The sequence below is a fragment of the Streptomyces sp. NPDC050997 genome, from assembly GCF_040660135.1.
Taxonomy (GTDB): Bacteria; Actinomycetota; Actinomycetes; order Streptomycetales; family Streptomycetaceae; genus Streptomyces.
Window position 1 is genome coordinate 1 of record NZ_JBFAGK010000001.1, and the last position, 56,596, is coordinate 56,596.

Annotated in this window: 49 protein-coding genes and 7 pseudogenes (1 of these 56 cut by a window edge); 19 read left to right on the forward strand and 37 right to left on the reverse strand. The window is 69.9% G+C overall.

The features are described 5' to 3' along the window. On the forward strand, window positions 1-384 hold a 384-nt coding region (locus tag AB0H86_RS00005), incomplete at its 5' end, for a DNA-directed RNA polymerase subunit alpha C-terminal domain-containing protein (protein ID WP_362430908.1). A gap of 363 nt (window positions 385-747) precedes the next feature. After that, the gene (locus AB0H86_RS00010) at window positions 748-1,599 is read left to right on the forward strand and encodes a YihY/virulence factor BrkB family protein (RefSeq protein WP_362430910.1); all 852 of its coding nucleotides are present in this window, start codon (window positions 748-750) and stop codon (window positions 1,597-1,599) included. Window positions 1,600-1,672: 73 nt separating this feature from the next. On the opposite strand, the gene AB0H86_RS00015 is transcribed toward AB0H86_RS00010, so the two are convergent. The 5 genes from AB0H86_RS00015 to AB0H86_RS00035 all read right to left on the reverse strand — a co-directional run bounded on the left by AB0H86_RS00015 (window position 1,673) and on the right by AB0H86_RS00035 (window position 6,670). After that, complete coding sequence (locus AB0H86_RS00015; RefSeq protein ID WP_362430912.1) at window positions 1,673-3,163, reverse strand: DEAD/DEAH box helicase; 1,491 nt, start codon at window positions 3,161-3,163, stop codon at window positions 1,673-1,675. A gap of 256 nt (window positions 3,164-3,419) precedes the next feature. Continuing rightward, window positions 3,420-3,623 (reverse strand): cold-shock protein, encoded by a 204-nt coding sequence (locus AB0H86_RS00020; protein ID WP_362430915.1) that lies wholly within the window; start codon window positions 3,621-3,623, stop codon window positions 3,420-3,422. Window positions 3,624-4,017: 394 nt separating this feature from the next. Further along, window positions 4,018-4,854 carry a methyltransferase domain-containing protein gene (locus AB0H86_RS00025; protein ID WP_362430918.1) on the reverse strand — a complete coding sequence of 279 codons (837 nt, stop codon included), beginning with the start codon at window positions 4,852-4,854 and terminating at the stop codon, window positions 4,018-4,020. Window positions 4,855-4,907: 53 nt separating this feature from the next. After that, entirely contained in the window at window positions 4,908-5,570 is a 663-nt protein-coding gene (locus AB0H86_RS00030) for a response regulator transcription factor (RefSeq protein WP_362430920.1), read from the reverse strand. After that, window positions 5,567-6,670, reverse strand: coding sequence for a sensor histidine kinase (locus tag AB0H86_RS00035; RefSeq protein ID WP_362430923.1), 1,104 nt, complete (start codon window positions 6,668-6,670; stop codon window positions 5,567-5,569). The genes AB0H86_RS00030 and AB0H86_RS00035 overlap by 4 nt, the downstream gene beginning before the upstream one ends. Before the next feature lie 167 nt (window positions 6,671-6,837). On the opposite strand from AB0H86_RS00035, the gene AB0H86_RS00040 reads away from it, so the two are divergent. Both AB0H86_RS00040 and AB0H86_RS00045 read left to right on the forward strand, forming a co-directional pair. Then, entirely contained in the window at window positions 6,838-7,842 is a 1,005-nt protein-coding gene (locus AB0H86_RS00040) for a carboxymuconolactone decarboxylase family protein (RefSeq protein WP_362430926.1), read from the forward strand. Window positions 7,843-8,008: 166 nt separating this feature from the next. Beyond that, on the forward strand, window positions 8,009-8,662 hold the full coding sequence (locus AB0H86_RS00045) for a hypothetical protein (protein ID WP_362430928.1): 654 nt from the start codon (window positions 8,009-8,011) through the stop codon (window positions 8,660-8,662). Between the two features lie 25 nt (window positions 8,663-8,687). On the opposite strand, the gene AB0H86_RS00050 is transcribed toward AB0H86_RS00045, so the two are convergent. Then, complete coding sequence (locus AB0H86_RS00050) at window positions 8,688-10,568, reverse strand: glycosyl hydrolase family 28-related protein (RefSeq protein ID WP_362430930.1); 1,881 nt, start codon at window positions 10,566-10,568, stop codon at window positions 8,688-8,690. Between the two features lie 101 nt (window positions 10,569-10,669). Beyond that, entirely contained in the window at window positions 10,670-11,665 is a 996-nt protein-coding gene (locus AB0H86_RS00055; protein WP_362430932.1) for a LacI family DNA-binding transcriptional regulator, read from the reverse strand. A gap of 218 nt (window positions 11,666-11,883) precedes the next feature. On the opposite strand from AB0H86_RS00055, the gene AB0H86_RS00060 reads away from it, so the two are divergent. Further along, window positions 11,884-13,854: a hypothetical protein gene (locus AB0H86_RS00060; protein WP_362430934.1), complete on the forward strand. Its 1,971-nt coding sequence runs from the start codon at window positions 11,884-11,886 to the stop codon at window positions 13,852-13,854. 181 nt (window positions 13,855-14,035) lie between these two features. Here the strand turns inward: AB0H86_RS00060 and AB0H86_RS00065 are convergent, their stop codons facing one another. Further along, window positions 14,036-14,884, reverse strand: coding sequence for a helix-turn-helix transcriptional regulator (locus AB0H86_RS00065; RefSeq protein ID WP_362430937.1), 849 nt, complete (start codon window positions 14,882-14,884; stop codon window positions 14,036-14,038). Window positions 14,885-15,034: 150 nt separating this feature from the next. Here AB0H86_RS00065 and AB0H86_RS00070 point away from each other — a divergent pair, with 150 nt between their 5' ends. Further along, complete coding sequence (locus AB0H86_RS00070) at window positions 15,035-15,640, forward strand: NAD(P)H-dependent oxidoreductase (protein WP_362430940.1); 606 nt, start codon at window positions 15,035-15,037, stop codon at window positions 15,638-15,640. Window positions 15,641-15,658: 18 nt separating this feature from the next. Here the strand turns inward: AB0H86_RS00070 and AB0H86_RS00075 are convergent, their stop codons facing one another. From AB0H86_RS00075 to AB0H86_RS00110, 8 genes are all read right to left on the reverse strand, one after another. After that, a complete protein-coding gene (locus tag AB0H86_RS00075) occupies window positions 15,659-17,206 on the reverse strand; it encodes an NCS1 family nucleobase:cation symporter-1 (protein WP_362430942.1) in 1,548 nt (515 codons plus the stop codon). Between the two features lie 164 nt (window positions 17,207-17,370). Beyond that, on the reverse strand, window positions 17,371-18,390 hold the full coding sequence (locus tag AB0H86_RS00080; protein ID WP_362430944.1) for a TIGR03842 family LLM class F420-dependent oxidoreductase: 1,020 nt from the start codon (window positions 18,388-18,390) through the stop codon (window positions 17,371-17,373). A gap of 11 nt (window positions 18,391-18,401) precedes the next feature. After that, the gene (hydA, locus tag AB0H86_RS00085) at window positions 18,402-19,805 is read right to left on the reverse strand and encodes a dihydropyrimidinase (protein ID WP_362430947.1); all 1,404 of its coding nucleotides are present in this window, start codon (window positions 19,803-19,805) and stop codon (window positions 18,402-18,404) included. Between the two features lie 99 nt (window positions 19,806-19,904). Then, window positions 19,905-20,747: a nitrilase-related carbon-nitrogen hydrolase gene (locus tag AB0H86_RS00090; protein ID WP_362430950.1), complete on the reverse strand. Its 843-nt coding sequence runs from the start codon at window positions 20,745-20,747 to the stop codon at window positions 19,905-19,907. A 368-nt stretch (window positions 20,748-21,115) separates the two neighbouring features. Next, entirely contained in the window at window positions 21,116-22,684 is a 1,569-nt protein-coding gene (locus AB0H86_RS00095; RefSeq protein WP_362430952.1) for a PucR family transcriptional regulator, read from the reverse strand. Between the two features lie 38 nt (window positions 22,685-22,722). After that, window positions 22,723-24,009 (reverse strand): aspartate aminotransferase family protein, encoded by a 1,287-nt coding sequence (locus tag AB0H86_RS00100; protein ID WP_362430955.1) that lies wholly within the window; start codon window positions 24,007-24,009, stop codon window positions 22,723-22,725. Further along, window positions 24,006-24,848 carry a nitrilase-related carbon-nitrogen hydrolase gene (locus AB0H86_RS00105; protein ID WP_362430958.1) on the reverse strand — a complete coding sequence of 281 codons (843 nt, stop codon included), beginning with the start codon at window positions 24,846-24,848 and terminating at the stop codon, window positions 24,006-24,008. The genes AB0H86_RS00100 and AB0H86_RS00105 overlap by 4 nt, the downstream gene beginning before the upstream one ends. Window positions 24,849-25,038: 190 nt before the next feature. Then, on the reverse strand, window positions 25,039-27,030 hold the full coding sequence (locus AB0H86_RS00110; protein WP_362430961.1) for a hypothetical protein: 1,992 nt from the start codon (window positions 27,028-27,030) through the stop codon (window positions 25,039-25,041). Window positions 27,031-27,561: 531 nt separating this feature from the next. On the opposite strand from AB0H86_RS00110, the gene AB0H86_RS00115 reads away from it, so the two are divergent. Beyond that, the gene (locus AB0H86_RS00115; protein ID WP_362430963.1) at window positions 27,562-30,105 is read left to right on the forward strand and encodes an ATP-dependent Clp protease ATP-binding subunit; all 2,544 of its coding nucleotides are present in this window, start codon (window positions 27,562-27,564) and stop codon (window positions 30,103-30,105) included. Between the two features lie 33 nt (window positions 30,106-30,138). Here the strand turns inward: AB0H86_RS00115 and ggt are convergent, their stop codons facing one another. Continuing rightward, complete coding sequence (gene ggt / locus AB0H86_RS00120) at window positions 30,139-31,938, reverse strand: gamma-glutamyltransferase (RefSeq protein ID WP_362430966.1); 1,800 nt, start codon at window positions 31,936-31,938, stop codon at window positions 30,139-30,141. 117 nt (window positions 31,939-32,055) lie between these two features. Here ggt and AB0H86_RS00125 point away from each other — a divergent pair, with 117 nt between their 5' ends. Beyond that, a complete protein-coding gene (locus AB0H86_RS00125; protein WP_362430969.1) occupies window positions 32,056-32,814 on the forward strand; it encodes a hypothetical protein in 759 nt (252 codons plus the stop codon). A 125-nt stretch (window positions 32,815-32,939) separates the two neighbouring features. Next, window positions 32,940-34,508, forward strand: coding sequence for a CocE/NonD family hydrolase (locus AB0H86_RS00130; RefSeq protein ID WP_362430971.1), 1,569 nt, complete (start codon window positions 32,940-32,942; stop codon window positions 34,506-34,508). Between the two features lie 48 nt (window positions 34,509-34,556). Here AB0H86_RS00130 and AB0H86_RS00135 read toward each other — a convergent pair. The 4 genes and pseudogenes from AB0H86_RS00135 to AB0H86_RS00150 all read right to left on the reverse strand — a co-directional run. Next, a pseudogene (locus AB0H86_RS00135) lies at window positions 34,557-34,778 on the reverse strand (amino acid ABC transporter permease); the annotation flags it as partial. Window positions 34,779-35,061: 283 nt separating this feature from the next. After that, window positions 35,062-35,805, reverse strand: a complete 744-nt coding sequence (locus AB0H86_RS00140) for an amino acid ABC transporter ATP-binding protein (RefSeq protein ID WP_362430973.1) — start codon at window positions 35,803-35,805, stop codon at window positions 35,062-35,064. Between the two features lie 125 nt (window positions 35,806-35,930). Next, window positions 35,931-36,338, reverse strand: a complete 408-nt coding sequence (locus AB0H86_RS00145) for a DUF6278 family protein (RefSeq protein ID WP_362430975.1) — start codon at window positions 36,336-36,338, stop codon at window positions 35,931-35,933. Continuing rightward, complete coding sequence (locus AB0H86_RS00150) at window positions 36,335-36,481, reverse strand: hypothetical protein (protein WP_362430977.1); 147 nt, start codon at window positions 36,479-36,481, stop codon at window positions 36,335-36,337. The genes AB0H86_RS00145 and AB0H86_RS00150 overlap by 4 nt, the downstream gene beginning before the upstream one ends. A gap of 174 nt (window positions 36,482-36,655) precedes the next feature. Between AB0H86_RS00150 and AB0H86_RS00155 the strand changes: the two genes are divergently transcribed. Continuing rightward, window positions 36,656-38,425, forward strand: coding sequence for an SGNH/GDSL hydrolase family protein (locus tag AB0H86_RS00155; protein WP_362432209.1), 1,770 nt, complete (start codon window positions 36,656-36,658; stop codon window positions 38,423-38,425). Here AB0H86_RS00155 and AB0H86_RS00160 read toward each other — a convergent pair. From AB0H86_RS00160 to AB0H86_RS00175, 4 genes are all read right to left on the reverse strand, one after another. Next, window positions 38,350-39,129, reverse strand: coding sequence for an exodeoxyribonuclease III (locus tag AB0H86_RS00160; protein WP_362430979.1), 780 nt, complete (start codon window positions 39,127-39,129; stop codon window positions 38,350-38,352). The two genes, AB0H86_RS00155 and AB0H86_RS00160, sit on opposite strands and share 76 nt — an antisense overlap. A gap of 76 nt (window positions 39,130-39,205) precedes the next feature. After that, window positions 39,206-39,841, reverse strand: coding sequence for an MBL fold metallo-hydrolase (locus tag AB0H86_RS00165; RefSeq protein WP_362430982.1), 636 nt, complete (start codon window positions 39,839-39,841; stop codon window positions 39,206-39,208). A 43-nt stretch (window positions 39,842-39,884) separates the two neighbouring features. After that, window positions 39,885-41,183: a 4-carboxymuconolactone decarboxylase gene (gene pcaC / locus AB0H86_RS00170; RefSeq protein WP_362430984.1), complete on the reverse strand. Its 1,299-nt coding sequence runs from the start codon at window positions 41,181-41,183 to the stop codon at window positions 39,885-39,887. Between the two features lie 366 nt (window positions 41,184-41,549). After that, complete coding sequence (locus AB0H86_RS00175) at window positions 41,550-42,737, reverse strand: hypothetical protein (RefSeq protein ID WP_362430986.1); 1,188 nt, start codon at window positions 42,735-42,737, stop codon at window positions 41,550-41,552. A gap of 162 nt (window positions 42,738-42,899) precedes the next feature. Here AB0H86_RS00175 and AB0H86_RS00180 point away from each other — a divergent pair, with 162 nt between their 5' ends. Further along, entirely contained in the window at window positions 42,900-43,340 is a 441-nt protein-coding gene (locus AB0H86_RS00180) for a phosphohydrolase (protein WP_362430989.1), read from the forward strand. 175 nt (window positions 43,341-43,515) lie between these two features. Further along, a complete protein-coding gene (locus tag AB0H86_RS00185) occupies window positions 43,516-44,559 on the forward strand; it encodes a TerC family protein (protein WP_362430991.1) in 1,044 nt (347 codons plus the stop codon). A gap of 721 nt (window positions 44,560-45,280) precedes the next feature. On the opposite strand, the gene AB0H86_RS00190 is transcribed toward AB0H86_RS00185, so the two are convergent. Then, window positions 45,281-45,529, reverse strand: coding sequence for a hypothetical protein (locus tag AB0H86_RS00190; RefSeq protein ID WP_362430993.1), 249 nt, complete (start codon window positions 45,527-45,529; stop codon window positions 45,281-45,283). 488 nt (window positions 45,530-46,017) lie between these two features. Between AB0H86_RS00190 and AB0H86_RS00195 the strand changes: the two are divergent. Further along, window positions 46,018-46,266: pseudogene (locus AB0H86_RS00195) on the forward strand (transposase); the annotation flags it as partial. Window positions 46,267-46,315: 49 nt separating this feature from the next. On the opposite strand, the pseudogene AB0H86_RS00200 reads toward AB0H86_RS00195, so the two are convergent. After that, window positions 46,316-46,447, reverse strand: a pseudogene (locus AB0H86_RS00200) (pyridoxal-5'-phosphate-dependent protein subunit beta); the annotation flags it as partial. 96 nt (window positions 46,448-46,543) lie between these two features. Then, window positions 46,544-46,785: pseudogene (locus AB0H86_RS00205) on the reverse strand (GNAT family N-acetyltransferase); the annotation flags it as partial. Between the two features lie 242 nt (window positions 46,786-47,027). On the opposite strand from AB0H86_RS00205, the gene AB0H86_RS00210 reads away from it, so the two are divergent. Further along, entirely contained in the window at window positions 47,028-48,272 is a 1,245-nt protein-coding gene (locus tag AB0H86_RS00210; protein WP_362430996.1) for an ABC transporter substrate-binding protein, read from the forward strand. Between the two features lie 25 nt (window positions 48,273-48,297). Here the strand turns inward: AB0H86_RS00210 and AB0H86_RS00215 are convergent, their stop codons facing one another. From AB0H86_RS00215 to AB0H86_RS00230, 4 genes are read right to left on the reverse strand one after another with little or no spacing between them, the layout of a single operon-like run. Continuing rightward, window positions 48,298-49,038 (reverse strand): ABC transporter ATP-binding protein, encoded by a 741-nt coding sequence (locus AB0H86_RS00215; RefSeq protein ID WP_362430999.1) that lies wholly within the window; start codon window positions 49,036-49,038, stop codon window positions 48,298-48,300. Window positions 49,039-49,040: 2 nt separating this feature from the next. Beyond that, window positions 49,041-49,913: an ABC transporter ATP-binding protein gene (locus AB0H86_RS00220; protein WP_362431001.1), complete on the reverse strand. Its 873-nt coding sequence runs from the start codon at window positions 49,911-49,913 to the stop codon at window positions 49,041-49,043. Continuing rightward, entirely contained in the window at window positions 49,903-50,895 is a 993-nt protein-coding gene (locus AB0H86_RS00225; RefSeq protein WP_362431004.1) for a branched-chain amino acid ABC transporter permease, read from the reverse strand. The genes AB0H86_RS00220 and AB0H86_RS00225 overlap by 11 nt, the downstream gene beginning before the upstream one ends. Window positions 50,896-50,905: 10 nt before the next feature. Continuing rightward, window positions 50,906-51,901 (reverse strand): branched-chain amino acid ABC transporter permease, encoded by a 996-nt coding sequence (locus AB0H86_RS00230; protein ID WP_362431007.1) that lies wholly within the window; start codon window positions 51,899-51,901, stop codon window positions 50,906-50,908. A gap of 60 nt (window positions 51,902-51,961) precedes the next feature. On the opposite strand from AB0H86_RS00230, the gene AB0H86_RS00235 reads away from it, so the two are divergent. Beyond that, window positions 51,962-52,156 (forward strand): hypothetical protein, encoded by a 195-nt coding sequence (locus AB0H86_RS00235; protein ID WP_362432269.1) that lies wholly within the window; start codon window positions 51,962-51,964, stop codon window positions 52,154-52,156. On the opposite strand, the pseudogene AB0H86_RS00240 reads toward AB0H86_RS00235, so the two are convergent. Beyond that, a pseudogene (locus AB0H86_RS00240) lies at window positions 52,097-52,385 on the reverse strand (hypothetical protein); the annotation flags it as partial. The gene AB0H86_RS00235 and the pseudogene AB0H86_RS00240 sit on opposite strands and share 60 nt — an antisense overlap. Before the next feature lie 56 nt (window positions 52,386-52,441). Between AB0H86_RS00240 and AB0H86_RS00245 the strand changes: the two are divergent. Continuing rightward, a complete protein-coding gene (locus tag AB0H86_RS00245; RefSeq protein ID WP_362431010.1) occupies window positions 52,442-52,609 on the forward strand; it encodes a hypothetical protein in 168 nt (55 codons plus the stop codon). A gap of 227 nt (window positions 52,610-52,836) precedes the next feature. Here AB0H86_RS00245 and AB0H86_RS00250 read toward each other — a convergent pair. Continuing rightward, window positions 52,837-53,673, reverse strand: a pseudogene (locus AB0H86_RS00250) (transposase); the annotation flags it as partial. 113 nt (window positions 53,674-53,786) lie between these two features. Then, window positions 53,787-54,269: an AraC family transcriptional regulator gene (locus AB0H86_RS00255; protein WP_362431013.1), complete on the reverse strand. Its 483-nt coding sequence runs from the start codon at window positions 54,267-54,269 to the stop codon at window positions 53,787-53,789. 78 nt (window positions 54,270-54,347) lie between these two features. Here AB0H86_RS00255 and AB0H86_RS00260 point away from each other — a divergent pair, with 78 nt between their 5' ends. The 3 genes and pseudogenes from AB0H86_RS00260 to AB0H86_RS00270 all read left to right on the forward strand — a co-directional run. Continuing rightward, a complete protein-coding gene (locus AB0H86_RS00260; protein WP_362431015.1) occupies window positions 54,348-54,674 on the forward strand; it encodes a transposase in 327 nt (108 codons plus the stop codon). 21 nt (window positions 54,675-54,695) lie between these two features. Next, window positions 54,696-55,094, forward strand: coding sequence for an IS3 family transposase (locus AB0H86_RS00265; protein ID WP_362431018.1), 399 nt, complete (start codon window positions 54,696-54,698; stop codon window positions 55,092-55,094). 104 nt (window positions 55,095-55,198) lie between these two features. Further along, window positions 55,199-55,302 (forward strand): annotated as a pseudogene (locus AB0H86_RS00270) (transposase); the annotation flags it as partial. A 186-nt stretch (window positions 55,303-55,488) separates the two neighbouring features. On the opposite strand, the gene AB0H86_RS00275 reads toward AB0H86_RS00270, so the two are convergent. Together AB0H86_RS00275 and AB0H86_RS00280 are read right to left on the reverse strand one after the other, a co-directional pair. Next, complete coding sequence (locus AB0H86_RS00275; RefSeq protein ID WP_362431022.1) at window positions 55,489-56,289, reverse strand: TIM barrel protein; 801 nt, start codon at window positions 56,287-56,289, stop codon at window positions 55,489-55,491. A gap of 46 nt (window positions 56,290-56,335) precedes the next feature. Then, window positions 56,336-56,596, reverse strand: partial view of a carbohydrate ABC transporter permease gene (locus AB0H86_RS00280; protein ID WP_362431025.1) — the final stretch only. The gene runs 582 nt beyond the window's last position; 261 of the gene's 843 nt are visible here — the last part of the coding sequence; the start codon falls outside the window, past its right edge; it ends in the stop codon at window positions 56,336-56,338.

Below are 56,596 nucleotides of genomic sequence, written 5' to 3' on the forward strand. Positions count from 1 at the left end.
GGCAAGACCCTGGTCGAGCTGTTCGGTCTGGCCCGTGAGCTGAACATCGACGCCGAGGGCATCGACATGGGCCCGTCCCCCACGGACGCCGCCCTCGCCGCCGACCTGGTACTGCCGATCGAGGACCTCGACCTCACCGTCCGGTCGTACAACTGCCTCAAGCGTGAGGGCGTCCACTCCGTGGGCGAGCTCGTCGCCCGCTCCGAGGCCGACCTGCTGGACATTCGTAACTTCGGTGCGAAGTCGATCGACGAGGTCAAGGCGAAGCTGGCCGGTCTGGGCCTGGGTCTCAAGGACAGCCCGCCCGGATTCGACCCGACCGCCGCCGCACTCGGTGCGGAGGACGACACGGACTCGGGTTTCGTGGAGACCGAGCAATACTGAACGCCGCGCTGAGCCGGTCATAGGGACACTCTCGGCGGGGACAGCAGAACCTCCACGCTGTTCCCTGCCCGCTGGGCGGCCTCGGCCGGTCCGCGCCCACGTACAAGGGCCCGGGGGACGACTGCCCGGGCTCGGCATGGACGAGGGGGCACGGTCGGGCCGCCTGCGATGTCGCGCTGCGCGACGGGTGTCCGGCCGGCCATGACGACGGCTCTGTTCACCGCGCGGTGCCAGGGGGCCTTGGCCCCCGTGACCGTTCCGCCTGTCCAAGCACGCGGTGGGGCGACCCGGCACGCCCGCCGGGTAGTGTCGCACCGCAGTGCTGGATGGTGGCCCGAGGACGAAGAGTGAGAGCACCGCGTCATGGATGAGGCAGACGGCCACACGGCTCGGTGGTGGGTGGCGTTGCGCCGGACGCCGGTGGCCGTCTGGGACGACGACGTCACGGACTGGGCCGCTGCGCTGACCTATTACGCGGTCCTGGCCCTGTTCCCGTTGCTGCTGGTGATTCTCTCGATCCTGGGGCTGACCATGCCCACGGCCAAGCCGGAGGTCATCGAACGCATGGCGCAGGCGGCCCCGGCCGCGTCCCGCGCTCTGCTGCGCAGCACCCTGCGGCAGATGGCCGCACAGTCGTCAGCGGCTTGGACGCTGATCTTCATCGGAGGGACGGGGGCCCTGTGGTCGGGATGCAGCTATCTGAGCGTCTTCCGCCGGGCGCTGTACGCCATGCACCGGATCAGCGCGGACCGACCGGTCTGGCGTACGGCTCCGCGCATCATCGCCACGGCCCTCGTCCTGATCGCCCTGCTTCTCACGTCGACCCTCGCGTTGTTGCTCACCGGCGGCCTGGCGCGGCGTCTGGGTCAGGCTCTGAATTTGGGTACGGGGCCGCAGTCCACCTGGGACGCGCTGCGGTGGCCGGTCGTGGCCGCGGTCGCCGTCGCCCTGGTGCTCGTCCTGTACCGGTCAGGACCGGGGACCTCCCGCCCTGTCGGGAGGATGGCGCCGGGCGGCACATTGGCGGTGGCGCTCCTGCTGACCGTCTCACTCGGATTCGCCGCCTACACCACCCATGTCAGTACCTATGACCGTCTGTACGGTTCACTGGCAGGCGCCGTGGTCTTCCTGGTCTGGCTGTGGCTGTCCAACCTGTCCCTCCTGATCGGTGCTCAGTTCAACGCAGAGCTGACGAAGCCCGCGCACGGGGAATGAGCCGGCCTTCTCATAGCTGCGGCTGACCAAAAAAGCGCCTGCAGGGACGGGTCAGCTTCCGGATCTCGAGAATTCAGGCCGCATCGACGACGGACTGGCGTACGGGCGTGCGCCGGGTCGCCGAAGAGGGGCTGCGTCGGCCTCGGGAGGAGGCCCTGCGCTTGGGGCGTTCGACCACCGGTGCGGTGATGACGACCGGGATGCCGGACGGAGCCTGGGCACCGGTGATCCGGCTCAGGGCCTCGTCGCCCGAGCGGATCTGGGTGGTCTGCGGCCGGATCCCGGCGTCCGACATGAGGCGGACCATGCCGCGGCGCTGATTCGGTGTGACGAGCGTGACGACGCTGCCGGACTCACCGGCGCGGGCGGTACGGCCGCCGCGGTGGAGGTAGTCCTTGTGGTCGGTCGGCGGATCGACATTGACGACGAGGTCGAGGTTGTCGACGTGGATGCCTCGCGCCGCGACATTGGTCGCCACCAGCACGCTGACGTGCCCCGTCTTGAACTGTGCCAGCGTGCGAGTGCGCTGCGGCTGCGACTTGCCACCGTGCAGCGCGGCAGCCCGGACACCACTGTTGAGCAGGTCCTGGGTCAACCGGTCGACGGCGTGCTTGGTGTCCAGGAACATGAGCACGCGGCCGTCGCGGGCGGCGATCTCGGTCGTGGCGGCATGCTTGTCGGCGCCCTGGACGTGCAGGACGTGGTGCTCCATCGTCGTGACCGCACCGGCCGACGGGTCGACCGAATGCACGACGGGATCGGTCAGATAGCGGCGCACCAGCAGGTCGACGTTGCGGTCCAAGGTGGCGGAGAACAGCATCCGTTGCCCCTCCGGACGCACCTGGTCGAGCAGCGCGGTGACCTGCGGCATGAACCCCATGTCAGCCATCTGGTCGGCCTCGTCCAGCACCGTGATGCCCACCTGGTTCAGCCGGCAGTCGCCACGGTCGATGAGGTCCTTGAGCCTGCCCGGAGTCGCGACGACGACCTCGGCCCCGCCTCGCAGCGCGCCGGCCTGCTTGCCGATCGACATCCCGCCCACCACCGTAGCCAGCCGCAACTTGACGGAGCGGGCGTACGGAGTGAGCGCGTCCGTCACCTGCTGCGCAAGCTCACGCGTCGGTACGAGGATCAGCCCCAGCGGCTGGCGGGACTCAGCGCGCCGTCCAGCGGTGCGGGCCAGCAGCGCCAGCCCGAAGGCGAGGGTCTTGCCGGAACCGGTGCGCCCGCGGCCCAGGACGTCACGGCCCGCCAAGGAGTTCGGCAACGTCGCTCCCTGGATCGGGAACGGTGCGGTCACACCCTGCCTGCCGAGTTCGGCCAGTAGGTGCTCAGGCATGTCGAGATCGGCGAAGCCCTCAACGGCGGGTAGCGCGGGGGTGATCGTCCTGGGCAGCGCGAACTCACCCTGCACTGCGGCGGGTCGGCGGCCATGACCACCGGAACGGGCAGGCCCGCGAGAACCGCGCGGTGCCTGCGAGCCGTAGCGGCTGCCGCCCTTCCCTGCGTCGGCACTGCCCTTACGGGCGCGGGCGGGGCGGTCGTTCGTGTAATCGTGGTTCATGCGGAACCTTCCTCGAAGTGTCACATATCAAGGAATTTCCACAGCAATGAGCGGCATGAAGAATCACGAGTATGGACCGACGGAAAAAGAAAGCAGATCTGGTCGGCGGAAATCTCCGGGAGCGCAGATGCTGAAAGTAGAGGGACTGCGGATTCCTCCGAGTCGTCCCGCGGGTGAAACCGCTGCGGGAGATGCACGCAGCTGGGGCCCGCACCCCGAAGGGATGCGGGCCCCAGCTACAGATTTTGCGTGAGCGTCAGGCGGGAACGATGTTCTCGGCCTGCGGGCCCTTCTGGCCCTGCGCGACGTCGAAGTTCACCTTCTGGCCTTCGAGCAGTTCACGGAAGCCCTGCGCCGCAATGTTCGAGTAGTGGGCGAAGACGTCGGGGCCGCCACCATCCTGCTCGATGAAGCCGAAGCCCTTTTCCGCGTTGAACCACTTCACGGTACCAGTAGCCATGTCATATCTCCTTTGGGGCAGTACATCGGCGTCCGCACTGTGCGAACGCCGTGTCGCCGTGATGATTGCCCCGCCCGGAAATGACCGGAAATACAAAAGTGCTCCCGACCGGCACAAGCCTGGTGGGGGGCACTTGAAGTTTTTGGGAACCACAACTGCAACTGAGATGGACAGTAGCACGCCGGAACGGCCCGTGTGCGCTGAAGAATGCCACTCTGCTCCTCGCGGCAAAAACTCCCACTGCGTGGTCCGTCAAACTCTGACCTCTCGGGCACAGATATTGATTCACTCGGAGTGCAACGTTTCAGGAAGAGTCGCCAACCGCGGCCGTCCGCCCGCCCCTCCCCGACACCGCCGCGCCCGCGAGCGCACCGAGCGCGAGTGAAGCCCGCGATCACCGCGCGGGACTCCCCCGCCTGCCCGCGGTGAGCAGGTGCCCGCTGGCTCCAAGGAGCGTCGGGTCGGACTCGATGCGGCGGGTCGCCGCCAGGACGGCCTCGCGGCGTTCCGGGTCGTCCAGCCAGTCCTCGACGCCGTCCATGAGCCAGGCGACGCCCTCGACGCCGTACTGGCCCTCGACGGTGAGCCCCGCGTCGGTGAACTCGGCCAGAGGCTCCTCGGGGCGGGCGAAGTAGGCGACGGTGAACAGGCCGTCCTCGGCGTGGTGACGGTGCCGGCCGTCCGCCGCGGCGGCATCGGTGCGCGCGCGTTGCTGAGGGTTGAAGTAGCGCTCCTGGCGCAGCAGGTCGTGCAGACCGGCGAACCGGTTGATGGTGGCCGCGACCACCGGCCCGCCCGGCCGGACCACCCGGTGCGCCTGAGCCAACGCCTGTACGCGGTCAGCGCGTTCGGTGAGGTGGTACAGCGGTCCGAGGAGCAGCACCACGTCGTACGAGGCGTCCTCGGCGGGCAGGGCGCGGGCGTCCCCGGGTCGGGCGGTGACGCCGGGCAGCCGGGCGGCCTGTTCCAGGTGGAGCGGCACCGGGTCGACGAGATCGACCTGGTATCCGTCCCGCGCGAGCCACTCCGCGTGGACGCCGCTGCCGCCGCCGACGTCCAGGACCCGCGCGGGAGCCTCGGGCATCAGGCGCCGCAGGACGTCCTGGGTGCGCCAGAACTCCAGCCGTCCGGAGCCCTCCCGCAGGCGGGCGTCCTCGTTTCCCTGGGCGTAGTAGGCGAGGATCTCCTCGCGTACGGAGGGTTGTTGCTCGTGTGTCGTGTCGGCTGTCATCACCTCAGGTTGCTGATGGCCGACCGGGGCACGCAACGGAATATGTCCGGCGGTCAGGTGGCGCGCGCCGTCACCAGCCCCGACTCGTAGGCGAACACGACCAGTTGGGCCCGGTCGCGGGCCCCCAGCTTGGTCATCGCGCGGCTGATGTGCGTCTTGGCGGTGAACGGGCTGATGACCATGTGCGCGGCGATCTCCTCGTTGCTGAGGCCGCGGGCGGCCAGGGCGGTGACCTCGCGTTCGCGGCGGGTGAGGTGTTCCAGGCCTGGGGCGGTGGCCCGGTCCGGGGGCCGCGAGACGAACTCGCCGATCAGGGCCCGGGTGACCGACGGGGAGAGCAGGGCCTCTCCCCGGGCCACCACCTCGATGGCCTGGAGCAGGTCGGCGGGTTCGGTGTCCTTCAGCAGGAAGCCGCTCGCGCCCGCCCGCAGGGCCTCGAAGACATACTCGTCGAGGCCGTAGTTGGTGAGGATCACGACCCGGACGGCGCGGAGGGCGGGGTCGGTGGCGATACGGCGGGTCGCCTCGATGCCCGTCATCACCGGCATCTGCACGTCGATCAGCGCGATGTCGGGCGTGTGGGCACGCACCAGGGCCACTCCCTGTTCACCGTCCGCGGCCTCGCCGACCACCTCGATGCCGTCCTCGGCGTCCAGCAGGGCACGGAACCCGGCACGCATCAGCGCCTGGTCGTCGACGAGTGCCACCCGGATCATCCGGCCGCCTCCAGAGGCAGTTCGGCCCGCACCGAGAAGCCGCCCTCCGCGCGCGGGCCGGTGTGCAACGTGCCGCCGAGCGCCGTGACGCGTTCTCGCATACCGGTGATGCCGATGCCGGGTGTCGGCGGGCGGGCCGGGTCGGCCGTTCCCTCGTCGTCCACCCGAATCGTCAACTTGCCCTCCGTGTAATCTAGTTGAACTCGCACCTTGGCCGGACCCGCGTGCCGGGCCGCGTTCGTGAGGGCCTCCTGGACGATGCGGTACGTGGCCCGGTCGAGGGTGGCGGGCAGGGGGCGTTCGTCCCCGTTCACCGTCAGCTCGACGGCGAGGCCCGCCGCCCGGGCGCGATCCACGAGCAGGGCGGGTGTGCCGGTCGGTTCGTCGGTGCGCAGCACCCCCAGCGTGGCCCGCAGCTCACGCATGGCCTCACCGCCGGCCTCCTGGATGGCGAGCAGCGCGGGCGGCACCTCCTCGCCCCGCTTGCGGGCCAGGTGCACGGCGACACCGGCCTGGAGCTTGACGATCGAGATGCTGTGGGTGAGGGAGTCGTGCAACTCCCGGGCTATCCGCAGGCGTTCCTCTCCGGCCCGGCGCAGGGCCGCCTCCTCCCTGGTGCGTTCGGCCTCCAGGGCGCGTTGTTCCGTCTGGCGCAGGTAGGCCTGCCAGTTGCGGTCGGCGAGGCCCGTCACGACCGCGCACAGGAACCAGCCCGTGAACAGCGCGGCCTTCTCCACGGCCTCCCCCGTCGTGGGCCCCGTCGCCGCGTAGACCGCCAGATAGACCCCGCTCGCGGCGGCGGCCCAACCCCGGTGCCCCGCCCGGGACGCCGTGTGCACGGCGGCGAGGACGGGCAGGGCGGAGAGCAGGCCGGGGTGGGCGTGCACGACGTATGCCAGGCCGGTCGCGGTGGCCGCGGCCAGCACCGCCAGGGGAGCCGGTCGGTAGAACGCGAGAGCTGCCGAACCCAGCGCGATCAGCGCGTAGTCGACGGCCGTCGTGTCCGGGTCGAACGCGGCCGTGGTCAGGACCAGCGCGCCGACCACGACCGCCAGGGCGGCGTCGGCGAGACCCCTGCGTGTGATCAAGTGCCCGCTCATGCACGCACAGTAGCGCTCGGCGCAGACCTCGGCGTCAGCCCTGTGGACAACTCCCCGACTACTCCCGACGCAGTAGTCCAGGGCCCCGTGCCGCCCCGTCGGCGCAGCGCCGGCTGTCTTCGGCGGTACGACGACCGGGCCCGCCCCCGTGACGCACGCTGCTGCCCATGCCCACACCGTTCCGCTACACCGAGCCCCTGCCGCCCAGGTCGGCCACCGGCCGCGTCGCCGAGGTCTACGAGCAGCTCGCCCGTGACTTCGGCATCGACAGGCCCGTCACCTTCGTGGTCCTGTCCCCCGCCCCCGAGATCCTCGCGTCCACCTGGGCGTTGATGCGCGAGTCGCTGATCGCGGGCCCCGGCAGCCGTACCGGCAAGGAGCTGGCGGCGCTCGGGGTGTCGCTCGCCAACAGATGCCCGTTCTGCGTGGACGCGCACACCATGCTGCTGCACGCCACCGGCGACCACGCGCTCGCCGAACGCCTCGCCCGCGGGGAGCGACCGGAGAACGAGGAGCACGCGCGCGTGCTGGAGTGGGGCAGGCGGACCCGCGTTCCGGGCGGACTCGGCCCGGAGCCGTACCCCTTCCCGCGCGAGCACGCCCCCGGCTATCTCGGCACCGCTCTCGCCTTCCACTTCATCAACCGGATCGTGTCCGCCCTGCTGACCGAGAACCTGCTGCCGGGCAACGCCCAGCGGTTCCGGGCGGTACGCAGCCTGACGGGCCGCACGCTCGCCCGGACCGTACGCCGTCCCGCCCGGCCCGGCGAGGCTCTCGCGCTGCTCGACGGCGTCGACCCCGGCGAAGCCCCCGCCTGGGCGGGCGGCACGACCGTCGGCCTCGCGTACGCGGCGCTGCTCAGGGCGTCCATGGCGGGCGCCGGCCTCCTCGACGCCGATGACCACGACCTCGTAGAACAAACCCTGGGGGACTGGGACGGGGCTCATCCGCCGCTCGCGCTGAGCGGGTTCCCGGACCGGCTCGAGCGTCCCGGCGCGCGCCTCGCGCTGCTGGCCGCCCTGGCGCCGTACCGGATCACGGACGAGGACGTGGCGGCCTGGCGGCGGCCGGAGCACACCGACGACGCTCTGGTGCGCCTCGTCGCGTACGGGGCGTTCGTGGCGGTGGACCGCCTCGAATCGGCGCTCTACCACCCCATCGCCCGGACATAAAGGGACACATGGCGCATCGACAGCAAGGTGCGGTGACCGCACAGGCACGGAGCGAGTTGGCACTTCCGCCCCACAGGGAGTCATGTGAGACTGGCGTCCCGTCCGCAGTGCGGACTCGCTCCGCACCGTCCCCCACGAAAAGTGCGCCGTGCGTTCCTCTCTTTCCTTGCCGGTCGCCCTGACCGCCCGCCTGTCCCCGGTCATCGTGCTCGCCGCGGCGGGTTGGGCCCTGTCGTCCGGCCCGTTCGCCGCGACACCGGCCTCGGAGCACAAGGACGCCCCGAAGACCGGGACCCAGTCCGCCTCCGCCCCGGCGACATCGGCGGCGTCGAAGGCGTACACGGCCGCGCCCGCGCCGTGCACCAGCGTGGCCAAGAAGACGATCACGTCGCTGGTGCCGGGCGCGAAGACGGCCGGCCGAGAGATCCCGTCGACGAACTCCAAGCTGCGCCGCACCTGCTCCTGGAACGCGCTCAAGGGCTACGACTACCGCTGGCTGGACGTCTCCTACGAGCTCATGGAATCGGACGAGGCGGCGGAGACGTCCTACAAGGAGACGGTCACCGAGAAGAGCGGCGGCGGGGAGGTGCCCGACGTCGGCGACTCGGGGTACTCCGTCGTGAACCTCGTCACCGAGGACAAGCAGCAGACCCGCGAGGGCGTGGTGGTGATCCGCGCGTCCAACGCGCTGGTGACCATCACGTACAACGGCAGCGACTTCGAGTCCAAGAAGGCGCCCAGCACGGACGAGATCAACAAGGGCGCCATCAAGGCCGCCAAGGAGGCGGTCGCCACCCTGGAGGACGGCCAGAACAACTGACCGCCCTCCGACGACGGGCGTTGCCTCAGTCCGTGACCACGGAGGGGTTCAGGCCCTTGTCGTAGTGGTTGCGCGCGATCCGGATGCCCGAACTGCCGTGGAAGACGAACAGCGGTGAGGTGTACGGCGGTTGGTCCGGCCCGTCCAGCCGCCGGACGGTGTTGCCGGTGAACGCGAACCCGCCGACGCTCTTGGCGTCGACGACGGTGATGTCACCGATGTCGAACGAGTTGTGCTCGACCGAGATGTGGTGATGCACCGGGTTCGCCGCGTCGACGACCTGGTTGGTCGGCTCCACGAGGATGACCGGGCCGGCGGGCCGCGTGAACGAGTTCCCACGGATCGTGAGGTCGGCGACCGCCCCGGACTCGTACCACTGGTAGGCGTCGGCGGAGACGTAGATGCTGGCCATGGACATCCCGTCGAACCGGTTGCCGGTGATGAGGACGGGCTTGCGGGTGGTGACCAGCACGCCGCGGGTCGGCACGTTGCGGAACACATTGCCGGAGATGACGACCGACGGGGTGGCGGTGATGTTCTCGACGACCGTGCCGTTGATCTCGACCCCGTCGGGAACCGGCCGGTCGAAGGTGACGGTCATCGTGGTCAGCGGCTTGTCGTGGTCCATGCCGCTCGGCCCGTCGACCGCGGTGACCTTCGCGTGCGCGTCGGCCGGCGGCGTCATCGTGCGCTTGGCGGTGAACTCGACCTCGTCACCCGGGGCGAACTGCGGGAATCCGGCGGTCTGCGGGTGTTTGTAGGCGAGGGTGAGGGTGGACGGACCGGGTTTCCCGACGACCTCGAGGTAGGTGCCGTGGATGTTGATCGGGTCGTCGTGCGGGCCGTCGAAGAGACTCCTGGTGATCGAGACCTTTCCCTTGACGCCGGACATCTGCACGAAGTCCGCGAACGAGGCCGTCGAGCGGCCGGACGCCGGATCGGGTGCGAAGTTCACCTTGTCGATCGTGATGTTCTCGCTGAACTGCCCCACCACGCCGAATGATTGCAGGTAGTACGCGTTCATCGAGCGCAGGGTGACGTTCTTGGACTGCCAGATGAAGGCGCCCGGTTCCGTTCTTTCGATGAGGCGCATCTGGTAGACGAGCCCGGCGTCCGCCGGCCGTGCCGCCGTGGTGTAGTCGATCCGGATCCGGCGGTGGCCGAGGTCGGTGACCGCGGCGACGTCGTTGAACAGCGGGTTGTCCCCACGCCAGGTCCGCTGCGCTGTCGGATCGTGGATCTGCGTGTACTGGAGCCCGTCCTCACCCGACCAGTACGGCTGCCCGGTGACCGGACTGGTCTCGCCGAGCCAGGTGATGTGCGTGCCGTTCACCCGGTACGGGCTGCCGGCGGGGATCGACAGGACGCGGTAGGCGTGCCCGTCGGAGACACCGGCCGCGGCGACAGAAGCGTCGATGACCTCGGGGGCCGCGTAGTCGAAGGAGAAGTTCGTGAAGGTCACATTGGTCGAGCGGATCGACGCGAACGCCGTCTGAAGGCCGTGGTGGACGAGCTCGGCACCGCCGCCGTCGATGGTGACGTCGTGCATGTCCTCGACGAGCAGCCCGATCTTCTTGTCCTTGTAACGCTGGTCGGCGCCAACGGTGTTGGACACATAGAGCTCACGCGTCTCGGCCCGTTCGGGATAGAGCTGGTAGGTGCCCTTCGAGAACACGATCCGGACCGGCCGGTCGAGGCTCTTGGCGTGCCGCAGTGCCGCGGCGACGGCGGGCGCCGAGTCCGCCCGGCCCGTCGGGTCGGCTCCGTAGTCGTCCACGTCGACCACCACCGGCGCCGCCTTCGGCGCGGCGGCGACCGGACTGGCGGCGACCGGACTGGCGGCGACCGGACCGGCGGCGGCTCCGAGCAACGCGAGTGCCACCCCGAGAATCACGAACCGAGACATAGACAGCCCCTCCGGAGCATCCGTGAGCGGAACATCCAACGTTCTGTAAGTAGCGGAACATCCAACGAACAAGCGGGAATTGCGCTGTGCCGCGGCAGGCACTAGCTCTTCGGCGCCGCCGTGCTGGCGCGAATCACCAGCTCGGGGTCGAAGAGGAGTTCGCCGACCGGGACATCGCGGTTGCCGACCAGGGCGAGGATGCTGCGGGCCACCTCCGCGGCCAGACGGTCGGCCGGCTGACGGACGGTGGTGAGCGGGGGGTCGACGAAGTCCATGATCATGGACCCGTCGTAGCCGACGACCGACACGTCACCCGGGACGTCGTACCCCTGACGGCGTGCGCCGCGGATCGCGCCCAGTGCCATGTAGTCGCTGGCGGCGACGATCGCCGTGGCGCCACGGCCGAGGAGTGAGATCGCGGCGGACTGGCCGCCCTCGACGGTGTAGGACTGCCTCAGGACCCACTGTTCCGGGTCCGTCACCCCGCGCCTGGCGAGCGAGGAGACGAAGCCGCTGACGCGCCGGTCGGCCGGCCGGTTGCCGACCGGGCCCGATGCCATGCCGATACGGCGGTGGCCGAGCCGGTACAGGTGATCGACGGCGAGTTCGGCGGCCAGCAGGTCGTCGGTGGAGAAGACCGGCGCCTCGTCCACGCCCTCGAACTGGCCGTTGACCCCTACGAACGGGATCCTGCGGGAGCGCAGGAGTTCGTACGCCTGCGGGTCCGCGCCCTCGAGCGTGTTGCTGGCGGAGAGGAAGACCACGGCGGCGACGCCCCGGTCGGCGAGGGAGGTCAGGAAGTCCAGCTCCTGTACTCCGCCGGCGAAGCACGGGCACAGGATCGTCTTCAGGCCCTGCGGGGCGAGGGTGGTCTCGATCCGTTCGCAGACGTCGGCGAAGAACGGGTTGGACACCAACTCGGTGACGACCGCGACGAGTTGACCTCGCGTCTGCCGCTCGTACCCCAGGTCGGACATCGCCCGCTCGACCGCCTCGCGGGTCTTGCGCGACACGCCCTGACGCCGGTTGATGACGCGACTGACCGTGGCCTCGCTCACCTGCGCCCGGACCGCGACCTCGGTGATGCCGACCTTCATACGGTTCCCTCCGTCCCCCTGGTGCCACCAGCTAACAAGCTACCCATCTCACTTGCAATAGACAGGTGAAAGTTTTCAGCGTGACTGAGCATCGGATCTTGCATTCAGTCTGCCTGTTTTTCATATTTCTCGCGCACGACCATTGAACTGTCTCTTCGGCCCCTGCTAGCTTGCCGCCACTCGGCCGCACCCGCCGTCACTGAAGACCGGGAGACCCGATGAAGCCCTCACGGCTCATGCTGCTCACCGCTGTTGCACTACTCGCGCCGATGGCCCCCGCGCTGTCGGCCACGGCGGCGCCGCGTACCGCCGCCGACTCGCGTCCCCAACTCGCCCTGCCCGACCCCGGCTTCGAGAACGGCGGTGTGGGCTGGACCTTCGACCCGGGCACCGGGGTCGGCGCCGGCAACGTCCACAGCGGCAGCCGCTTCCTCTATCTCGACGCCGGCGCCGGCAGGACCGCCAGACAGTCCCTCGTCGCGCCGCGCGACGGCAGTTACGACTTCTCCGCGTGGGTGGCAAGCGCCGGCACCGGAGGCACGTACACGGTCCGGCGCAACGGCGAGACCGTCGGTACGGTCGAGCTGCCGCAGCGCCCCACCTACGCCCGGTACACCATCAGCCGCGTCGAGCTGAAGGCCGGCGACCGGCTGGAGATAGCCTTCGGCTCCGGCAGCGCCTGGGTCAACGCCGACGACCTGATGATCTCCCCGGCCGCGCCCGCCGACCCCAAGGTCACCTCGTCCGACCCCGAGGTCGTCGCGATGTTCGACTGGGCCAAGAGAAAGGCCAACAGCTGGGTGCAGCTGCCCGGCACGGTGGGCCCGATCAACGTCGACGAGTACCACACCGGCGGCACCGGCACCGGGACGTACGAGCCCACCTACTGGGCCGGATACGCCAACCGCAGCGCCTACTACTCCCGCGACATGACCCACCAGCTCGCAGGCGCCCACCTGATCGGCCTCGACACCGAGAACGAGACGATGCTCCGCTCGTACGCGGCGTCGGCCACCGCCGAGCACAAGTACTTCCCGGTGTGGTCCCTCAACTTCGACGCCAAGACGTACCTGAGCATCGACTACCACGGCCCGGACGACTTCGTGCGCGAGGTGCCGGCCACCTTCGAGCTGGTCGAGAAGGCTGCCCAGGCCTACCTCTGGACCGGCGACCGCCGTTACGTCGACGACCCGGTGCTGTGGGCCTTCTACCGGCACGCCACCGAGGACTTCGTCGACCTGCACAACAGCGCCAAGCCCAACGGCAAGGTCAAGGTCGCCGAGGGCACGGGCGACGGTATCTTCGCCGGCGCCGCCAGCTACAACGAGCAGGACGGCGACGGCCTCGCCGAGGCCGGGGACGGCATCGCCTCGCAGTACCAGGCGTATCTGGCGATAGCCGTGCTGGCGCGCGGCAAGGGCGACACCGCGCTGGCGAAGAAGTACGACCGTCGGGCCGCCGATCTGAAGGCGTACTTCAACGACGAGTGGAGCGGCACCGGCAGCGGAGCCGGCATGGTCCGCGCGTACACCCTGTCCGGCACCCCGGTCACCGGCTGGGGCAAGGAGAACAGCGTGTTCATGCCGATGAAGCAGATCATCGATCCCGGCCCCCGCAGAGACGCCTACCTCGACTACATCGAGGCGCAGGAGCTGGGTCCGCAGGGATCGCCCAACATCGAGTCGACGACGTACCTGCCCGACATGTTCTTCAGGAACAACCGCAATGACACGGCCTGGACGTGGATGAAGAAGATCTACGGCCAGCGGGAGACCCAGCACATCAACTCCGCCCAGGGCCCCAACGGTGACTACCCCGAGGTGTCGTTCACCCTGGTCAGCCAGACCGTCGAGGGTCTGATGGGCATCGCGCCGGACGCGGCGGACCACAGGGTGACCACGCAGTCGCGGCTGCCGTCCGGCATGAAGTGGCTCCGGACGGCGGACGTGCCGATCGGTACGGGCTCGATCACTGTCCGCCACGACGGCACGACGAAGACCACCCTGACGAACAACTCCCGCCACGACGCCTACCAATGGGAGGCCCGCTTCCCCGGCGTCCACAGGAAGCTCACGGTCAACGGCGTCCCACAGCGGGCCCACACCAAGACAGTGAACGGCGTGACGTACACCTACGCGACGCCGACCGTGGGGGCGGGGGCGACGGCGGTCGTCCAGGTGACCGGCTGACCGGAACGCCACCTTTCGGTCAGGCCGTGCGTCGAAGCGGGCCATGGTGATCGGGGAGATCAGTTCGGCGGCGTGACCCACGGAGTCGATGCCCGAGGTCCGCGACAGGAGCGCGGCGTCAGACAGGTGACCGGGTCGATGCCGGAGGTGTCGGTGACGACGAGGAACGGGACGGAAGCGCTCAGACCGCCCGCAGGGCGCCGGGGCGGCGGCCGGTGAGGCGGTCGAGTGCGGCGGCGCTCGCGTCGTCGGCCGGCAGGTGGACGACGAGCTGCTGGTCGTCGTCGGCGGGCAGGCCGAGCATTTCGTACGCCAGCCGCACCTCCCCCACCTGCGGGTGGGCCATGCGCACCACCCCGTTCGCCCGCGGCAGCCCCGGCAGCGTCCGCAGCCTGCGGGCGAACGGTTCCCCGGAGGACACCGTCAACTCGTCCATCAGCGTGCCGACATGGACGTCGGTCTGCCCCGGCCCCTCCTTGAGAGCCGCGACCTGCTCGTCGGCGACCGTGTCCCAGTCCGGGTAGACCGTGCGCGCCCGCGGGTCGGTGAAGACGAAGCGGGCGAGGCTGGGCCGGACGCCGTCCAGCAGGCCGAGCGGTTCGGCCAGCCGCCGGTACCCGTCCGTGCAGGCCAGGATCTCGCTCAGCCGGTTCACCAGCACGGCGGGCGCCGGTTCCAGCCGCTCCAGCAGCGCCCGCACCGTGGGCCTGACCGCCCTGTTCGGTCCCGTCCCGCCCCGGCAGCTGAAGCCGGGGTCGGCACCCTTGGCGAGCCGGTGCAGATGGACCCTTTCACCAGGGGTGAGGAACAGCGCGTCCGCCAGGGCCGCCAGCACCTGCACCGAGGGCCTGCGGTCCCGCCCCTGCTCCAGCCTGGTGACGTACTCGACACTCACCCCGGCGAGCGTCGCCAGTTCCGCGCGGCGCAGTCCCGGCGTACGGCGGCGCGGCCCGGCGGGCAGCCCCACCTTGGCCGGTGTGACGGCTTCCCGGCGCAGCCGCAGGAAGAGGCCGAGCTCGTTGTCGCTCATCCCGCGAACGTAACACCGGCCGCCCCGGCGGATCGTGGCCCTGTCGCTACCACCCTCCGCCCGGCCTCCCTCGTCCGCCACCCGTCCGGCACCGTGGAGCGCGCGCCCCAGCTGGGGCAGCATCAACCCCTCCGTAGGAGAAGCACAACCATGTCCAACGCACGACTGAATCTCGCAGTGATCGTCGGCAGCGTCCGGGAGGGCCGCTTCGGCCCGGTGGTGGCCGACTGGTTCGTCGAACAGGCCAAGCGGCACGACGAGTTCACGGTCGACCTGATCGATCTGGCGGACGTCGTTCTCCCGCTCGCGCTGCCGTCCACACCGCCGGCCCTGCAGCCCGATCTACCGCGCCCCGAGGGCATGGCCGAACTGACCCGGCGGCTCGACGCCGCCGACGCGGTCGTCATCGTGACGCCCGACTACAACCGCAGCTTCCCGGCGTCCCTCAAGGCCGCCATCGACTGGCACTACACCCAGTGGAAGGCCAAGCCGATCGGCTTCGTCGGCTACAGCGGCCTCAGCGGGGGTCTGCTCGCGATCGAGCAACTCAGGCAGGTCTTCAACGAGTTGCACGCCCACACCGTGCGCGACTACGTCACCTTCCCCAGCTACTACCTCCTCTTCTCCCCCGACGGCACGCTCCGGGACCCCCAGGGCCCCGAAGCCGCCGCCACGGCCATGCTCGATCAACTGCTCTGGTGGGGCTCGGTCCTCCACGACGCCCGCCGCGACCGCCCGCAGATCGCGAACCGGTAGCCCTCCGGCCGGGGGCTGTCAGGGCCGGGTCCGCGACCCGAGGCTGAGGAGGGTGTAGAGGAGGAGGGAGGAGGCGAGGCCGACGGCCCAGCCGTAGTCGGCGAGGGGCTGGAGGAAGGGGATGAGTCCGTCGGCGGGGAAGGGGCCCTGTGCGGCGCCGTTGGCGTCGAGGGTGGAGTACGAGCCGCCGATGGCGAGGACGCCGCCGACGAGGAGGGCCAGCAGGGCGCGAAGGTTCCAGCCGGCTGTGTACCAGTAGCGACCGGCGGGCCGGTAGAGCTCGTCGAGGGCGAGATGGGTACGGCGGATGATCCAGTAGTCGGCGATGAGGATGCCCGCGACGGTGCCGAGCAGACCGCCTACGACACCGAGCCAGGTGAAGATGTAGACGTGCGGGTTGGCGATCAGCTTCCACGGCATGATGACGATCCCCACCACACCTGTGATCAGCGCGCCGGTACGGAAGTTGATGAACCGTGGCACCAGATGCGCCAGGTCGTACGCCGGACTGACGACGTTCGCCGCGATGTTCACCGACAGGGTCGCGACCAGGACCACCAACAGCGCGAACAGCGTCCCCGCGACGCTGTCCATCTTCGCGGCGAGCGCGATCGGGTCCCAGATCGGCTCGCCGTAGACAGCCTGTGAACCCGAGGTGACCAGCACCGACAGCAACGCGAACAGCGTCATCGTCGTCGGCAACCCCAGCGCCTGGCCGCGGATCTGCGCGCGTTGGCTGCCGCCGAAGCGGGTGAAGTCCGGAATGTTGAGCGACAGCGTGGACCAGAAGCCGATCATGCCCATCAGGGACGGGAAGAACACCTTCCAGAAGCCGCTCCCCCACCCGAGCGCCGACGGCTGCGACAGCAGCGGACCGAATCCGCCCGCCTTCACCGCGATCCACACCAGCAGCGCCAGCGCACCCACGATCACGAACGGCGCCGCCCAGTTCTCGAACCGCCGCAGGGTCTCCATCCCCCGGGCGATCACGGCGATCTCCAGCGCCCAGAACAGACCGAACGACAGCCACAGCGTCCACGGCTGCCCGGCGACGTGACCGGCGGTCTGCCAACCGCCGCCGAAGAGCTTCCCGGCCAGCAGGAAGATCCCCTCGCCGCCGATCCAGGTCTGGATGCCGAACCAGGCACACGCCACCGCCGCCCGGATCAGCGCGGGCAGGTTCGCGCCCCGCAGCCCGAACGACGCCCGCGCGAACACCGGGAACGGGATCCCGTACTTCGTCCCCGCATGCCCCGTGAGCAGCATGGGCACCAGCACGATGAGGTTGGCCAGCGCGATGGTGAGGACCGACTGCTTCCAGTCCATGCCGAGCGCGATCAGTCCGGAGGCCAGGGTCCAGGAGGGGATGTTGTGAGCCATTCCCACCCAAAGGCTCACATAGTTGTAAACACCCCATGTACGTATCTCGACGGGCACCGGCGCCAGGTCGTCGTTGGCGAACCTGGCGTCATCGAGTACGACTCCCTCGGCGAGGGCGACTCGGCCATCGGGGTGGGTCTGCTGGATCGTGAAGGTGTCAGGTTTTGACGGGGCGTTGGAGGACATCGAAGCCACCTCGGTTCGCGGAGTCTCGTGCGGGGGAACATGACCTCCCCGAGGGCTCGGCACTGGGCCCTCGGGGTCACACGACGGAGCGGGACGACAGGACGACAGTCAGTCCCTGACGCTGTCTCGCAGAAAAGGGGCCGAGGCCTGCAAACGTGCGGGGTTCAGCCGTTGAGGGCCGGGATCACCTGCGTGCCGTACGCGTCGATGGTGGCTTCCTGCGCGTCGTGCATGTCGTAGACGGCGAACTGGTCGACGCCCAGCTCCCGTAGGGCGTTCAGTTTCTCGATGTGCTTCTCGGCCGGGCCGATGACGCAGAACCGGTCGACGATCTCGTCCGGCACGAACGCGGTGTCGGGGTTGTCGGCGCGCCCGTGGTGGGAGTAGTCGTACCCTTCTCGCGCCTTGATGTAGTCGGTGAGTTCGTCCGGTACGGCGGCGGAGTGTTCGCCGTACTTGGACACCAGGTCGGCGACGTGGTTGCCGACCATCCCGCCGAACCAGCGGCACTGTTCACGGGCGTGGGCGAGCGCCTCGGGCGAGTCGTCCTCGGTGACGTACGCGGGGGCGGCGACACAGACCTTCACCTCGGACGGGTCACGGCCGGCCGCGACCGCCGCGTCCTTGACGGCCTTCACCATGTACTCGGTCAGGTAGAGGTCGGAGAGCTGGAGGATGAAACCGTCGGCCTCCTCGCCGGTCATCTTCAGCGCCTTGGGGCCGTACGCGGCCATCCAGACGGGGAGTTCGGCGCCTTCCTTGATCCAGGGGAACCTGATGACCGTACCGCCGAGGTCCGCCTCCTTCCCGGAGCCGAGGGCCCTGATGACCTTCATGGCCTCGCTGATCCGGGCCAGCGTGTTCGGGGCACGGCCCGCGACCCGCATCGCGGAGTCGCCGCGGCCGATGCCGCAGATGGTGCGGTTGCCGAACATGTCGTTGAGGGTGGCGAAGGTGGAGGCGGTGACCTCCCAGGTGCGGGTGCCCGGGTTGGTGACCATCGGTCCGACCGTCAACTTGGTGGTGTTCGAAAGGATCTGACTGTAGATCACGAACGGCTCCTGCCAGAGCACGGCGGAGTCGAAGGTCCACCCGTACGTGAAGCCGTTGCGCTCGGCCCGTTTCATCAGGCTGATGACCTTGGAGGCCGGCGGGTCGGTCTGCAGGACGAGTCCGAAGTCCATTGGCACCACTCCTAGTTGAGGTACTGACAGGTGGAGCGCGGGGTGTACGCGCCGTGCCCGGCGTGCCCGGTGTACTCCCGCTCGGTGATGACGAGTTCGCCGCGCGAGAGGACCGTCTCGACCCGACCGGTGACGCGCTTGCCCTCGTACGCCGAGTAGTCGACGTTCATGTGGTGCGTGTCGACGGACATGACCTGCTCGGCGTGCGGGTCGTAGATGACGATGTCGGCGTCGGCACCCGGCGCGATGGTGCCCTTCTTCGGGTACATCCCGAACATCCGGGCCGGACTCGCGCAGGCGATCTCGATCCAGCGGCGGCGCGAGATGTGTCCGTCGACGACGGCCTGATGGAGCAGGTCCATGCGGTTCTCGACGCCCGGCAGGCCGTTGGGGATCTTCGAGAAGTCGCCCCGGCCCAGCTCCTTCTGGCCCACGAAGCAGAAGGGGCAGTGGTCGGTGGAGACCACCTGGAGGTCGTTGGTGCGCAGGCCCCGCCACAGCGCGGCCTGGTGCTCCCTGGGGCGAAGAGGTGTGCTGCACACGTACTTCGAGCCCTCGAAGTCGGGTTCCGCGAGGTTGTCCGTCGACAGGAACAGGTACTGCGGGCAGGTCTCGCCGAAGACGTTCAGCCCCTCGTCCCGCGCCCGGGCCAGCTCGGCGACCGCCTCCGTCGCCGAGACATGCACGACGTAGAGCGGGGCCCCGGCGACCTGGGCGAGCTTGATGGCGCGATGGGTGGCCTCCGCCTCCAGCAACGCCTTCCGCACCTCCCCGTGGTAGCGGGGATCGGTCTCGCCGCGGGCCAGCGCCTGCTCCACCAGCACGTCGATCGCGATGCCGTTCTCCGCGTGCATCATGATCAGGCCGCCGTTGTCGGCGGAGCGCTGCATGGCGCGCAGGATCTGGCCGTCGTCGCTGTAGAAGACGCCCGGGTAGGCCATGAACTGCTTGAAGGAGGTGACGCCCTCCTCGACCAGCAGGTCCATCTCCTTGAGCGTCTCCTGGTTCACATCGGAGACGATCATGTGGAAGCCGTAGTCGATCGCGCAGTTGCCCTCGGCCTTGGCGTGCCAGGCGTCCAGGCCCTCGCGCAGGGTGTGGCCGACGCTCTGCACGGCGAAGTCGACGATCGTCGTCGTACCGCCCCAGGCGGCGGCCCGGGTGCCGGTCTCGAAGGTGTCGGAGGCGAAGGTGCCGCCGAACGGCAGCTCCATGTGGGTGTGGGCGTCGACGCCGCCCGGGATGACGTACTTCCCGGTGGCGTCGATGGTGCGCTCGGCCTCCCAGGCCTCCGCGGCGGAAGTGCCTGCGGCGGCGAGGGCTGCGATGCGGCTGTCCTCGATCAGGACGTCGGCGTGGATCTCGTCGGACGCGGTGATGACGAGGCCGCCGCGGATGACTGTACGGCTGGTCATGGGTTGACTCCGCTGGGTTGTGGTCGGGTGCGGGTCGTCTGTGGCTGGTCGCGCAGTTCCCCGCGCCCCTTTGGGGCGCGGGTACTGGCCCTCGGTTCGTTACGGTGCCGTCAGCGGGCCGTACGCGTCCGGGCGGCGGTCGCGGAAGAACTGCCAGCGGTCGCGGACCTCGCGCAGTTTGGCCAGGTCGAGGTCGCGGACGACGAGTTCGGTCTCCTTGTCGCTCGCCACCTCGCCGACGAACTGGGCCTCCGGGTCGACGAAGTACGTCGTTCCGTAGAAGTCGTTGTCGCCCAGCTCCTCGACACCCACCCGGTTGATCGCGCCGACGAAGTACTCGTTGGCGACGGCCGCCGCCGGCTGCTCCAACTGCCAGAGGTAGCCGGACAGGCCGCGCGAGGTCGCCGACGGGTTGAAGACGATCTCGGCGCCCGCCAGGCCCAGGGCCCGCCAGCCCTCCGGGAAGTGCCGGTCGTAGCAGATGTACACGCCGATCCTGCCGACCTTGGTGTCGAAGACCGGCCACCCGAGGTTGCCCGGGCGGAAGTAGAACTTCTCCCAGAAGCCGGGCACCTGCGGGATGTGGTGCTTGCGGTACTTGCCGAGGTACGAGCCGTCGGCGTCGATCACCGCGGCCGTGTTGTACAGGACGCCGGGCTGCTCCTCCTCGTACACCGGCAGGACGAGGACCAGGCCCAACTCCTCGGCCAGCGCCTGGAAGCGCCGGACGATCGGGCCCTCGGGCACCTGCTCGGCGTACTCGTAGAACGCCTTGTCCTGGACCTGGCAGAAGTACGGTCCGTAGAACAGCTCCTGGAAGCACAGGACTTGGGCACCCTGTGCGGCAGCGTCGCGGGCCGCCTGCTCGTGCACCTGGATCATCGACTCCTTGTCGCCGGTCCAGGTGGTCTGGAAGAGGGCGGCACGGATCACTGTGCTCATCGGGACCTCCGGTCACTCGGTGTGCTGGGGCGGGCGTCGGAAGTGCCGTCGTCCGCCCGAAGGGCGGGCCCTGCGGCGTCCGGTGCGTGCTCTCGGCGTGCCGCGCGCAAGCCCTCGTACCGGATGTACTCGGGCTTGTGCGCGGTGCGGTGAGAGTGCGTGCCGGGCGTCGTGGGGCAGACGGAACTTCCGACGCCCGTCCCAGGAGCTTAGGAAGGCCGCGGAGGCGGTTTGAGTTGCACGGTGTCACGTCTGTGGGCGTGCGGCGTGCCACGGTGTCACCCTGTCGCGAGCCCATGTTTCACCGCCGTTCTCCCAGGTGGTCCGGTGTTTCTCCGCTGTTTCGCAGCGCCCTGCCGACACTGCTGTCAGCCCTGTTGCGCGTCGTGCGCGAGGAGCGCGATATGCACCGAGGCGGCCTGCTCGAAGTCGTCGAGGTCCACGCCCAGCCGCGCCTGTATCGCCTCCAGCCGGCGGTACAGGGCGGGGCGGGAGACGTGGTGGAGCTGGGCGGTGCGGGACTTGTTGCGGCCGGTGGCGAGGTACGTGCGCAGCACGGCGAGCAGGTCCTCCCCCGCCGCGCACAGCAGCCCGTCCAGCTCCCGCTCCGCGAACGACTGCACCTGCGGGTCGTCGCGCAACAGCCGGATCAGGCCCCGCAGATGGACGTCCTTGAGGCGCACCACCGGGGGAAGGTCCAGGACCGCCGAGGAGTCCGCCACGGCGTCGGCGACGTGCTGTGCCTCGCGCAGGCCGGCGGGGACCTCGTCCCAGACGGTGCGCGCGTCGGCGGCGGCGATCACCGTCCCGCCCGACTCCGAACGCACCCGGGCCGCGAGATTCGCCGTGAGCACCGAGGCGTCCTGGTCCCGGGCCAGGCTCAGCAGCACCGCGGTGACGCCGTCGGCGAGTTCGGCGACAATCCCGGACAGCCCCAACAGCCGTAGCACCCGGTCGAGTCGCGCCGGATCACCGTCCCGGACCACCAGCGGGACGAAGGTGCGCCGGTTGACCGGCAGTCCGGCCGCGCGGGCCCGGGGCAGCAGCTGCCGCGCCGGTACGACCCCGCTGACCAGGTCGGTCAGCAGGCTCTGCGCGGACTGTTCCTCCCAGGTGTGCGCGGAGGTGCCGCCGAGCATGCGGTGCAGGACGAGGGCCTCGGCGGCGCGGTCGGCGAGCAGCCGCCCGGTGCCGCTGTCGCCGCGGTAGCCGCACAGCACGATCCTGCCCCAGCGTTCCCCGCGCCCGCCGAGCTCGGCGCGGATCCAGCCGTCGCCCTCGGTGCCGCCGGCCTGCCGGGCGATGCGCTCCCAGTCACGCAGCACGTCGGCGACCGCCGGCCGCTCCCCCGCGGTGGCGAGGACGCGGTGGGCGAGGTTGGTGACGACGAGGGGGCAGCCGCTGTGCTGGGCGACCTCGTCCAGCAGGCGTTGCAGGGGTGCGCCCGCGGTGATGAGTCCGGTGAGCGCGGTCCGTACGGCCTCGGACATGCTGACGGCCGCGAACTTCCGTCGTACCAGGCGCGCTTGGACCTCCTCGGTCAACTCGGCGAAGGGGAAGGGCCGGTGCAGAACTACCATCGGCAGTCCGCACCGCTCGGCCGCCCTGCGCATCACGTCCGGGGCGGACGGGAACGCCCGGCCCAGTCCCAGCACGACGGCGGCGGCCTCCGCGCGGTGCAGGGACTGTACGTACTCGGCCTGGGCGCCCTCGTCACCGGCGAGCAGCACCCCGGTGGTGAGCACCATCTCGCCGCCGCTGAGCATCACCCCGACATCGGCGGCCTCGGCGACGTGCACCCAGCGCACGGCCCGGTCCAGCTGGCTCGCGCCGGCCACCACCTCGGGCTCCCCGGCGAGGACCCGTTCCAGCGTGAGGACCTGCCGGACCGACAGAGCCGGCTCCAGGGACTCCGAGGGCTCCCAGGTGATGGTCATGGCGGTGCTTCCCTTGTTCGGGCCTTGCCGGGATGCTGCTAGTGGATGCTCCTCAGAGCGTCTTCGAGGATCGCGGCGCCCTCCTCGGCCTCGGCCACGGTCAGGGACAGCGGCGGGGCCACCCGCAGCGCGCTGGTGTTGTGCCCGCCGCCCTTGCCGATGAGCAGCCCGCCCGCGCGGGCGGCTTCGAGCACGGCGGCCGCCGCGTCGGGGTCGGCCTCGTCGGTGCCGGGTTTCACCAGCTCGATGCCGAGCATCAGCCCGCGCCCCCGCACCTCCCGGACGCCCGGGGTCTGCGCCCCGACCGCCCGCAACCGCTCGATGAGCAGCCCGCCGACCCGCCGGGCGTTGCCCTGGAGGTCGTGTTCCAGCAGGTACGTGAGGTTGGCGAGACCGGCCGCCATGGTGATCTGGGTGCCGCCGAACGTGGAGATGCTGTTGGCGTCCAGGCAGTTCATGACCTCGGCGCGGGCCACCACCCCGCCGATGGACATGCCGTTGCCGATGCCCTTGGCGAAGGTGAGGATGTCGGGCGGACCGTTCCCGGCGTGCGCCTGCCAGCCCCAGAAGTGGTCGCCGGTGCGGCCCCAGCCGGTCTGCACCTCGTCGGCGATCCACAGGATGCCGTGCTCGTGCAGCACCTCGCGGAAGGCCGCGTACAGACCGTCCGGGGGTGAGGTGAAGCCGCCGACGCCCTGGACAGGCTCGGCGATCAGGGCGGCGGGCGGGCGGGTGTGGCCGAGCAGGTCCTTGAGGTCGTCCACGCAGGCCGCGATGAAGTCGTCGTCACCGAGATCCGCGTACGGGCCGCGGGTGCGGACGCCGCCGTGGACGTACAGCGTCTGGAGGGGGGAGAGCGAGGTCGGGGACCAGCCGCGGTTGCCGGTGATGCCGACCGCGCTGAAGGAGCGGCCGTGGTAGCTGTTGCGCATCGCCAGGATCGTGTTGCTGCGGCGGTATGTCGTCGCCAGCATCAGGGCCGTGTCGTTGGCCTCGGTGCCGGAGGTGGTGAAGAAGACGCGCGCGTTCGGGATGCCGCTCAACTGGGCGATGCGCTCCGCCAGTTCGACCATCGGCCGGTTGAGGTAGAGCGTGGAGGAGTGGATGATCCGCCCGGCCTGCTCGGTCACCGCCTTGGCGACCTCGGGCAGGGCGTGCGCGGTCATCGTCGTCAGGATGCCGCCGAAGAAGTCGAGATACCTGTTGCCCTCGGCGTCCCAGACGTGGCGGCCCTCGCCGTGGGTGATCTCCAGCGGGTCCTCGTAGTACAGGGCGAGCCAGTCGGGCAGGACGCTCCGATGACGACCCATCAGATCCCTGGTCATGGCCGCACCAGCCCCTCGTATGCGTCGGGCCGGCGGTCGCGGTAGAACGCCCACTGCCGGCGTACCTCTTCGATGACGTCGAAGTCGAGGTCGCGGACGACGAGTTCCTCGTCCTTGTCGCTGGCGGCCTCCCCCACGAACTGTCCGCGTGGGTCGACGAAGTAACTCGTCCCGTAGAAGTCGTTGTCCCCGTACTCCTCGACGCCCACCCGGTTGATCGCGGCGATGAAGTACTCGTTGGCGACCGCGGCGGCGGGCTGCTCCAGTCGCCACAGGTGGGAGGACAGCCCGCGGTGGGTGGCCGACGGATTGTAGACCAACTGGGCGCCGTTCAGGCCGAGTTGCCGCCAGCCCTCCGGGAAGTGGCGGTCGTAGCAGATGTAGACGCCGACCTTGCCGACGGCGGTGTCGAAGACCGGCCAGCCGACGTTGCCCGGCCTGAAGTAGTACTTCTCCCAGAATCCCTTGACCTGCGGGATGTGGTGCTTGCGGTACTTGCCGAGGAAGGTGCCGTCGGCGTCGATCACGGCCGCGGTGTTGTAGTAGAAGCCCGACTGCTCGACCTCGAAGACCGGGACGACGATCACCATGCCGGTCTCGCGGGCGAGCTCCCGCATACGACGCGTGGTCGGCCCGTCGGGCACCGGCTCGGCCCAGCGGTAGTGCTCCGGCTCCTGGACCTGACAGAAGTAGGGGGCGTTGAAGACCTCCTGGAAGCCGATGACCTTGGCACCCCGGCGGGCCGCCTCGCGGGCGTGCTCCTCGTGTTTCGCCACCATGGACTCGGTGTCGCCGGTCCAGGTGGCCTGGACCAGGGCGGCACGTACGACGTTCGCCATGAGCTGCTCCTTCGACGGGACGTCAGAGCTTCTACGCCCGTAGACGCAGGCCGTAGAGGGACGAACGTAAGCCTCCTGAAGGGCCTTGCCAAGACCATTGTCGTCAACCCGCGGAGTCGATCACGTTTCGCACCCCTGTGGGTGAGCCGCTCGGCCGGTGAGTGGAGCCTCCGCGGGTGTCAGGGGCGCGTCAGGCGGTGAATCCTGCCACCCGGAGTGCGTGCACCAGGTCCCAGTGGCACTGGTCCGAGACGCCCCGGGCGGCCTCCAGCAGCAGCGGCACGAGGGTGTGCGGGTCCGGTTCGGCACTGCGGGCGGCCTCCTCCGGGGCGCGGACGCGGACGTAGGCGTCGAGCAGTGCGCGGACCTCCCGGTGACGGTCCTCGGCGGCCAGTGCGAGTACCGCCTGCCCGATCTCGCCGGCGGGCCGGGACACGCCCTGCCGCAGGATCTGTTCCCCGTCGGCGCCGCGACCTGCCGCGACCAGCGCGTCGGCGGCCGCGACCAGCCGTCCCGCGGGCAGCGAGGCCGCCTCCCACAGCAGGGTCGCCCAGTCGGCGCCCAGGCCGGCCCGCTGCATCTCGACGGCGAGCAGCGGGTAGCGGGCGGCCGGCCAGCCGGCGATCTCGGCGAGCAGGGCGTGCGCCTCGCCGCTGCGCCCCTCCCCGCGCAGCCGCACCAGCCGCTCCACGGCCTGTGCCGTCTCCCGCCCGCCCACCGCGTCCAGCGGCTCGACCTGCGGCTCCGGGCGGGTGTCCACCCGCGCGGCCCCGGCGAACCGGGCCCCTCGCGGGGTGTGGCCGCTCCCGACGGGCGTGGCGGGGAGATCCGGTACGGCGGTCGGCGGTACGACGACGGGGGCGGCCTCCTCCTCGACCATCCCGGCGAACCGGGCACCGCCCCGACGACGCTTGCGCTGCTTGGGCGAGGGCTGCTGCCCGGCAGGGGGTTCCGCGGGCGCCGGCGGCCGACCGGCAAGGGCCTCGGTGGGCGCCGGGCGCTGCTGCTCGTACGCCTGGTCGCGCGGGACGGCGGGCGCCTGCGCGCCGAAGCGGGGGCCGTACGCGGGGCTCGCGGTGGGCTCGGCACCGTGGCCACCGGACACGGGACGGACGGTACCGCCGGGCTCCGGCCGGCCCTCACCACGGGCGTCCCGGTCGCGCTGCGCCGGCATGCTCGGGAACCCGCCCCCCTGCGAGCCACCCGCGCCGGACGGCTCACCGCGCGCGGGCCGCCCACCGTACGAGGCACGCTCCTCCCACCGCGCCCCGGCGCCGGTGTTGCCGGGGCCGTGCGGACCCGAGCCGAACGCGTTCGTGTCGTACCGGTCCGTGTCGTGCCCGTCCGTGTCGCGCTGCCCCATGTCGTGCCCGTCCGTGTCGCGCTGCCCCATGTCGTGCCCGTCCGAGCCGTACCGACCCTCGCCGGGCCCGCCTGCACCAGCTCGGTCCGTGTCGCGCCCGTCCGAGCCGTGACCGGCCACGCCACGGCCGCCCGAGCCGCTCGCGTCCAGGCGACGCCCGTCCGGGCCGTATCCGCCCGGCCGTCCGCCGTACGCGTCGCGCCCGTCCGACCGCTCCTGGGCGTCCGCGCGGAATTCGGGCCGCGCACCGAACGCGGCGCCGTCGCCCCCGGGGGCCCCGCGTCGGATCGCCTGGGCCTGCTCGCCGGTGACGCGTCGGTCCAGTTGCTCCATGCGGGACCGGAGTTCGGCGCAGCGGCGGGTGGCGCGTTCGTGGTCGTCGTGGGCCCAGGCGAGGTCGACGCGGAGGGCGTCGGCCTGTTCCTGGGTGGGGGCGGAGGCCAGCGACCGGCCCAGCTCCGCCTTCCGCTCGGTGGCGTACCGCTGCTCACGGAGCATGACGTCGAAGCGGTCACCGAGGGCGTCACGGCCACCGGAACGGGCGTCGTACGCGACGACCGCGGCGGCGTGCAGGGCACGGGCCCGTGCCGTCTCCGCGGCGGCGATTTGAGGGCCGTACATCACCGCGAGGTCCTGGAGCAGTGCCTCCACGACGTCCCACGGCGGCATCTCACGTCCGTCGAGGCAGGCCTGCATACCGTCGGGGTCCCGTTGCCAGAACACCCCGCACCAGCCGCCGCCCTGGTCGAGGCGCGCCAGCAGACCGTCCAAGTGGTTCGCGAACTCCCGTACTTGTCTGGGGAGTTGATCCACAACCATCGCCCAACTCCCGCCCGACCGGAGCACTCCGCTTCGTAGGCAACACCAGCCGTGTTACGGGCGCGCTACGGGAAGTTTTCCGGCACCGCGCAGGACCCTGATCGCGGGATACCGACCGCGGGGCGGCGGCGGCCCGGGACCCGCACCCCGAGACCTCGAACCGGCACCTCTCACGCATCCGCCGGCACGCACCGCACCGCCGGATCGTCCACGGACAGACCGAGCGCCCGGCCCGGTCGGCCGCCCCGCCCTGCCACTCCCCGCCCGGTGCTGTTCGGCGCTGTTCGGCGCTGTTCGGCGCTGTCTGCGGGAAGCCCTCGGGCGGCCGCCCCGAGGGCCTCCGGAGGTGCCCCCTCCCCTCGATCGTGCGAGGGTGTTCTACGAACGCGCGCCCAGGGGGTGTAACCGGCTGCCACTCGGGTTACCCGACTCCGGCACGTCGATCAGCGAGGGCGTCCCGGGCCCTGCCCCAGTTGTCGGGCTTCGCCCGAACCGGGAGGCACCCCCGTCGGGACGCCGGATGGGAACGCCATGACCAGCGGCTTCACCGGCTCAGAAGGCTACGACCCCTTCGGAGAATTCCTCGCCCGCTTCTTCGGCGGGCCGCACCCCGGTCCGCGCCAGGTCGACATCGGGCGGCTGCTCAGTCAGCCCGCCCGTGAGCTGGTGCGGGGCGCCGCCCAGTACGCCGCCGAGCACGGCAGCCGGGACCTGGACACCCAGCACCTGCTGCGGGCCGCGCTGTCCGCCGAGCCGACCCGGACGCTGCTGAGCCGGGCCGGCGCGGATCCCGACTCGCTCGCCACGGAGATCGACGAGCGGTCCGGCCCGGCCCAGCACCCGCCGGGCGAGGTCCCGCCGCCGACCTCGCTGTCCCTGACCCCGGCCGCCAAGCGCGCCCTGCTGGACGCGCACGACCTGGCGCGGGCGCGCGGCGCCGGCTATATCGGCCCCGAGCACGTGCTCAGCGCCCTCGCCTCGAACCCGGACTCGGCGGCCGGACACATCCTCAACTCGGCCCACTTCGCGACCTCCGGACTGCCGCCCGAGCCGGCCCCGGACGGAGGGCGTACCCGCGGCGAGCGGCCCCGCTCCACCGGCACGCCCACGCTGGACAAGTACGGCCGCGATCTCACCGACCTGGCCCGGCAGGGCGGCATCGACCCGGTGATCGGCCGGGAGGAGGAGATCGAGCAGACCATCGAGGTGCTGTCCCGGCGCGGCAAGAACAACCCGGTGCTCATCGGCGACGCCGGTGTCGGCAAGACCGCGATCGTGGAGGGACTCGCCCAGAAGATCATCGACGGCGATGTGCCCGACGTGCTCACAGGACGGCGGGTGTTCGCCCTGGACCTGACCGGAGTGGTCGCGGGCACCCGCTATCGCGGGGACTTCGAGGAGCGGTTGACCACCATCGTGGGCGAGATCCGCGCCCACTCCGACGAGTTGATCGTCTTCATCGACGAACTGCACACCGTCGTCGGCGCCGGAGGCGGCGGCGAGGGCGGCTCCATGGACGCCGGCAACATCCTCAAGCCCGCCCTGGCCCGCGGCGAGCTGCACATCGTGGGCGCGACCACGCTGGAGGAGTTCCGCCGGATCGAGAAGGACGCGGCGCTGGCCCGCCGCTTCCAGCCGATCCTGGTGCCCGAGCCCACCGCCGCGGACGCCATCGAGATCCTGCGCGGCCTGCGCGACCGCTACGAGGCCCACCACCAGATCCGCTACACCGACGAGGCCCTGGTGGCCGCCGTCGAGCTGTCCGACCGGTATCTCACCGACCGCCGCCTGCCGGACAAGGCGATCGACCTGATCGACCAGGCCGGCGCCCGGGTACGGCTGCGGGCACGGACCAAGGGCACGGACGTACGGGCCATGGAGCGCGAGGTCGAACAGCTCACCCGGGACAAGGACCAGGCGGTCGCGGACGAGCAGTACGAGCAGGCCACGCAACTGCGCGACCGGATCGGCGAGTTGAAGCAGCGGATCGGCGAGGCCGACGGCGACACCGAGGCCGACGAGGGGATGGACCTGAAGGTCACGACCGAGGCCGTCGCCGAAGTCGTGTCGCGGCAGACCGGCATCCCGGTCAGCAGCCTCACCGAGGAGGAGAAGGACCGCCTGCTCGGCCTGGAGCAGCACCTGCACGAGCGGGTCGTCGGCCAGGACGAAGCGGTCCGCGTGGTCGCCGACGCCGTCCTGCGCTCCCGCGCCGGGCTCGCCAGCCCCGACCGCCCGATCGGCAGCTTCCTCTTCCTCGGCCCGACCGGTGTCGGCAAGACCGAGCTGGCGCGGACGCTCGCCGAGGCCCTGTTCAGCAGCGAGGAACGGATGGTCCGCCTGGACATGAGCGAGTACCAGGAGCGGCACACCGTCAGCCGCCTGGTCGGCGCCCCGCCCGGGTACGTCGGCCACGAGGAGGCCGGCCAGCTCACCGAGGCCGTGCGCAGGCATCCGTACTCGCTGCTTCTCCTCGACGAGGTGGAGAAGGCGCACCCGGACGTCTTCAACATCCTGCTCCAGGTCCTCGACGACGGACGGCTGACCGACTCCCAGGGCCGCACGGTCGACTTCACCAACACGGTCATCGTGATGACCAGCAACCTCGGCTCCGAGGCGATCACCCGGCGCGGCGCCGGCATCGGCTTCGGACCCGGCGGCGCGGAGGCGGACGAGGAGGCGCGGCGCGAGCAGATCCTGCGCCCGCTGCGGGAGCACTTCCGGCCCGAGTTCCTCAACCGCGTCGACGAGATCGTCGTCTTCCGTCAGCTCACCGCCGGCCAACTGCGGGAGATCACCAACCTGTTGCTGGTGAAGACCCGTCGACTGCTGCACGCGCAGGGCGTCGCGGTCGACTTCACGGACTCCGCCGTCGACTGGCTCGCCGAGCGCGGCTACCAGCCCGAGTACGGCGCCCGGCCGCTGCGCCGCACCATCCAGCGGGAGGTGGAGAACCAGCTCTCCCGGTTGCTGCTCGACGGCCGGGTCGCCGAGGGCGGCACGGTGACGGTGGACGTGGCGGACGGGCGGCTCGCCTTCCGTACGGAAGACCTGCCGCCCGCCCCCGAGTTGTGACGGCCACCTCGCCGGACGCGCCCCCGCTCCCGCCTACTTCGCCGGGCGCACCACCATCGCCGAGCCGCCGCCCCGCCGTACCGTCTCGGCGGCGGCCAGCCATTTCCCGTTCGGCAGTCGCTGCACGCCCGTCGCCGCGCCGATCTCGGGGTTCAGCTTGAAGGAGTGCCCGATGGCTTCGAGTTGCTTCTGCACCTCGCTGCCGTAGAGCCCGGGTTCGAGCTCGGTCTGGGCCGCGTTGCGCTGGCTGGCGCGCGGCGTGGCGATCGCGTCCACGAGCGGGAGCCCCCGGTCGAGGAACTCGGTCAGCGTCTGCAGCACGGTGGTGATGATGGTCGCGCCGCCGGGCGAACCCAGCGCCACTACCGGCTTGTTGTGCGGGTCCAGCACGATGGTCGGTGAGATCGACGACCGCGGCCGCTTGCCCGGACCCGGCAGGTTCGGGTCGTGGACGGCCGGGTTGGCCGGGGCGAAGGAGAAGTCCGTCAGCTCGTTGTTGAGGATGAACCCGCGCCCCGGGACTGTGATCGCGCTGCCGCCGGTCTGCTCGATGGTGAGGGTGTAGGAGACGACGTTCCCCCACTTGTCGGCCACCGTCAGATGGGTCGTGTTCTCGCCCTCGTACGTCGTCGGCGCCGTCGTGCCCCCGGCCCCGCAGGCCGCAGGGTGGCGCGGGTCGCCGGGTGCCACCGGGCTGGTGAGCACGGCGTCGTCCTTGATGAGGCAGGCCCGCGAGTCGGCGTAGCGCTGCGACAGCAGCTCCTTCGTCGGTACGTCCTCGAAGGCGGGGTCGCCGACCCAGCGCCCCCGGTCCGCGAACGCGATCCGGCTGGCCTCGATGAAGTGGTGCAGGTACTGGACCTCGCTCGCCTTCGAAAGGTCCGTGTTCTCCAGGATGTTGAGGGCCTCACCGACCGTCGTGCCGCCCGAGGAGGAGGGCGCGATGGAGTAGACGCCGAGACCGCGGTACGAGGTCCTGGTGGGCGCCTGGAGCTTGGCGCGGTAGGCGGCGAGGTCCTTCTCCGAGAGGTCTCCGGGGCGTGCGTTCCACCCCGAACCCGGGTCCACCGGCGGGTTGTTCACGGTGTCCACGATCTCGTCGCCGAGGTCGCCGTGGTAGATCGCGCCGACGCCCTTCCTGCCCAACTCGGCGTAGGTGCGGGCGAGATCGGGGTTCTTGAAGGTCGAGCCGACGACCGGGAGCCGCCCACCGGGCAGGAACAGCTTCGCGGTGTCCGGGAAGTAGCGGAACCGGGTCTCGTTGGAGGCGGTCTGCGAGCGGAAGGTGTCGTCCACGACGAAGCCTTCACGGGCGATCCGCTCGGCGGGCTTGAGCACCGTCCCGAGCTTTCTGCTGCCCCACTTGTCGAGTGCCGTCTGCCAGGTGGCGGGCGTGCCCGGCGTGCCGACGCTCAGGCCGCTGCTGACGGCGTCCGCGAAGGCGAGCGGCTTGCCGTTCTCCAGGAAGAGGTCGGAGTCGGCGGTGAGCGGTGCCGTCTCACGTCCGTCGATCGTACGCACCGTACGGGACTTGGCGTCGTAGTAGACGAAGTAGCCGCCTCCGCCGACACCGGAGGAGTAGGGCTCGGTGACACCGAGCGCGGCGGCGGTGGCGACGGCCGCGTCGACGGCGTTGCCGCCCTTCCTCAGCACCTCGATGCCGGCGGCCGAGGCGTCCGCGTCGACGCTCGAGACGGCACCGCCGTAGCCGACGGCCACGGGGACTTTCCCGACAGGGGCGTCGGGTGCGGCGGGCGGAGCCGCCGCCCCCACCGACACCACGGCGGCCGAGACCGCCAGCACCGACAGTTTCCGTGCGACAGGGCGACGCATCCGAACCTCCAGCAAGAGACCGTCCGCGCAGCCTATGCGATCGCCATGCCCCCGTCAGGAAGGCGCGTCGACCGGTCTCGAACACGGGTTTGCGTTCGCCCGCTAGCATGCGCGCCCATGAATGACGACGTGCGCAACATCGTCCTGGGCGTGGTGGCCGCCGGTATCAGTGCCACGCTCGGCTGGCTGGCCCGGACCTACCTGTGGAAGCGGAAGCTCCGCCGTAAGCAGGCCTTCTTCGGGCTGCCCGACAACTCCGAGTCCCTGCTGGTCGTCAACCGTGACGCGGGCAGCCCGGACCTCGCGGTGCACCGCTTCGACGTGTTCGCGCTCCTGGAACTCTCCGCGCTCATCAAGGACTGCGGCGCGCACACCGAGGTGATCACCCAGGACGCGGCCCGGCAGGGCTTCGGTGAGCGGACGGAGTTCTGCGTGGGCGGCCCGGGGTCGAATCGGCGTATGGCGGCCCATATGCACGCCATGCTGCCCGGGGTGCGCGTGAACACCGACCCGGACCCGGGCCCGGACCGACTCGCCTTCCAGATAGGCAGTGAGCGCTACCGCATAGAGACCGGCGTGACCGAGTACGTGCTGCTGGCCCGGCTCACGGCCGGAGAACCGGGCCGGGCCCGGCCCGTCTTCCTGTTCTGCGGCCAGCGCGCGATCACCAACCAGGCCGCGACCCGCTATCTCGCCCTCAATCACGAGCGGCTGGCCCGCAAGCACGGCCACAACTCCTTCGTACTGCTTCTGAAGGTCGTCAACTCACAGGCGTACGGCCCCGATGTGGTCGAACTGGTCGCGGACGTGACGCGGTCGGCACAGGCACCTCTGCCGACCCCCGCGGCTCCGCGCAACACCCACCGGGCCTCCTAGGACGCAACACATTCCAACAATCGTTACTCCCGCGTAACTTACCGACGGGTTACCTCCAGTAAGAGAGCGAGGTTACCGTCGGGTCACTTAGCACTGACACGAGTGACCGGATGAGGGAGTGGCCCGTGGGACACCGCCATCGCAAGGCCCTGCGCACGACCGCCATGGGTGCCGTCTCGGCGACGCTGATCGCCGGCAGTGCCCTCGGGCTCGCCCCCGGCGCCCAGGCCGCGACCGGCATCCGATTCGTCGACATCGCCGGGGACGGCGGCACGGTCCTCAAGGCCAACGTCATCACGCCCGCCGACGCCGACGGCACCCGCCGCTACCCGCTGCTCGTACTCCCCACGAGCTGGGGTCTGCCCCAGGTCGAGTATCTCGCCCAGGCCCAGCAACTCGCGAACTCCGGTTACATCGTGCTCAGTTACAACGTGCGCGGCTTCTGGCAGTCTGGCGGCGAGATAGAAGTGGGAGGCCCGCCCGACGTGGCGGACGCGTCCAAGGTCATCGACTGGGCGCTCGCCAACACCCCGGCCGACGCGGGGAAGGTCGGCATGGCGGGCGTCTCGTACGGCGCCGGCATCAGTCTGCTGGCCGCCGCGCACGACAAGCGCGTCAAGGCGGTCGCGGCCCTCAGCGGCTGGGCCGACCTGGTCGGCTCGATCTACTCCGGCCGCACCCAACACATCCAGGCGGCCGGCCTCCTGGACGGCGCGAGCCTGGTCACCGGCCGCCAGAGCGCCGAACTCCGGCAGATCTTCGACGACTTCTACGCCTCGAACCTGGACAAGGAACCCGAGCTCGTGGCCTGGGGGAAGAAACGTTCCGCTGTGACCTATGTCGATCAGCTGAACGAGAACGACACCGCGGTCATGATGGCCAACGCCTGGGGCGACACGATCTTCTCGCCCAACCAGTACGCGGACTTCTACGAGAAGCTGACCGGCCCGAAGAGACTGGAGCTGCGCCCCGGCGACCACGCCACCGCCGAGATCACCGGCCTGTTCGGGCTGCCCAACGACGTCTGGACCGACACCGGGCGCTGGTTCGACCACTACCTCAAGGGCGCGGACAACGGCGTCGACCGCGAGCAGCCCGTACGGCTCAAGTCCCGCTCCACGGACGACTACGAGGGCTACCCGGACTGGAAGTCGGTCGGCGAGACGCGGAAGAAGATCGCCCTCGCGGGCACGACCACGATTCACACGAACATCGACTCGGGCGCGGACGGCGGGGTGCTCTTCCTGTCCAGCATCCTCGACCAGGTGGCCCGGGTGCCCCCGATCGCCTCGATCCCCCTGCTCCCCCGCCGCTGGGCCGCCGTATGGCAGTCGGAGAAGTACGCGAGCGCCCAACAAGTGCGCGGAACAGCTAAGTTGCACACCACTCTCACTCCTACCAAGGAGAGCGGCACCCTCGTCGCGTACCTCTACGACGTGGGGCCGCTCGGCCTCGGCAAGCTGGTCAGCAACGCGCCGTACACATTCCACGGGCGAACGCCCGGGAATCCGTTCGACGTCGACCTGGAGCTGTTCTCCACGGCCTACGACGTCCCGGCAGGGCACCGGCTGGCCCTGGTGGTCGACACGGTCGACCCGCTCTACATCGAGCACAACCCGTCCGGCGCGCAGCTGACCTTCTCCTCGCCGGCGAACGACCCGTCGTACGTGTCGATCCCGCTGCGCGAGCAGTGATCTCCGGCTGCCGCCGGGCGAGTATGGGCTCTGTGAGCTGCCACCCCCCTACGGTTTCGGGGCCGTGGGGGGACCCCCACCCGGCAGCAGCGAACCTGGTCCGGCCGCACTGACCTTCGCGGCCTCGGTCTTGGGACCACGCCGCTCCCGCCAGGACACCCGGCCGGCGAACCGGGAGAGCAGCGCGCACATCCCGGCGCGGATCGGCGAGATCACCGACACCACCGGGATGAACGGCACATCGTAGTCGAGGTTCGACGCGACGGGCCGATCGATGTCGGGGAACTCCCCGTGGGCGAAGGGGGCGAGGAACGCCGGGCGGATTAACGCAGGGCGGAAGTACGACGCCGTCAGGAAGCCCGGCGCGAGCGCCGACAGCGAGGCGTGGACGGTCGGTTCGACGGGGCGGAGGAAGTCGGCACCGCGGGGGGTGGAGTCGGCGGCGGAGTCGTCTGTCAGTATGTTCATCAGCCGGCCCGGGATCGGTCGATGCCGGGCGGCGCCGGCGCGCGGGGCGTACGGGTGGTACGGAGCACGGTTCGCCCTCCCCCGCTCAGTGCTTGAGGATCTTGGAGAGGAAGTCCTTGGCCCGCTCGCTGTGCGGGTCGGTGAAGAACTCCTCTGGGGTGCGCTGCTCGACGATGCGGCCGTCGGCCATGAACGCGACGTGATCCGCGGCTCCGCGGGCGAAGCCCATCTCATGGGTGACGACGATCATGGTCATGCCGTCCCGGGCGAGTTGCTGCATGACCTCCAGGACCTCGTTGATCATCTCCGGGTCGAGCGCCGAGGTCGGTTCGTCGAACAGCAGCGCCTTGGGCTCCACGGCGAGGGCGCGGGCGATGGCCGCACGCTGCTGCTGACCGCCGGAGAGCTGCGCCGGGTACTTGTCCGCCTGGTCGGCGAGGCCGATGCGGTCGAGGAGTTCCCGGGAGCGCCGGTCGGCCTGCTCCCGCTTGCGTTTGCGGACCTTGACCTGGGCCAGCGAGATGTTCTGCAGGATCGTCTTGTGGGCGAACAGGTTGAAGGACTGGAACACCATGCCGACCTCGGCGCGGAGCCGGGCGAGGGCCTTGCCCTCCTCCGGCAGCGGCTGCCCTTCGAGCGTGATGGTTCCGGAGTGAATGGTCTCCAGCCGGTTGACCGTCCTGCACAGCGTCGACTTCCCCGAGCCCGAAGGGCCGATGACAACGACCACCTCCCCCTTGCCGACGGTGAGATTGATGTCCTGCAGGACATGCAGCTCCCCGTAGTACTTGTTGACGTCACGCAGTTCGATCAACGGATCGACGGCCATGCCCAGCCCTACCCACTCTCAGCTGTGTCGTAGGTGCCGCAACTTATCGGGGCAAGATCAGCGTTAATGCACGACACGCACTTTTCGGGCATTAGCCGTATTTACGTCAAGCTATGGCCAGGGATTCACGCTTCCGCGACTTCGGCGTACAGCTGGGAGAGCTCGGGCGCCCCGCTCGACGCCCACTCGTGACCGGAGTCGACGACGTCGAACTCGCGCCCGGAGGCGAGCCGGATCACGGGCTGGCCGTCCGGCCGCAGGTCCCAGGCGGCACCCGGAACGGTCCGCACGATGACCGTGCCGAGATAGAGCCCGGCGTCGTTACCGAGCCACGGCAGGACCTCCTCGTCGTCCCGCCAGCGCGGCACCAACTGATCCAGAGCCTCCAACGAGGCCGCGGTGTCGTCGAGTTGGACGCCCTCCCGGGACGCCTGGGAGCGCAGCAGCTCACACTCGGCGAGGAGTTCGGCGATGCCCTCGGGGTCGCGGGCGCCGGGTTTCACGTGCCGGTTGCCCAGAAAAGGGATCTTCATATGCCCAGCGTGTCATTCACCCTGCCGTGCGCACCACAGGCGCGCGGGCCGTCGATTCCGGTCGACTTCACCACGACTTCGCGCATGGCTCGTTGACGCGTACCCGCTGCCTCTTTAGCTTCGCTATAGGTCTTTTGTTCCATCAGACACCTCTGTCCCTCTGCGTCACTCCTTCCCCTCTGTTCCTCACTCCTTCCCCTCTGTTCGCTCTGTTCGCTCTGTTCGCTCGTGAAGCCAAGGAAGCGGCTGTGCGCCGAAGCATCCGGTGGTGGGTGACCGTTCTCGCCCTGTGTGCGGCCCTCGTGCCGACGAGCTCGGTGTCGGTCGCCCCAACGGCCGCGGTGGGGCCGCTTCCGCTGGAGGAGCTGTTCGACACCACGGCGGTCAGTGACGACGCCCGGCCCTGCCAGGCGGACTTCGACGGCCTCGGCGCCTCCCTGTCGGCCCAGGACCTCATGGCCGCGGGCTGGACGCCGGGCCGGACCCTCACCGTGCTGGGCGCGCGGCTGACCTGGCCGCGGTGGCGGCCGGGCGCACCGGACAACGTGCGGGCCGCCGGGCAGGACGTCCGCCTGGACGGCCACGGCGACGCGCTCGCCTTTCTGGTGGCGGGCACCGGCGGCGCCGAGGCCGGCGGCCTGGGTACGGTCGAGTACGCGGACGGCACCCTCTCCCTGTACCGGCTGACCGCCTCCGACTGGCGTCGGGGACCACTCGGCGCCAAGGCGGTGGCACTGCCGCACGTCAACACACCCGACGGCCAACTCACCGAGAGGGCAAGGCTGTACGTCGTGGCCGTGCCGCTGGTCGCGGGGCGCGAGGTGGTCTCGGTGCACCTGCCGTACGCGACCGGTCTGCATGTGTTCGCGATGTCGGTACGGGCCACCACACCGCAGTGGACCGGGAGTTGGGCGACCGGGACCTCCGGCTACCCGGCGGTCGGCCCGTGGACGGACCGGACGCTGCGACTGGTCGTGCACACCTCGGTGGGCGGGACGCGGGTGCGGCTGCGGTTCGACAACACCTTCGCGGCGACGCCGGTGCGGATCGGGGGCGCCACGGTGGCGGTGCAGGCCTCGGGTGCGACGGCGCGGGGTGTGCCGGTGCGGCTGGCCTTCGGGGGCGCGGCGGGTGTCGAGATCCCGGCCGGGGCACAGTCGTTCAGCGATCCGCTGGCCTTCGCGGTACCGGCGGACGCCAATCTGCTGGTGAGCTTCCATCTGCCCGGGACGGTGACGGCGGCGCCCGTGCACCGGCTCGCGGCGCAGCGGTCGTACGTGAGCGGTGCGGGCGACCACACGGCGGACGGTTCCGCCACCGCGTACACCTCGACGCTGACGAACTGGCCCCTGCTGACCGGGGTGGACGTGGGCGGCGGGCCGGGGGCCGTGGTGCTGCTCGGGGACTCGATCACCGATGGGGACAAGTCCACGGTGGACGCGAACCGGCGGTGGCCGAATGCGCTGGCCACCCGGCTGCTGCGGCAGAGTGTGGTCCCCCGCTATGGGGTGCTGAACCAGGGGATCTCAGGAAACCGTGTGGTGACCGACCGCTATCCCGGGGACGGGGTCTCCACGGACTCGGCCGGGGTGAGCGCCCTGAACCGGTTCGACCGCGATGTCCTCGCACAGACGTCGGCGCGTACGGCGGTGCTGTTCGAGGGCGTGAACGATGTGCTGGGCGGCGCCTCGGCCCCGCAGGTGATCAAGGGCTTGCGGGAGCTCGCCGTCCGCGGCCGCGTCCGTGGTCTGCGGACGCTGGCCGCCACGATCCTGCCGTGCGCGGGCCACCCGCGGTGCACGGCCGCGGTGGACGCCGAGCGGATCGCGGTCAACGCCTGGATCCGGGACACCAGGGTGTTCGACGGCGTGCTGGACTTCGACTGTGTGGTCCGCGACCCGGCCTCGCCCACCCGGATGCTGACCGCGTACGACAGCGGGGACCATCTGCACCCGTCGGACGCGGGGTTGGCCGCGCTCGCGGAGTCGGTGGACCTGCGGATGCTGTCGGACTACACGTCGAGGTCGACCACGACCGGCGCATGGTCGGAGGCGCCCTTGCCCTTGCGCTCCTCGCGGTCGACGTAGGCGTCCTTCACGGCCTCGGCGAACGGCTCGTTGCCGTACACCAGGTCGATGCGCATTCCTCGGTTCTTGGGGAAGCAGAGCTGGCGGTAGTCCCAGTACGTGAAGGGGTGCTCGTACTTCAGGGGGCGCGGGACGACATCGGACAGGCCCGCCTCGCGCAGGGAGGCCAGGGCGGCCCGCTCGGCCGCGGTGACATGGGTGAGGCCCTCGAAAGCGGCCACGTCATGGACGTCGTCGTCCGTCGGGGCCACGTTGTAGTCGCCCAGGACGGCGAAGGGCCGGCTGCCCGCCGCGTCGCCCGCGACGGCCGCCTTCAGTGCCTCGAACCACTGGAGCTTGTAGGCGTAGTGCGGGTGGTCCACCTCGCGGCCGTTCGGCACATATACCGACCAGACGCGGACCGGTCCGCAGGTCGCGGAGATGGACCGGGGCTCGGTCGCGCCGTCGTAGCCGGGGTCGCCGGGCAGGCCCTTGACCACGTCCTCGATGCCGACGCGGGAGATCACCGCCACGCCGTTCCACCGGCCGGTGGCGTGCACCGCCGCCTCGTAGCCCAGCTCGCGCAGTTGGTCGAGCGGGAACTGCGCCTCGGCGACCTTGGCCTCCTGGAGGCACAGCACGTCGGTGCCGCTGCTCTCCAGCCAGGCCAGCAGCCTCGGCAGGCGGGCGGTGATCGAGTTCACGTTCCAGGTCGCGATGCGCATGTCCCACAACCTACCGGGCGGGTCTGACAACGCGGCCCGCCCCAGCCGACCGGGCTGCCCAGGCCGCCCGGGACCGTCACACGTCCGTCGAGGCGCCCGGTGCCAGCCGCAGGTGTTCGGTGCCGCCGAGGGCGCCGATCTGGTTGTCGTAGATCGGGCGGGCGAGGTCCGTGAGCAGGGCGTCGTGGATGTCGTAGGCGCGCTGTGGCTCGACCTCGCGGACGTAGTCGATGACCTCGGAGATCTTGCTCCAGGGGGCCATGACCGGGAGCATCAGCGTCTCGACGGCGTGGTCGGGGACGGTGAGCGCGTCTCCGGGGTGGAAGACCTTCCCGGCGTCGAGGAGATAGCCGACGTTGGTGATGCGTGGGAGGTCCGGGTGGATGACCGCGTGCAGCTCGCCGTGGACCTGGACCTCGAAGCCGGCCGCGGTGAAGGTGTCGCCGTGGCCGACGGTGTGGACGCGGCCGGGGAAGGCGGCGGAGATCTTCTCGGCGACCGACCGGAGGGTCCAGATCTCGGCGGCCGGATTGGCCTCCAGGGCGGCCCGCAGTCGTCCCTCGTCGAAGTGGTCGGGGTGCTCGTGCGTGATGAGGATGGCGTCGGCGCCGACCGCGGCGTCCTGCTCGCTGAATCCGCCGGGGTCGAGAACGAGTGTCCGGCCGTCCTTTTCGAGACGGACGCAGGCGTGCGACTTCTTCGTGAGCTTCATGGGTTCCATCCTGCCCCGGCCCGCCCCGGACTCGGGGCAGGGCTCACTCGGTGGGGGTCGTCTCCTCGCGGATGACCTGCTGGGCCACCTTGAAGGCGCTGTTCGCCGCCGGAACGCCACAGTAGACGGCCGCGTGCATCAGCACCTCCTTGATCTCGACCGGGGTGAGGCCGTTGCGCAGGGCGGCGCGGGTGTGGAAGGCGAGTTCGTCGAGGTGTCCGCCCGCGACCAGGGCGGTGAGGGTGACGCAGCTGCGCGAACGCCGGTCCAGACCGGGTCGGTCCCAGATCTCGCCCCAGGCGTAGCGGGTGATGAACTCCTGGAAATCCCCGGAGAACTCGTCGGCCTGCGCCAGAGCCCGGTCCACGTGCGCGTCACCGAGCACCTCGCGGCGCACCTTCAGACCGGCCTCGTACTGGTCGGGGCGACCCACGGCATGGGGGTCCACGACGGCCGAGGCGATCTCGGCGATCGGTGCGGGCTGCGGCGGCGCGGCGGCCAGGACCGGCTTGACCGGGGACGCCTGGATCGCCGTCATACCGGTGGTGGAGTCGAAGACGGGCTGCCAGGCGGTGGAGAAGTGTCTCACCAGGAGGTCGGTGACGGCGGCGGGCTGCTCGACCGGCACCAGGTGGGAGGCGCCGGGGACGACGGCGAGCCGGGCGTCCGGGATGCCCGCGACCAGGGTCCGGGCCTCGGCGGGGCCGGTGACCTGGTCGTCCGAACCGACGAGGACCAGGGTGGGCACGCCCACGCGCGCGAGCTCGCCCCGCACGTCGAACGACGCGAGCGCCTCGCAGGCGGCGATGTAACAGCCGGGGTCCGTGGTGCGCACCATCTGCACGGCCCACTCGGTGATCGCGGGCTGCGCCGCGGCGAACCCGCCGGTGAACCAGCGGTCGGGGGACATCCGGGCGATCGGGTCGAGCCCGTTCGTCCGTACGATCACCCCGCGCTGGCGGAACTCGTCGGCCGTGCCGAAGCGGGGCGAGGCCGCGATCAGCGCGAGCGAGGCGAGGCGCTCGGGATGGCGCAGGGCCAGCTCGATACCGACCGCGCCGCCGAGCGCGCAGCCCGCGTAGCCGAAGCGGTGCACGCCGAGGCCGTCGAGGGTGGCGAGCAGCCGCACGGTGAGGTCACTCACGGCGCCCGCCGGGTACGCGGGCGCGCCCCCGTGCCCCGGCAGGTCGAACCGGAAGACACGCCACTGCTTCGTCAGCTCGGGAACCTGGCGGTCCCACATGTGCCAAGTGGTACCCAGTGAGGGACCGAGGATCAGGACCGGGGCGTCTTCTGGCCCGTCAAAGCGGTATTGCAGGGCGCTCTTCGGTGTCTCACTCACTCGCCTGACCCTCTCATCTGTCACGAGATGTCACATCGCCGGGGTGGACTTAGCGGGCCTTGCCCCGCTCCGGCGCTGCCAAGACCTGCCGACGAGAGTCCAGGTACATGTTCTCCGGCGTGCACTCGCGGCCGTGTCGACAGTAGGTCCTCCGGGCGCGTGCCGTCCCTCAGTCGCTACGAGCAAGGCTCTGCCCCTTGGTCACGGCCCCCGGGCGGTTCGGGTTGCAGCATCGAGTGTGGTGGCACGTACGAGGCTCGGCGTGACTCACCTGGAAACCTTCCAGAGTCCCGCCCAACAGCAGCTTGAACACCACACGGTGAACAAGATCTGTCCTCGCTCGGCTCGGCTGGTAGTCCGCGTGGCTCACGCTTGCCCCTCCTCGGCAACCCCGTGCAGGCCATCCCAAGTGGTGGCAGCTTCGCGAAGATCCTCTACATCCGGCTTGACGTACCACCGCTTGGTCGTCTTGATGTTTGTGTGCCCGGCCCATCGCGCGAGGATGTGATCCGGGACACCGTTGTTGGCCAGGAAGGTGAAGCACGACGAGCGTGCGTCGTAGAGCCTGACGCGACGGAGCCCGAGAAGCTCCATAAGCGGGTACGCGCGTCGGCAAAGTTGCTTGATCGTGAAGGCATCGCCCGCCTCGTGAACCAGCACGTAGCCGGACACCGTGTACGCCTCCCCCAGAGCGAGCCTCTCCTGGGCTTGGAGAGGGCGAGGGAAGCTGCGGTAGTGGCCGATGGCTTCTTCGGCAGCTGCGCGTGCACGGTTGGCGTGGCTGAGCCAGCCGTACGAAGAGGCGTCATAGGAAGTGATGCGCACCGCGTCGACGCCGAACAGCCCGGTGCCGTGGAGCGGCAGCTGCGCTTGGTAATCACGGGCGCGTACGGCGGCTCGTTCGAATTCGTGGTGGTTGCCGAGCCGGGCATGGGCGCGGGCGACTTGAGCGGACAGGCGTACAGCGGCGTTGCCGTCCCGGGGAGCGACGGCCAGGCCACGGGTTGCCGCGAGCAGCGCATCCAAGGGACGGCTGTCGTAGAGAGCGTGGGTGCTGCGGACGTCTTCGGCCCAGGCACCGACCTCGGGGAGGTCGGCCTGCTCACCCTGCGCCCAGGCGTCGTCGCAGTAAGCCTGGACCAGGTCACCTTCGCCGAGGTCGTGTGTGACCCAGGCAAGGATCACCGAGAGCATGCCGGCGTGGCGGGCGAGTTCGCGGGCCTCGCGCAGGGTGTGCCGGCGCTCGTGCTGGAACGTGAAGACGCGGTGCCTCATGCGTGCGGCCGTCGGCCACAATTCGTGCGGCGGCTGGGAGGAGTACAGGGTGCCTAAGCCATCGACGGCCGCCTCGAGTTCCGCGATATCGGAAGGGCCGAGTTCCGTGAGCGTCGCATGCTGGGCGTAGGCGCGCGCAGTGGCGGCGCTCGCGGGGCCAGGGGTCATGAGCGGAGTCAGAGCCGTGCCGCCGATCAGCGCGAGGGCGGTGCGTCGCTTCGTGGGGATCACCTGCTTCGTCGGGCGTCGCGGCAGGCGACGCGGGATGGTCAGGGCCACGGTGGGATGCCGCGTTTGGGTCCATACCCAGCGGGCGTCAGAGCTTGGGAGAGCCCGCAGAGGCGGGTGAGGGTGTAGGCGAGGACCACCGGTAAGGGGTCTCTGGGAATCCAGCCGTCGAGGACCCAGTGGCCGATCCGGGTGCGGTGCTGTGGGCGAGCGTTGGTGTGGCCCGTGATCCACAAGTCGTTCTTCAATTCGAGGCACGACATCGGCTACACGCCGTCGCTCGCCACGACGGGGTTCCATCCGCTGGACGGCGCCCGCTACCTGCGCGACCGTTCGGCCGCGGACGAGCGCCTGGTACGGCTGATCGCCAACCACTCGTACGCGCTGCTGGAGGCGGAGGAGCGCGGGCTGCGCGAAGAGCTGGAGGCCGAGTTCCCGATCCTCGACCACGCCGAGCTGGTGGATGCTCTCGTGTACTGCGATATGACCACCACCCCGGACGGCACCCCCACCACCGTGGATGCCCGGCTGGCGGAGATCCTCACTCGGTACGACTGCGACAGCATCGTCGGCCGATTCATCCGCCGAGCCGATGAGGATCTCCGAGCTGCTGTACACAGAGTCGAAGCCCGGCTGATCTTGGCAGAGCGGTAAGGGAGGGCACGGTACTCAGTCGACGTGAGGGAACATCCCGTCCAGGTAGTGGGCGATCTGCTTCCGCATGGAGTTCGGTCGTCCTCACCTGCTCCGCATGCCCCCTGGGGCGCAATGCCGGACACTCCTGTATAGGGCTGGCGTATTCGCGCGGGCCATAGTGAGGGTGTTCGGCGTGCTTGAGGTCCCGCTCTGGCTGTGGGGGGCGTTCGCCGCGACGGTGGTCGTGTCGCTGGCGGTAGACCTGCTGTCCCACCGCACCGCGCACGTCATCCGCATCAAGGAGGCAGCCGCCTGGAGCGGCCTGTGGGTGAGCCTCGCACTGATCTTCGGCGCGGTCGTCTTCCTCGTCCTCGGCACGACGGCGGGCACCGAGTACACGACAGCCTGGCTGCTGGAGAAGAGCCTGTCGGTCGACAACCTCTTCGTCTTCGCCGTGATCTTCGCGTACTTCAAGGTGCCCCGCGCCTACCAGCACCGCGTGCTGTTCTTCGGCGTCATCGGCGCGCTCGTCTTCCGCGGGATCTTCCTCTCCCTCGGCGTGGCCGTGGTCAGCCGCTTCACAGCGGTGCTGTTCGCCTTCGCGGCGGTCCTCTTCTACAGCACCTACAAACTCCTCAAGGACGAGCAGGAGAGCTTCGACCCGGGCAAGAGCTTCGCCGTACGGATGCTCCGAAAGATCATCCCGGTGCGGAACGAGTACGCCGGGGCAAAGTTCTTCGTCAAAGAAGCCGGCAAACGCATGGCGACCCCGCTGCTCGCAGTGGTCGCCGCGATCGAGGCCGCCGACCTGATCTTCGCCGTCGACAGTGTCCCGGCCGTCCTCGCAGTCAGCGACGACGCCTTCATCGTCTACACCAGCAACGCGTTCGCCATCCTCGGCCTGCGGGCCCTCTACTTCATGCTCGCCGGCCTCCTGGACCGCTTCCACTACCTGAACAAGGGCCTGGCGATCATCCTCGCCTTCATCGGCGTCAAGCTCATTTTTCAGGCATCCCACAAGATGATCAGCCCCGGCATCCCGGAAATCCCCTCACAGATCAGCCTCGCAGTCATCGTCATCGTCCTGACAGGTTCCGTGGTGCTCAGCCTCAGGAGGCCCGCCCCGACAGGCGTTGTGGACCAGAGAGACGCCTCCGCGACCACCGAGCACCCCAGCCCGTCACCTGCGGTGGATGACCCTGAGCCCCCAACCGGTCCACCAGGTCGGGACACTTAACCCGCCCGCACGCATGGCAAGGAGGCGGGGCACTTCCCCCGCGCACCAGTACGGACATATCGTAAAGATATGGTCAAAAGGAAGCGCAAGGCCGAAGCGTACATGTGTCCGGCCTGCAAGCAATCCGTGCCGGTCACAGTCCACCGCCACAAGACCCTCGGCGTATTCGTTCCCGTGTGGGGCCCGGGTGCATGTCAAAACCACGACTGTATCGATTTTCGGTTGGACCCCAGGCGCAAGCACTCTCCGGCCCGGTAGCGAAATCGCGCGGCGATGGACTGCCAGCCTGGCCCGGTGGTGGGAGCGCACTCGATGCGGGTCGGCAACTGGCGTCGAGCACCCGCCGTGTCGGCCGCATGCGAGGACCCCTCGTCCACGCGGCACGGTTCCACCGTGTTGACGGGTCTTGGTCCCTCTCATGCGCTCAGCTGAGGCGAACGGTGAGCAGGACGACGGCGTCGGTGTCGGCGATGAGCCGATGCCGCTGGTCTGCGAACGGGGTCGTGTCTTCAGGACCCACTCGTGGTCGGTCGTGGCCATCCGGACCCGCCAGGTGAGGCAGCCGGGGGTGGCCGCGTCGGGGGCTTCGTGTTCGGCGAGTTCACACCCTGCGACGAGGGCAATCAGCGTGGTCCGCAGTCCGGGTACTGCGGCTCTCGCAAGCGCCGCAGTACCTCGCCTTACCCTTGCACGGGGTAGCCACCGGCACTGGAGCGGGCAGTCAGCTACGTGATCCGTACGGCGCACTCGCTCTTGAACTGTTCGGCAGAGCCCGGACATTCGACGGCGCGGCCAAGGCACCGCGAAGCCGCTCGATCTCCATCCGCTGGGCGGCGATCTGCGACAGTGCCCGCTCCCTGAAGTCGGTGAGACCGCCGATCTGCTCGTCACGCGCGGCGAGGCGCTGCTTCAGCCCGGATACCTGTTCTTTGAGGCGCTCGATCTGTGCAGCCCGCGGGTCCGGAATCACGCCCGTTTCCCGAAGCTCGGAGTCGGCGCTCGAACTCCTCCGCCAGGTGCTGGTAGGGGCCGGGCCGCGGCGCGCCGTCGCGATTCTTCTTGGGATAGAAGCCGGTGCGGGCGACCCCGGCCTGCGCCGCGAGGGTCTTGATGTCGCGCTTGCCGCCCTCGGGAACTTCACCGGCAAGGAGCCGCTCCATGACGTGCCGAATGGCCGCCTCGTTGTCCCGTCGGGTCTCGTCGCTGATCCCCGCCACGTCATGCCTCCATCCCGGCAGCGGTGTCGATCTCGGACAACACCCGTTCATCGCGGGCGAGTTCCGCACACACGCTCCCGCTCTGGGACGGCTGCTTCCTCGGCAATCGGCCGCACTACTAGCCCGGCTCGATTCCACATAAGGCGGGCGATGCCGGCCGACTTCCCGCGGTGGGACCGGGTGTACGCGTTCTTCCGCCGCTGGCGCGACCGCGCCCTGGTCAAGGTAGTTCCACGACCGGCTCCGGGCAACGGTCCGCGAAGAGCTGGGGCGGGATGCGGAACCGACGGCCGGGGTGATCGACTCGCAGTCCGTCAAGGCGGACGCCGTCGTCGGCTTGGACAGCCGTGGGTTCGACGGCGGCAAGCTGGTCAACGGGCGCAAGCGGCACGTCGTCGTCGATACGCTCGGCCTGCTGCTGGGGATGATGGTCACCGCCGCGGACACCGGCGACCGCGCCGCTGCCCGGGTGCTGCTTGCGCAGGTAAGAGACGCGCACCACCGCCTCGCCCTGGTCTGGCCGACGCCGGCTACAAGAGCATGCCGTCGATGGCCTCGTCGGCACTCACCGCCTCCAGGACTTCATACGTGGCCGGGTCGAAGATGCCGACCTCCTGCACTTCGTCGAGGGTGCGGATGCCGGGGATGAAGTCCGCCTTCTGCCCGACCAGCGCCCCCGTTCTCCCCAGGGCCACGACGACGCCGACTCCGCCGTCCCCATGGCCAATTACGAGGAGTTCCGCATGGGGAAATACGAGACCGTCGACACCGACGCGGTGGTAGAAGTTTTCGGCGGGAAGATGCGACACGACCTTGACACGGTCGAGCCCGGCGGCAATTGCTCGGACTGCATGTGCGCCACGAGCAGCCGTCCAATACCCCGTCCTTGCGCTTCGTCGGCAACGAACAGCAGGTCGGGCTCCGGTGGAGCGAGGACGAGCGAGTAGAACCCGAGGACCCGGCCTCCATGCTCGTCAGCGCCGACGGCCACAAAGGCGCGGTGGGCCTCGCACCGTGCCAAGAGGCCGGAACGTGGACGTCCGCGTCGAGGGCGGGGCGGGCTTCCACCCGTAGGCAATCCCGACGTTTTGGTCACGGTGAGTGATGGACGGGGCCGAGGCGAGCGCGACCAATCGAAAATGTGTATGTTTTGTGCTTTTCCGGACTCTGAATGAGTTCTACGCTCATGTACAGATGGCGGGCGGATGGCCGGCCAGTCGACCACCGCCGCCGTAACGAGCGGAGGCGGAGATGAAAGCATCGATACGGCGGTCCGCGATCTTCGCAAGTACCGCTGCTCTTGTGATAGCCGTCTGCGGTACGACGGGCACCGCCCAGGCCGAGCCGGGCGATGGTGAACTCCAGTTCGGCTACGTCCTGCCGGAGACGGGACAGCTGGCGTACCTCGGCCCACCCCAGATCGAGTCGTTGAAGTTCGCGATACAGGAGATCAACGACGCCGGAGGGGTCCTGGGCAAGTCCGTGCCGGCTGTGGTCTCCAGTGACGAGGCCGGCCAGGAGGCCGTTGCCGCGCAATCGGCGGACCGGGTCCTCGCGGCAGGCGTGGACGCGATCGTCGGCGCCGCGGCGTCCGGCATGTCGCTGGCGTTCATCGACCGGGTGACCGGAGCGGGCGTCGTGCAGTGTTCGGGGTCGAACACCGCTCCCACCTTCACCGACTACGAGGACGACGGCTTCTACTTCCGTACCGTCCCGAGCGACGCCTTGCAGGGGCCCATCCTGGCGGATGTCGTCCGCGATGACGGCCACGAGCGGGTGGCCCTGGTCGCACGGGCGGACGACTACGGGCGCGGCCTGATGGAGGCCACCCAGAAGACGCTGGAGGAACGCGGCGCGACGGTGACGCTCGCCGAGACCTACGACCCGGAGTCGACCAACTTCGACCAGGTCGTCCAGAAGGTGGAGAACTCCAGGCCGGACGCCGCCGTGGTGATCGCCTTCGAGGAAGGCACCCAGATCCTGCAAGGCATGATCGAGGCCGGACTCGGGCCCGACCAGATCGGCATCTACGGCGCCGACGGACTGCGCAGCGAGGAACTGCCCTCGCTGGTCGCCCCGGGCCAGCCCGAGAGGCTCTCCGGGATGAAGGGGACCGCGCCGGCATCGGCGTCGAACAAGCAGTACGTGAAGGACCTCAAGAAGTTCGCGCCGGATCTGAAGGAGCTCCAGTTCGCACCACAGGTGTTCGACTGTGTGACGACGATCGCGCTCGCCGCCGAGAAGGCGGAGTCCGACGACCCGGGCGAGTACGTGAAGGAGATGAACGGGATCACCAAGGACGGCGAGAGGTGCAACTCGTTCGCCGCCTGCAAGGAGCTGCTCGCCGACGGCACGGACATCGACTACGACGGTGTGAGCGGTCCGCTCGACTTCACCGACAAGGGCGAACCCGGCCAGGCGTCGATCGAGGTGTACGGCTACAACGACCAGGGACAGCTGGAGACCCTGCGTACCGAGACCAGCACGGCCCAGTAGTGACCGGGAGGACAGACAGCGGGAGTCAACGGACGCGGGCGAGCGTGCCGAGGTAGAGGTCGATCACCTTCTCGTCGTGCAGCAGGGCCGTACCCGTGCCGGTGTACGCGTTGCGGCCCTGGTCGAGGACGTAGCCGCGGTCGCAGAGCTGTAGGCATCTGCGGGCGTTCTGCTCGACCATGAGTACGGCGACGCCCGCGCTGTTGATCATTCTGCACCGGTCGAAGACGTGGTCCTGATGGAGCGGTGACAGGCCGGCCGACGGCTCGTCGAGCAGCAGCAGCTGCGGCTCCATCATCAGCGCGCGGGCCATCGCGAGCATCTGGCGTTCGCCGCCGGACATCGCGCCGGCCTTCTGCCTGCGGCGGTCGGCCAGCACGGGGAAGAGCTCCTCGACCGCCGCGACCCGCCGCGCGTGGTCCCTGGGCCGCAGATAGACCCCCATCCGCAGGTTCTCCTCGACGGTCAGCGTGGGGAACACGTTCTGTAGCTGCGGTACGTAGCCCACCCCCCGCCGGACCAGCTCGTGCGCGGGTCGGCCTGTCACGTCCTCGCCGCACAGCCGCACGGTCCCGCCGCGCACTCGCAGCAGCCCGAAGACGGCCTTGACCAGCGTCGACTTGCCGGCACCGTTGGGACCGATCACGCCGACCACCTCGCCCGGCCGTACCTCGATGCTGCATCCGCGCAGCACGTCGACACCGGGGACGTAACCGGCGACGATGTCGTCGGCCGCCAGCACCGGTGCCTGTTCCTCGGCGGACATGGCTACTCCTCCTCGCCCTTCTTCTCTGCAGCTTCCGGCTCGTCGTGCCGTTTGCCCAGGTAGGCGTCGACGACGGCGGCGTTCCGGCCGATCGTGTGCGGTGGGCCCTCGGCCACCAGGCGGCCGTCGGCCATGACCGCCACCCAGTCGCTGATGCCCATCACCACGTCCATGTCGTGCTCGACGAAGCACACCGTCAGCCCCTCGTCGCGAAGCTGCGTGATGTGTCCGAGCAGCGACTGGGTCAGCGCGGGGTTGACCCCGGCCATCGGCTCGTCGAGCAGGAGCATGACCGGCCGGGCCATCAGCGCGCGGGCCAGTTCCAGCAGTTTGCGCTGACCGCCGGAGAGCGTGCCGGCATGGTCGTCGCGCAGCGGACCGAGCCGGAAGCGGTCCAGCAGTTCCTCGGACCGGCGCTCGAACTCCCGCTCCTGCCCGCGCCACAGCGGGCGCAGCAGCGCGGGCAACACCCGCTCGCCGCGTTGCCCGGGCGCGGCGAGCAGCAGGTTCTCCAGCACGGTGAGCCGGGCGAGCGTCCTGGTGAGCTGGAACGTACGGACCAGTCCCCGCCGCGCCACCCGGTGCGCCGGGGAGCCGGTGAGCGGCTGTCCGTCGAACGACCACCGGCCGCCGTCGGCCCGGTCGAACCCGCTCACCACATTGAACAACGTGGTCTTGCCGGCGCCGTTCGGCCCGATGAGCGCCGTGATGGCCCCGCGCTGCACCTCCAGGTGCTCGACCTGCACCGCGACCAGGCCGCCGAAGGTACGGGTCACCTGGTCCAGGACCAGCAGGGGATCGGGCTTGCGCACCCCCGGCTCGGGGTCGATCGCGGAGAGCCGGCCCGTACGGGATACGACTGGGTCAGCGGCCACTGAGGAGCATCTCCTTCCGGCTGCCGAGAATTCCCTGCGGCCTGAACGCGACCAGCAGGATCAGGGCGACCCCGACCAGGGCGAAGCGCACTGCGCCGACCTCGGAGGTACTGATGAGGTCCGGCGAGATGTACTCGGCATCGATGGCCTGGCGAAGGGCGCTGTCGAGGAAGCTGAGGACGAACCAGAACAGGATCGAGCCGACGACCGGCCCGAGGATCCGCCCGGCACCGCCGAGGACGAGCAGTGTGTACAGGAAGAACGTGACGCCCGGGTCGTAGTTGTCCGGGTTCACGGACTGCACCTGGATCGCCTGCATCATGCCCGCGACCGCCCCGATGACGCCGCCGAGCACGAGGCTCTGCATCTTGTACGCGTAGACGTTCTTGCCGAGGCTGCGCGCGGCGACCTCGTCCTCACGGATCGACCGGATGACACGGCCCCACGGGCTGTGGATCAGCAGAGCTAGCAGAATTCCGACCACGAGCACCAGCGCCCATCCGACGATCATCACCCAGAGGTCGCGGGAACTGAATCTCACGAGCCAGCCGCCGTAGGTGCCGGGCTCGATGGGATTGAGTGCGTAGAAGTCGTTCGCGAACCTCTGGAGCCCGAACACCCCACCGGTGACCGGCTCGGCCCAGCTGGAGCGGTAGAACAGCCGTAGCGCCTCGCCCGCGGCGATCGTGGTGATCGCGAGGTAGTCGGCGCGCAGCCGCAGCGTGGGCAGGCCGAGGAGCAGGGCCAGCACGATCGCGCAGGCGATTCCGCCCAGGACGCCGAGCCACATCGGCCCGTTGTACGTCGACACCGTGATGGCGAGCCCGTAGCCGCCCACCAGCATGAAGCCGACCTGGCCGAAGTTAAGGAGTCCCGTGTAGCCGAAGTGCAGGTTCAGCCCCATCGCGGCGAGCGCGTAGACAGCGGCGATGGGGCCGATTCCCGAGCGCAAGGCGTCGGAGAGGATGGCGGAGAAGTCCATGGCGCACCCCTCACCCGACGCGTTCGGGCCGGCCGAGGATGCCCTGCGGCCGGACGAGGAGAACGACGATGAGGACGAGCAGCGCCCACGCGTACTGCAAGTCGACCGGGAACCAGAGAGTGGACATCTGGGCGACGACGCCGATGACGAGGCTGCCCACCATGGCACCGTAGGCGGAGCCGAGCCCTCCCAGGATGACCCCGGCGAACATGAGCAGCAGGAGCTTGAAGCCCATGTCCCAGGTGACGATCTCGACCAGGCCGAAGAAGACCCCGCCGAGCGCCGCCAGTCCGCCGCCGAGCATCCACACGAACAGCACCACCCGCTGCACGTCGATGCCCGATGCCTCCGCCAGGTCACGGTTGGCGGAGACGGCCCGGACGGCAGTGCCGATCCGCGTCTTCTGCAGGAGTGCGGCGACGCCGAGCAGCACCAGCACGGCGAGCAGGGTGACCGTGAGGTCCCGCGGGGTGATGCCGGCCGGTCCCAGGTCGATCGCGCTCTGGATGTCGTACTGCGCGTAGGAGGCGGGACGGGTTCCGTACAGCACGAGTACGACGTGGCGCAGCAGCAGCGAGAGCCCGATGGTGACGATGAACATGTTGATCAGCCCGGTGCCCCGAGCCCGCAGCGGGCGCCAGATGCCGCACTCGACCGCCCCGCCCAGCAGGGCCCCGAAGACCACCGCGGCGAGCGCGGCGGGAATCAGGTGCCAGCCCGGACCAGCCGCGGATGCGTTGAGGAAGAACGCGAAGGTGGCACCGATCGTGACGAACTCGCCGTGCGCGAAGTTGATCAGGTGGATGGTTCCGAAGATCAGCGACAGCCCGACCGATGTGATCGCGATGATCACCCCGAACTGAATTCCGTCGATCAGCGCCTGGAGAGCGCGCGCGGCGAACGTGGGGCCGCGCGGGACTTCCTCACCCTGGGCCCGAGCGGAGATCGCGAGCACCATGACGAGGACCAGGGCGAGGGCCGGTACGAGCATCCGCTGATAGCGCATGGCGTTTCCGTTATGTCACTGACATCCCTAATGGGATCAGTGTAGGTGCAGGTGGGGGCGGTGACACGGGTAGCCGGCACCGGCCCACGGGTGGGTGCCTCATGGGACGCGGGGGATGCGGGATGGGGGCGGCGCGGTGCGAGTGCCTACGGCGACGACAGCGTGCTCTTCCGGGTGCTCCGGCACCTCGGCTGGGACAGTCTGGCCATCCTGGAACTGCTCGCGCGTCAGGTCGAGCTCCACACCGCTGGGTAGTCGATTCCGCCAGTGAAATCCATGCTGTTGTCCGCTGTAGTGGACCTCCCCGGCCAAGAGGTCGCCACCGAAAGATGTCGTTCACGATCAGAGCCGTGATGTCACAGTGGCCCCACGCTGGGTTGCCGGGCTGCCAGCCAGCACGAGCGAGGTCGTCCGGAGAACAGGTGTCGGCGGCCCAACTGGCGCGCAGAGCTTTGTCGATGTCCAGCAGGTTCCAAGGGATCATGTCGGCAGCATCGCAGTGGGACGGCGAGCGTCGAGGACGCCGCCCAGGCGTTCGGCTTGTCGAGATCGAAGAGCTACGACCTCGTTCGCCGCGGAGAATTCCCATGCCGCGTGTTACCGATAGGCCGCACCGCCCGCGTCGTCACCGCCTCGCTCCTCCGCGTACTTGAGAGCGGCAAGCCGGAGTACAACGGAGCCTCCAGTGCAAACCCCGATCCGTCATGACCAACTGCACGACGACGCCCCGCCGCAGCAAGCCGGTGGAGCGTCGTCGTCGTATCAGGTCCCCGTCTATCCAGGACCCCCGCCAAAGCAAGCGACACTGTTGGCGAATCGGCCGGGTCAGTGCGAGCGGGCACCGAGGCTGCCTGTGTGTGACTGAGATCCTGAAACGGTTCCCCAGCTACCTCGCCCCGGGCGTTGGTTCGGGGCGGGTGCTGGGGGCCCATCGTCTGTGCCGTGCCGTAGCGGGTGGTGTCCGTCGTGGTGGTGACGTCGGGCTGGTGCCAGGTGTCGGGCTTGGCGAAGGTGAGGACACCGCCGTGCCGGCGGGGCCGCCCGCCCTTTGGCCCGGAGCGTGCGGGGCCCGGGTCGCGGAGCATGACGCGGTCCGAGCGCAGCCGCCCGAGCAGTACGACGGGCAGGTCGGCCAGGACGTGGGAGAGGTTGGTGACGTCGTAGCCGGCGTCCATGACGATCAGGATCTCCGGATCGCCCGGCTTCCAGTGCCCAGCCTGCGTCAACCGCTCGACGACGTCGCGCAGTTGGGCGGCGGTCACGGCGGTCGCGTCGTCCTCGGGGCCCAGGCCCACGGCGCCCAGCAGCGCGACCCAGGAGGTGCGGCCGGACTCCAGCGCGGCGACGAAGGAGTACGGCCAGCCGGGCACGAACTGGTCCGTCGTGCAGTCACCGCGTCCCTAGACGTGGCAGAACAACCGGTCCTCGCTGGTCGGAGCGTCGGGGCGGAGCCAGTTGCTCACGTCCACGGCCAGCACGACTCTGCCGTCGGCGGCCTTCGGCGGTGGCAGCGAGGCCAGGGCGCGGCGCAACCTGGTCGGCTCCAGCCAGCCCCGGTCCAGCGCGGCGTACAAGGCGCCGTGACCGCGCCGGTGCTCGATCGCCAGCGACAGCTCGACCAGGGTCTTCACCGGGCCGTGCGCGCACAGCACCGCGTCGGTGAGCTCGAAGAGCGCGTCCGTCCGGGCGTAGAGGCAATCGTGGAACTCAACCCGAAAGCGGGACAAGGCACCCAACGCGCCACCTGCGGACGTGTCGACGGGGAGACTCATGGGCAGCGGCCGTTCTCTCGTGCTTCGTTACTCGACATCTCGAAGCGTGGAGAACGGCCGCCTCCACTGTCCCGGGAAGAACCGCAGATCAGCAGGTCGAGTGACCCGCCAGGTCAAACGCCAAGCTTAGTAGCCTTTGAACGTGTGGTGTCTCTGCTGGCCCCGGGCGACTGGCCGGTGACGCGTTTGAAGGCACGGCTGAAAGCGGCCTGAGAGGTGTAGCCGAGGCGTTGCGCCACGGACTGGATCGGCAACGTGTCCTGGGCCAGCCACTGGTCGGCGAGGAGCATCCGCAGCTCCGTGGCGTAACGGAGGGTCGGCATGCCGATCGTGGTCTGGAATCGGTCTGCGAAGACAGACCGGGAGACATTACATTCCGCTGCCAGCTCTGCCACGGTCCAGTGATGCCCGGGCTGCCTGTGCAGGGCCAAGATGGCGCAAGCCAGGCGGGGGTCACGCAACGCGGCCACGAGGCCGGAGGTACTGTCGCATCCGCATTCGACCCAGCCCCGCACGATCATGGCCGCCGCCACTTCGGCCAGACGAGCAAGGATGCCGGCGAAGCCCACGCGCGCGGCGCAGACTTCGCGCCTCATGGACGTGAGAATCGGGATGAGCCCGGGGTGAACCGCTCCGGGTCTGATGGAGGCTCGATTCCCTGAGAGGATCGATTCATGGCGCGTCCGTCTCCCTACCCGCCCGAGCTTCGTGAGCGCGCGGTGCGCATGGTCGCGGAGATCCGTCCCAACTACCCAACCGAGTGTGCCGCGATGAAGGCAGTCGCAGCCAAGCTGGGGATCGGTGCGGCGGAGACGGTGCGGACCTGGGTCCGCAAGGCCGAAGTCGATGCCAGCCAACGGCCCGGCGTCACGTCCGAGGAGGCCGCGGAGATCAAGCGGCTGCGGGCCGAGAACGCCGAGCTGCTGCGGGCCAACGAGATCTTGAAGGCGGCGTCGGCCTTCTTCGCGGCCGAGTTCGACCGGCCGTCGAAGTGCTCGTAGCGTTCATCGACGCACACCGCGGTGTTCGGAGTCGAGCCGATCTGCCATGTCCTGGCCAGCCACGGACTGAAGATCGCGACGAGCACCTACTACGCGGCGAAGAACCGCGTGCCAAGCGCCCGGTCGGTCCGCGACACGGAGCTGAAGACGCAGATCAGCCGCGTCCACACGGACAACTTCAGCGTCTACGGGGTGCGGAAGGCCTGGCGGCAACTGCACCGCGAAGGTTTACCGGCGGCCCGCTGCACCGTCGCCCGATTGATGCGCGATCTCGGTCTCCAGGGCGCCCGACGCGGGAAGAAGATCCGTACCACCATCCGGGACGACGGCCAGGAGCGGGCTGGTGAACTGCTGCAACGCGACGGTCGGGGATCGTCTACGTGGCGTTCGTCGTGGACGTGTCCTCCCGGGCGATCGTAGGCTGGTCCGCCGCGGTGGTGCAGGCATCCGATCGCTCCGAACCCGGTGGTGCTTCAGGCTTCACCAGCCCCGTAACTCACCATTAGATGGTGCTTGGAGCCTGTTCGGGCACGGTCGACCGGGTGCGTACCGGGGTGCAGTGGCGGGATCTGCCCGAGCGGTTCGGGCCGTGGAAGACCGTTCAGTACAGCATCGGCTGTGCTCGTCCGTCGCACGCGCGCTCCCCGCCGCCGTGCCCACTCCGTCCCGAGCCGCCCGGCTGACCGGGGCCCAGCTGCGCGGTATGCGAACACACCATGCCGACCGGTACCTGGGACCGCGGCGTTGGTCACTCCGTATGGCCCTGGGAGTGACCGCCTCCGGCCCGCAACTTACAGTCAAGACGCCGCGAAGCTCACGCCCCACCGCCCTGACGCTCCCTCAGCCAGGCCACGCTTTCCGCGACCAGGTCGAAGATGTCCTCCCCTTCGGCGATGCCATCCGCTTCGATGATGTGCACGCGGATCGAGTCCCGGCCGGCGTCGAGCGCGTCCGCCAGGGCCACCGAGCCCTGTCCGGCGGCGACCTGCGGTTCGCCGCGTACTGCCGGGCCGTCTTTCACGTGGACGAGTTCGACTCGTTCGCCGAGCCTGGCGACCACGTCGGCGGGGACCTGGCCCGCGGTCTGTGCCCAGTAGAGGTCGACCTCGGCGACGACTGTCGGATCCAGGGCGTCCCACAGCACGTCGTAGCCGTAGCGGCCGTCGTCGAGCGGGGCCCACTCCCAGTAGTGGTTGTGGTAGCCGACCCGCAGATCGTGCGCGGCCGCCGCCTTGGCCAGGGCGTTGAGCCGGTCGGCGTACCTGCGCACCCCGTCGGCGGAGACCAGGGCGTCGCGGGTGAATCCGGGGAGCGCTTCGGGGGTGGAGGCGATGGCGATGGGCGCGCCCGCCTCGGCCATCTCCTCGAAGAACCAGCCGGGGTCTTCCGCGTCGGGCAGGCGGGCGTGGGTGGAGGAGACCGTGAGGCCGGCGGCGTCGATGTCGGCCTTGAGTGAGCGTGCCTCGGTGAGGCGCGCGGCACGGGTCAGCTCGCTGCGGCCCAGGCGGAAGGGTTCCACCGAGGTCACCCCGAGGCCTGCGATCCTGGCGAGGGTGGCGGGACGGTCCTCCAGGGCGTTCATCAGTGTGTAGAGCTGCAAGCCGATGTCCGGCATTCCGAGTTCCAATCTGTCGCGGTCACTTGGCCACTGGGTCACTGGGTCACTTCACCGCGCCGGCGGTGAATCCGGTGATGAGGAAGCGCTGGAGCAGCAGGAATCCGGCGACCACCGGGACGGACACGACCAGTGAGGCGGCCATGACCTGGTTCCAGTAGACGTTCGCCTCGGTGGAGTAGGCCTGCAGGCCTACGGCCAGGGTGCGGGACTGCGTGTCGGTGAGGACCGAGGCGAAGAGCACCTCGCCCCAGGCCGTCATGAACGCGTAGATGCACACGGCGACGATGCCCGGTGTCGCGGCGGG

Bases quoted from the DNA above. Each gene is read 5' to 3' on its own strand.
- AB0H86_RS00010 (WP_362430910.1), top strand. From the start codon at position 748: ATGGATGAGGCAGACGGCCACACGGCTCGGTGGTGGGTGGCGTTGCGC.
- ggt (WP_362430966.1), bottom strand. From the start codon at position 31,938: ATGCGTCGCCCTGTCGCACGGAAACTGTCGGTGCTGGCGGTCTCGGCC.
- AB0H86_RS00150 (WP_362430977.1), bottom strand. From the start codon at position 36,481: ATGGAACAAAAGACCTATAGCGAAGCTAAAGAGGCAGCGGGTACGCGT.
- AB0H86_RS00140 (WP_362430973.1), bottom strand. From the start codon at position 35,805: ATGGCCGTCGATCCGTTGATCGAACTGCGTGACGTCAACAAGTACTAC.
- AB0H86_RS00015 (WP_362430912.1), bottom strand. From the start codon at position 3,163: ATGAACCACGATTACACGAACGACCGCCCCGCCCGCGCCCGTAAGGGC.
- AB0H86_RS00145 (WP_362430975.1), bottom strand. From the start codon at position 36,338: ATGAAGATCCCTTTTCTGGGCAACCGGCACGTGAAACCCGGCGCCCGC.
- AB0H86_RS00225 (WP_362431004.1), bottom strand. From the start codon at position 50,895: ATGGACTTCTCCGCCATCCTCTCCGACGCCTTGCGCTCGGGAATCGGC.
- AB0H86_RS00215 (WP_362430999.1), bottom strand. From the start codon at position 49,038: ATGTCCGCCGAGGAACAGGCACCGGTGCTGGCGGCCGACGACATCGTC.
- AB0H86_RS00100 (WP_362430955.1), bottom strand. From the start codon at position 24,009: ATGACCAGGGATCTGATGGGTCGTCATCGGAGCGTCCTGCCCGACTGG.
- AB0H86_RS00255 (WP_362431013.1), bottom strand. From the start codon at position 54,269: ATGAGGCGCGAAGTCTGCGCCGCGCGCGTGGGCTTCGCCGGCATCCTT.
- AB0H86_RS00050 (WP_362430930.1), bottom strand. From the start codon at position 10,568: ATGTCTCGGTTCGTGATTCTCGGGGTGGCACTCGCGTTGCTCGGAGCC.
- AB0H86_RS00105 (WP_362430958.1), bottom strand. From the start codon at position 24,848: ATGGCGAACGTCGTACGTGCCGCCCTGGTCCAGGCCACCTGGACCGGC.
- AB0H86_RS00230 (WP_362431007.1), bottom strand. From the start codon at position 51,901: ATGCGCTATCAGCGGATGCTCGTACCGGCCCTCGCCCTGGTCCTCGTC.
- AB0H86_RS00115 (WP_362430963.1), top strand. From the start codon at position 27,562: ATGACCAGCGGCTTCACCGGCTCAGAAGGCTACGACCCCTTCGGAGAA.
- AB0H86_RS00260 (WP_362431015.1), top strand. From the start codon at position 54,348: ATGGCGCGTCCGTCTCCCTACCCGCCCGAGCTTCGTGAGCGCGCGGTG.
- AB0H86_RS00075 (WP_362430942.1), bottom strand. From the start codon at position 17,206: ATGTCCTCCAACGCCCCGTCAAAACCTGACACCTTCACGATCCAGCAG.
- AB0H86_RS00035 (WP_362430923.1), bottom strand. From the start codon at position 6,670: ATGAGCGGGCACTTGATCACACGCAGGGGTCTCGCCGACGCCGCCCTG.
- AB0H86_RS00070 (WP_362430940.1), top strand. From the start codon at position 15,035: ATGTCCAACGCACGACTGAATCTCGCAGTGATCGTCGGCAGCGTCCGG.
- AB0H86_RS00125 (WP_362430969.1), top strand. From the start codon at position 32,056: ATGAATGACGACGTGCGCAACATCGTCCTGGGCGTGGTGGCCGCCGGT.
- AB0H86_RS00090 (WP_362430950.1), bottom strand. From the start codon at position 20,747: ATGAGCACAGTGATCCGTGCCGCCCTCTTCCAGACCACCTGGACCGGC.
- hydA (WP_362430947.1), bottom strand. From the start codon at position 19,805: ATGACCAGCCGTACAGTCATCCGCGGCGGCCTCGTCATCACCGCGTCC.
- AB0H86_RS00040 (WP_362430926.1), top strand. From the start codon at position 6,838: ATGCCCACACCGTTCCGCTACACCGAGCCCCTGCCGCCCAGGTCGGCC.
- AB0H86_RS00080 (WP_362430944.1), bottom strand. From the start codon at position 18,390: ATGGACTTCGGACTCGTCCTGCAGACCGACCCGCCGGCCTCCAAGGTC.
- AB0H86_RS00025 (WP_362430918.1), bottom strand. From the start codon at position 4,854: ATGACAGCCGACACGACACACGAGCAACAACCCTCCGTACGCGAGGAG.
- AB0H86_RS00030 (WP_362430920.1), bottom strand. From the start codon at position 5,570: ATGATCCGGGTGGCACTCGTCGACGACCAGGCGCTGATGCGTGCCGGG.
- AB0H86_RS00020 (WP_362430915.1), bottom strand. From the start codon at position 3,623: ATGGCTACTGGTACCGTGAAGTGGTTCAACGCGGAAAAGGGCTTCGGC.
- AB0H86_RS00165 (WP_362430982.1), bottom strand. From the start codon at position 39,841: ATGAAGCTCACGAAGAAGTCGCACGCCTGCGTCCGTCTCGAAAAGGAC.
- AB0H86_RS00275 (WP_362431022.1), bottom strand. From the start codon at position 56,289: ATGCCGGACATCGGCTTGCAGCTCTACACACTGATGAACGCCCTGGAG.
- AB0H86_RS00065 (WP_362430937.1), bottom strand. From the start codon at position 14,884: ATGAGCGACAACGAGCTCGGCCTCTTCCTGCGGCTGCGCCGGGAAGCC.
- AB0H86_RS00210 (WP_362430996.1), top strand. From the start codon at position 47,028: ATGAAAGCATCGATACGGCGGTCCGCGATCTTCGCAAGTACCGCTGCT.
- AB0H86_RS00160 (WP_362430979.1), bottom strand. From the start codon at position 39,129: ATGCGCATCGCGACCTGGAACGTGAACTCGATCACCGCCCGCCTGCCG.
- AB0H86_RS00055 (WP_362430932.1), bottom strand. From the start codon at position 11,665: ATGAAGGTCGGCATCACCGAGGTCGCGGTCCGGGCGCAGGTGAGCGAG.
- AB0H86_RS00095 (WP_362430952.1), bottom strand. From the start codon at position 22,684: ATGACCATCACCTGGGAGCCCTCGGAGTCCCTGGAGCCGGCTCTGTCG.
- AB0H86_RS00110 (WP_362430961.1), bottom strand. From the start codon at position 27,030: ATGGTTGTGGATCAACTCCCCAGACAAGTACGGGAGTTCGCGAACCAC.
- AB0H86_RS00060 (WP_362430934.1), top strand. From the start codon at position 11,884: ATGAAGCCCTCACGGCTCATGCTGCTCACCGCTGTTGCACTACTCGCG.